The organism is endosymbiont of Ridgeia piscesae, from assembly GCF_001443665.1.
Classification (GTDB): domain Bacteria; phylum Pseudomonadota; class Gammaproteobacteria; order Chromatiales; family Chromatiaceae; genus Endoriftia; species Endoriftia persephonae.
Genome location: NZ_KQ557124.1, coordinates 1 through 56209, shown reverse-complemented (window position 1 = coordinate 56209; position 56209 = coordinate 1). Strand labels below are relative to the sequence as shown.

General features: G+C 58.4%; 51 protein-coding genes and 2 pseudogenes (1 of these 53 cut by a window edge). 36 read left to right on the top strand and 17 right to left on the bottom strand.

Annotated elements, in window-relative coordinates; genetic code table 11:
* The 12 genes and pseudogenes from bamB to Ga0074115_RS06595 form a co-directional block, all read left to right on the top strand.
* Window positions 1-651 carry the 3' portion of an outer membrane protein assembly factor BamB gene (gene bamB / locus Ga0074115_RS06650; protein ID WP_057955259.1) on the top strand. 534 nt of this gene lie to the left of the window's left edge, so only the last 651 of its 1185 coding nucleotides appear in the window; the start codon falls outside the window, past its left edge; its stop codon occupies window positions 649-651.
* 5 nt (window positions 652-656) lie between these two features.
* Window positions 657-2042: a ribosome biogenesis GTPase Der gene (gene der / locus Ga0074115_RS06645; protein ID WP_057955260.1), complete on the top strand. Its 1386-nt coding sequence runs from the start codon at window positions 657-659 to the stop codon at window positions 2040-2042.
* A gap of 300 nt (window positions 2043-2342) precedes the next feature.
* A complete protein-coding gene (locus Ga0074115_RS06640; RefSeq protein ID WP_057955261.1) occupies window positions 2343-3080 on the top strand; it encodes a lamin tail domain-containing protein in 738 nt (245 codons plus the stop codon).
* Window positions 3058-4350: an SPL family radical SAM protein gene (locus Ga0074115_RS06635; RefSeq protein WP_057955262.1), complete on the top strand. Its 1293-nt coding sequence runs from the start codon at window positions 3058-3060 to the stop codon at window positions 4348-4350. Before Ga0074115_RS06640 ends, Ga0074115_RS06635 begins: the two co-directional genes overlap by 23 nt.
* A gap of 1 nt (window position 4351) precedes the next feature.
* Window positions 4352-5797 (top strand): sodium/proline symporter PutP, encoded by a 1446-nt coding sequence (gene putP / locus Ga0074115_RS06630; protein WP_060528347.1) that lies wholly within the window; start codon window positions 4352-4354, stop codon window positions 5795-5797.
* A gap of 120 nt (window positions 5798-5917) precedes the next feature.
* Window positions 5918-7624, top strand: coding sequence for an HDOD domain-containing protein (locus tag Ga0074115_RS06625; RefSeq protein ID WP_057955264.1), 1707 nt, complete (start codon window positions 5918-5920; stop codon window positions 7622-7624).
* Complete coding sequence (locus Ga0074115_RS06620; RefSeq protein ID WP_232432951.1) at window positions 7608-8030, top strand: ATP-binding protein; 423 nt, start codon at window positions 7608-7610, stop codon at window positions 8028-8030. Before Ga0074115_RS06625 ends, Ga0074115_RS06620 begins: the two co-directional genes overlap by 17 nt.
* An 11-nt stretch (window positions 8031-8041) precedes the next feature.
* Entirely contained in the window at window positions 8042-8371 is a 330-nt protein-coding gene (locus tag Ga0074115_RS06615; protein WP_057955266.1) for an STAS domain-containing protein, read from the top strand.
* 77 nt (window positions 8372-8448) lie between these two features.
* Window positions 8449-9254: pseudogene (locus tag Ga0074115_RS06610) on the top strand (ABC transporter ATP-binding protein).
* A gap of 14 nt (window positions 9255-9268) precedes the next feature.
* Window positions 9269-10057 (top strand): MlaE family lipid ABC transporter permease subunit, encoded by a 789-nt coding sequence (locus Ga0074115_RS06605; protein WP_005960996.1) that lies wholly within the window; start codon window positions 9269-9271, stop codon window positions 10055-10057.
* A gap of 39 nt (window positions 10058-10096) precedes the next feature.
* Window positions 10097-10558: an outer membrane lipid asymmetry maintenance protein MlaD gene (mlaD, locus tag Ga0074115_RS06600; RefSeq protein WP_005960997.1), complete on the top strand. Its 462-nt coding sequence runs from the start codon at window positions 10097-10099 to the stop codon at window positions 10556-10558.
* 42 nt (window positions 10559-10600) lie between these two features.
* A complete protein-coding gene (locus Ga0074115_RS06595; protein ID WP_232432950.1) occupies window positions 10601-11188 on the top strand; it encodes an MlaC/ttg2D family ABC transporter substrate-binding protein in 588 nt (195 codons plus the stop codon).
* 46 nt (window positions 11189-11234) lie between these two features.
* Here the strand turns inward: Ga0074115_RS06595 and Ga0074115_RS06590 are convergent, their stop codons facing one another.
* Both Ga0074115_RS06590 and galE read right to left on the bottom strand, forming a co-directional pair.
* A complete protein-coding gene (locus tag Ga0074115_RS06590; protein ID WP_060528345.1) occupies window positions 11235-12038 on the bottom strand; it encodes an undecaprenyl-diphosphate phosphatase in 804 nt (267 codons plus the stop codon).
* A 64-nt stretch (window positions 12039-12102) separates the two neighbouring features.
* Entirely contained in the window at window positions 12103-13107 is a 1005-nt protein-coding gene (galE, locus tag Ga0074115_RS06585) for a UDP-glucose 4-epimerase GalE (protein WP_057956704.1), read from the bottom strand.
* Between the two features lie 298 nt (window positions 13108-13405).
* On the opposite strand from galE, the gene Ga0074115_RS06580 reads away from it, so the two are divergent.
* The gene (locus Ga0074115_RS06580) at window positions 13406-13714 is read left to right on the top strand and encodes a c-type cytochrome (RefSeq protein ID WP_232432949.1); all 309 of its coding nucleotides are present in this window, start codon (window positions 13406-13408) and stop codon (window positions 13712-13714) included.
* Window positions 13715-13781: 67 nt separating this feature from the next.
* On the opposite strand, the gene ppk2 is transcribed toward Ga0074115_RS06580, so the two are convergent.
* Window positions 13782-14594: a polyphosphate kinase 2 gene (ppk2, locus tag Ga0074115_RS06575; RefSeq protein WP_039959901.1), complete on the bottom strand. Its 813-nt coding sequence runs from the start codon at window positions 14592-14594 to the stop codon at window positions 13782-13784.
* A gap of 334 nt (window positions 14595-14928) precedes the next feature.
* Here ppk2 and Ga0074115_RS06570 point away from each other — a divergent pair, with 334 nt between their 5' ends.
* The 3 genes from Ga0074115_RS06570 to folD all read left to right on the top strand — a co-directional run bounded on the left by Ga0074115_RS06570 (window position 14929) and on the right by folD (window position 19979).
* Entirely contained in the window at window positions 14929-18396 is a 3468-nt protein-coding gene (locus Ga0074115_RS06570) for a PPi-type phosphoenolpyruvate carboxykinase family protein (protein ID WP_057956702.1), read from the top strand.
* 257 nt (window positions 18397-18653) lie between these two features.
* Window positions 18654-18962, top strand: a complete 309-nt coding sequence (locus tag Ga0074115_RS06565; protein WP_057956701.1) for a hypothetical protein — start codon at window positions 18654-18656, stop codon at window positions 18960-18962.
* 159 nt (window positions 18963-19121) lie between these two features.
* Entirely contained in the window at window positions 19122-19979 is an 858-nt protein-coding gene (gene folD, locus Ga0074115_RS06560) for a bifunctional methylenetetrahydrofolate dehydrogenase/methenyltetrahydrofolate cyclohydrolase FolD (RefSeq protein ID WP_057956700.1), read from the top strand.
* Between the two features lie 34 nt (window positions 19980-20013).
* On the opposite strand, the gene Ga0074115_RS16455 is transcribed toward folD, so the two are convergent.
* Window positions 20014-20157 (bottom strand): hypothetical protein, encoded by a 144-nt coding sequence (locus Ga0074115_RS16455; RefSeq protein ID WP_198295051.1) that lies wholly within the window; start codon window positions 20155-20157, stop codon window positions 20014-20016.
* Between the two features lie 106 nt (window positions 20158-20263).
* On the opposite strand from Ga0074115_RS16455, the gene Ga0074115_RS06555 reads away from it, so the two are divergent.
* The gene (locus Ga0074115_RS06555; protein WP_232432948.1) at window positions 20264-21817 is read left to right on the top strand and encodes a CHAD domain-containing protein; all 1554 of its coding nucleotides are present in this window, start codon (window positions 20264-20266) and stop codon (window positions 21815-21817) included.
* Between the two features lie 4 nt (window positions 21818-21821).
* Window positions 21822-22565 (top strand): ParA family protein, encoded by a 744-nt coding sequence (locus Ga0074115_RS06550; protein WP_005965930.1) that lies wholly within the window; start codon window positions 21822-21824, stop codon window positions 22563-22565.
* 174 nt (window positions 22566-22739) lie between these two features.
* Here the strand turns inward: Ga0074115_RS06550 and Ga0074115_RS16655 are convergent, their stop codons facing one another.
* The 3 genes from Ga0074115_RS16655 to Ga0074115_RS06535 all read right to left on the bottom strand — a co-directional run bounded on the left by Ga0074115_RS16655 (window position 22740) and on the right by Ga0074115_RS06535 (window position 24339).
* A complete protein-coding gene (locus Ga0074115_RS16655; protein ID WP_232432947.1) occupies window positions 22740-22889 on the bottom strand; it encodes a hypothetical protein in 150 nt (49 codons plus the stop codon).
* Window positions 22890-22992: 103 nt separating this feature from the next.
* The gene (gene dsrE2, locus Ga0074115_RS06540) at window positions 22993-23598 is read right to left on the bottom strand and encodes a sulfur carrier protein DsrE2 (RefSeq protein WP_198295049.1); all 606 of its coding nucleotides are present in this window, start codon (window positions 23596-23598) and stop codon (window positions 22993-22995) included.
* A gap of 138 nt (window positions 23599-23736) precedes the next feature.
* Window positions 23737-24339 carry a TetR/AcrR family transcriptional regulator gene (locus Ga0074115_RS06535; RefSeq protein ID WP_057956698.1) on the bottom strand — a complete coding sequence of 201 codons (603 nt, stop codon included), beginning with the start codon at window positions 24337-24339 and terminating at the stop codon, window positions 23737-23739.
* A gap of 168 nt (window positions 24340-24507) precedes the next feature.
* On the opposite strand from Ga0074115_RS06535, the gene Ga0074115_RS06530 reads away from it, so the two are divergent.
* The 4 genes from Ga0074115_RS06530 to Ga0074115_RS06515 all read left to right on the top strand — a co-directional run bounded on the left by Ga0074115_RS06530 (window position 24508) and on the right by Ga0074115_RS06515 (window position 28677).
* The gene (locus Ga0074115_RS06530; protein WP_057956697.1) at window positions 24508-25440 is read left to right on the top strand and encodes an ABC transporter ATP-binding protein; all 933 of its coding nucleotides are present in this window, start codon (window positions 24508-24510) and stop codon (window positions 25438-25440) included.
* A complete protein-coding gene (locus Ga0074115_RS06525) occupies window positions 25437-26213 on the top strand; it encodes an ABC transporter permease (RefSeq protein WP_060528344.1) in 777 nt (258 codons plus the stop codon). The genes Ga0074115_RS06530 and Ga0074115_RS06525 overlap by 4 nt, the downstream gene beginning before the upstream one ends.
* 197 nt (window positions 26214-26410) lie before the next feature.
* On the top strand, window positions 26411-27610 hold the full coding sequence (locus tag Ga0074115_RS06520; RefSeq protein WP_157292689.1) for a tetratricopeptide repeat protein: 1200 nt from the start codon (window positions 26411-26413) through the stop codon (window positions 27608-27610).
* Window positions 27611-27720: 110 nt separating this feature from the next.
* Window positions 27721-28677, top strand: coding sequence for an ATP-binding protein (locus Ga0074115_RS06515; RefSeq protein ID WP_232432946.1), 957 nt, complete (start codon window positions 27721-27723; stop codon window positions 28675-28677).
* Window positions 28678-28773: 96 nt separating this feature from the next.
* Here the strand turns inward: Ga0074115_RS06515 and recQ are convergent, their stop codons facing one another.
* Both recQ and Ga0074115_RS06505 read right to left on the bottom strand, forming a co-directional pair.
* Window positions 28774-30600 (bottom strand): DNA helicase RecQ, encoded by a 1827-nt coding sequence (gene recQ / locus Ga0074115_RS06510; protein WP_057956541.1) that lies wholly within the window; start codon window positions 30598-30600, stop codon window positions 28774-28776.
* Window positions 30597-31550, bottom strand: coding sequence for a complex I NDUFA9 subunit family protein (locus Ga0074115_RS06505; protein WP_057956540.1), 954 nt, complete (start codon window positions 31548-31550; stop codon window positions 30597-30599). The genes recQ and Ga0074115_RS06505 overlap by 4 nt, the downstream gene beginning before the upstream one ends.
* Window positions 31551-31648: 98 nt before the next feature.
* On the opposite strand from Ga0074115_RS06505, the pseudogene Ga0074115_RS06500 reads away from it, so the two are divergent.
* Window positions 31649-32454 (top strand): annotated as a pseudogene (locus Ga0074115_RS06500) (sulfite exporter TauE/SafE family protein).
* Here the strand turns inward: Ga0074115_RS06500 and Ga0074115_RS06495 are convergent.
* Window positions 32413-33165 (bottom strand): hypothetical protein, encoded by a 753-nt coding sequence (locus Ga0074115_RS06495; protein ID WP_232432945.1) that lies wholly within the window; start codon window positions 33163-33165, stop codon window positions 32413-32415. The pseudogene Ga0074115_RS06500 and the gene Ga0074115_RS06495 overlap by 42 nt on opposite strands.
* A gap of 291 nt (window positions 33166-33456) precedes the next feature.
* Here Ga0074115_RS06495 and Ga0074115_RS06490 point away from each other — a divergent pair, with 291 nt between their 5' ends.
* Both Ga0074115_RS06490 and Ga0074115_RS06485 read left to right on the top strand, forming a co-directional pair.
* A complete protein-coding gene (locus Ga0074115_RS06490; protein WP_006473961.1) occupies window positions 33457-33906 on the top strand; it encodes an Rsd/AlgQ family anti-sigma factor in 450 nt (149 codons plus the stop codon).
* Window positions 33907-34106: 200 nt separating this feature from the next.
* Window positions 34107-36494, top strand: a complete 2388-nt coding sequence (locus Ga0074115_RS06485; RefSeq protein ID WP_232432944.1) for a hypothetical protein — start codon at window positions 34107-34109, stop codon at window positions 36492-36494.
* An 8-nt stretch (window positions 36495-36502) separates the two neighbouring features.
* On the opposite strand, the gene Ga0074115_RS06480 is transcribed toward Ga0074115_RS06485, so the two are convergent.
* A complete protein-coding gene (locus Ga0074115_RS06480) occupies window positions 36503-38488 on the bottom strand; it encodes a transglycosylase SLT domain-containing protein (RefSeq protein WP_057956537.1) in 1986 nt (661 codons plus the stop codon).
* A 241-nt stretch (window positions 38489-38729) separates the two neighbouring features.
* Between Ga0074115_RS06480 and Ga0074115_RS06475 the strand changes: the two genes are divergently transcribed.
* Together Ga0074115_RS06475 and Ga0074115_RS06470 are read left to right on the top strand one after the other, a co-directional pair.
* On the top strand, window positions 38730-39188 hold the full coding sequence (locus tag Ga0074115_RS06475) for a PaaI family thioesterase (RefSeq protein WP_057956536.1): 459 nt from the start codon (window positions 38730-38732) through the stop codon (window positions 39186-39188).
* Between the two features lie 52 nt (window positions 39189-39240).
* On the top strand, window positions 39241-39681 hold the full coding sequence (locus tag Ga0074115_RS06470) for a tetratricopeptide repeat protein (RefSeq protein WP_057956535.1): 441 nt from the start codon (window positions 39241-39243) through the stop codon (window positions 39679-39681).
* A gap of 2 nt (window positions 39682-39683) precedes the next feature.
* Here the strand turns inward: Ga0074115_RS06470 and Ga0074115_RS06465 are convergent, their stop codons facing one another.
* Window positions 39684-41528 carry a hypothetical protein gene (locus tag Ga0074115_RS06465; RefSeq protein ID WP_060528341.1) on the bottom strand — a complete coding sequence of 615 codons (1845 nt, stop codon included), beginning with the start codon at window positions 41526-41528 and terminating at the stop codon, window positions 39684-39686.
* Between the two features lie 588 nt (window positions 41529-42116).
* Between Ga0074115_RS06465 and Ga0074115_RS06460 the strand changes: the two genes are divergently transcribed.
* Window positions 42117-42776 carry a glutathione S-transferase family protein gene (locus Ga0074115_RS06460; RefSeq protein WP_057956534.1) on the top strand — a complete coding sequence of 220 codons (660 nt, stop codon included), beginning with the start codon at window positions 42117-42119 and terminating at the stop codon, window positions 42774-42776.
* On the opposite strand, the gene Ga0074115_RS06455 is transcribed toward Ga0074115_RS06460, so the two are convergent.
* Window positions 42766-43389 carry a thiol:disulfide interchange protein DsbA/DsbL gene (locus Ga0074115_RS06455; RefSeq protein WP_057956533.1) on the bottom strand — a complete coding sequence of 208 codons (624 nt, stop codon included), beginning with the start codon at window positions 43387-43389 and terminating at the stop codon, window positions 42766-42768. The genes Ga0074115_RS06460 and Ga0074115_RS06455 overlap by 11 nt on opposite strands.
* Window positions 43390-43534: 145 nt before the next feature.
* On the opposite strand from Ga0074115_RS06455, the gene Ga0074115_RS06450 reads away from it, so the two are divergent.
* Both Ga0074115_RS06450 and Ga0074115_RS06445 read left to right on the top strand, forming a co-directional pair.
* Entirely contained in the window at window positions 43535-43744 is a 210-nt protein-coding gene (locus Ga0074115_RS06450) for a hypothetical protein (protein WP_005962019.1), read from the top strand.
* A 37-nt stretch (window positions 43745-43781) separates the two neighbouring features.
* The gene (locus tag Ga0074115_RS06445) at window positions 43782-44117 is read left to right on the top strand and encodes an SET domain-containing protein (protein ID WP_005962021.1); all 336 of its coding nucleotides are present in this window, start codon (window positions 43782-43784) and stop codon (window positions 44115-44117) included.
* A gap of 6 nt (window positions 44118-44123) precedes the next feature.
* Here Ga0074115_RS06445 and Ga0074115_RS06440 read toward each other — a convergent pair whose 3' ends face one another.
* Window positions 44124-45857 (bottom strand): BatD family protein, encoded by a 1734-nt coding sequence (locus Ga0074115_RS06440; RefSeq protein ID WP_232432943.1) that lies wholly within the window; start codon window positions 45855-45857, stop codon window positions 44124-44126.
* A 204-nt stretch (window positions 45858-46061) separates the two neighbouring features.
* Here Ga0074115_RS06440 and recJ point away from each other — a divergent pair, with 204 nt between their 5' ends.
* The 3 genes from recJ to Ga0074115_RS06425 are packed head-to-tail and all read left to right on the top strand — an operon-like array spanning window position 46062 to window position 49152.
* Window positions 46062-47783 carry a single-stranded-DNA-specific exonuclease RecJ gene (recJ, locus tag Ga0074115_RS06435; RefSeq protein ID WP_057956531.1) on the top strand — a complete coding sequence of 574 codons (1722 nt, stop codon included), beginning with the start codon at window positions 46062-46064 and terminating at the stop codon, window positions 47781-47783.
* A complete protein-coding gene (gene yjgA / locus Ga0074115_RS06430; protein WP_057956530.1) occupies window positions 47771-48292 on the top strand; it encodes a ribosome biogenesis factor YjgA in 522 nt (173 codons plus the stop codon). Before recJ ends, yjgA begins: the two co-directional genes overlap by 13 nt.
* 53 nt (window positions 48293-48345) lie before the next feature.
* Window positions 48346-49152, top strand: coding sequence for a GGDEF domain-containing protein (locus Ga0074115_RS06425; RefSeq protein WP_060528340.1), 807 nt, complete (start codon window positions 48346-48348; stop codon window positions 49150-49152).
* On the opposite strand, the gene gluQRS is transcribed toward Ga0074115_RS06425, so the two are convergent.
* Both gluQRS and dksA read right to left on the bottom strand, forming a co-directional pair.
* A complete protein-coding gene (gene gluQRS / locus Ga0074115_RS06420) occupies window positions 49149-50087 on the bottom strand; it encodes a tRNA glutamyl-Q(34) synthetase GluQRS (protein ID WP_060528339.1) in 939 nt (312 codons plus the stop codon). The two genes, Ga0074115_RS06425 and gluQRS, sit on opposite strands and share 4 nt — an antisense overlap.
* A 35-nt stretch (window positions 50088-50122) precedes the next feature.
* Window positions 50123-50563: an RNA polymerase-binding protein DksA gene (gene dksA / locus Ga0074115_RS06415; protein ID WP_060528338.1), complete on the bottom strand. Its 441-nt coding sequence runs from the start codon at window positions 50561-50563 to the stop codon at window positions 50123-50125.
* A 326-nt stretch (window positions 50564-50889) separates the two neighbouring features.
* Between dksA and Ga0074115_RS06410 the strand changes: the two genes are divergently transcribed.
* The 3 genes from Ga0074115_RS06410 (at window position 50890) to Ga0074115_RS06400 (ending at window position 55404) form a co-directional block, all read left to right on the top strand.
* Window positions 50890-53346, top strand: a complete 2457-nt coding sequence (locus Ga0074115_RS06410) for a cytochrome c3 family protein (RefSeq protein ID WP_060528337.1) — start codon at window positions 50890-50892, stop codon at window positions 53344-53346.
* A gap of 229 nt (window positions 53347-53575) precedes the next feature.
* A complete protein-coding gene (locus Ga0074115_RS06405) occupies window positions 53576-54871 on the top strand; it encodes a peptidylprolyl isomerase (RefSeq protein WP_057957159.1) in 1296 nt (431 codons plus the stop codon).
* A complete protein-coding gene (locus Ga0074115_RS06400) occupies window positions 54868-55404 on the top strand; it encodes a TlpA disulfide reductase family protein (RefSeq protein ID WP_060528336.1) in 537 nt (178 codons plus the stop codon). Before Ga0074115_RS06405 ends, Ga0074115_RS06400 begins: the two co-directional genes overlap by 4 nt.
* An 8-nt stretch (window positions 55405-55412) precedes the next feature.
* Here the strand turns inward: Ga0074115_RS06400 and Ga0074115_RS06395 are convergent.
* Window positions 55413-56209 (bottom strand): HDOD domain-containing protein (locus Ga0074115_RS06395; protein WP_232432940.1); only part of this gene is annotated, 797 nt, incomplete at its 5' end.

Below are 56209 nucleotides of genomic sequence, written 5' to 3'. Positions count from 1 at the left end.
CCGCGTTGGGTCTTCGATCGCAGCGAACCGCTGCTGACGCTGCGCGGCAACAGTGCGCCGCTGATCAGCAACGGCCAGCTGCTGGTGGGGTTCTCCAATGGCAAGCTGGTGAGTCTCTCCCTGGAGAGTGGCAACGCGATCTGGGAGGCCACCGTCTCCACCCCCCACGGTCGCACCGAGCTGGAGCGCATCGTCGACCTGGATGCCGATCCACTGGCGGTGGAGGGGATGGTCTACGCGGCCAGTTTCCAGGGCGAGGTGGCGGCGATCGCCGAGGCCAGCGGGGTGGTGCTCTGGCGACGTGATCTCTCTGTTTATGCCGGGATGGATGGTGACTGGCGCACCCTCTACGTGAGCGATGATCAGGCTCATGTGTGGGCGCTGGATGCGACCAATGGCGCGGCTCTCTGGCAGCAGTCCGAACTGCATGCGCGACGTCTTTCGGCCCCGGCGATAGTCGGCGACTATCTGGTGGTAGGCGACTTTGAAGGCTATCTGCACTGGCTCTCCCAGGATGACGGGCGGTTGGTGGCGCGCACCCGGGTGGGCGATGGTGGGATCCGTGCCAAACCCCTGGTGGTCGATGGTGTGGTCTATGTCTATGATGATGGCGGCCGCCTGAGCGCGCTACGTCCCGGTCCTTTGCGTTAATTCTGATGCTTCCAGTAATCGCCCTGGTGGGCCGCCCCAATGTGGGCAAATCGACCCTCTTCAACCGCTTGACCCGCAGCCGCGACGCGCTGGTGGCGGATCAACCTGGTCTTACCCGCGACCGCAAGTATGGCATGGGCCGGCTCGGCCCCGGCCCTTATGTGGTGGTGGATACTGGCGGCCTCAGCGGTGAGGACGGGGTTGATCTGCTGATGGAGCAGCAGGTGCGACAGGCAATCGGCGAGGCCGACCATGTGCTGTTGCTGCTGGATGCCCGTGAGGGCTGCACCGGCGGCGATGAGGTCATCGCCGAGCAGCTGCGCCGTACCGGCAAACCGGTGACTGCGGTAGTCAACAAGAGTGAAGGGCTGAGCCGGGATGCCGCCGCCAATGAGTTTTTCAGCCTCGGTCTTGGTGAGCCGAAGGCGATCGCTGCGGCCCACGGACAGGGGGTGCACGGCCTGATCGTCGAGGTACTCGAGAGCCTGCCGCCGGTGGAGATGCCGGAGGAGTTGCCAGAGGGGATCCAGATTGCGGTGGTGGGCCGTCCCAATGTGGGCAAGTCGACCCTGGTCAACCGCATGTTGGGTGAGGAGCGGGTGGTCGCCTTCGATCAGCCTGGCACCACCCGTGACAGCATCTTCATCCCCTTTGTCCACGACGACAAACACTACACCCTGATCGATACCGCCGGAGTTCGGCGTCGCGCGCGGGTCAACGAGGTGATCGAAAAGTTCAGCGTGATCAAGACGCTGCAGGCGCTGGAGCAGGCCAACGTGGCGCTGCTGGTGTTGGATGCTCAGTTGGGGGTGGGGGAGCAGGATGCCAATCTGGCCGGCCATATCCTGGAGAGCGGTCGTGCCCTGGTGCTGGTGATCAACAAGTGGGATGGTCTGGATCAGGGGCAGCGCCAGCAGGTGCGTGAGGAGATCGAACGCAAGCTGCCGTTTCTCGACTTCGCCACCCACCACTACATCTCGGCGCTGCACGGTTCAGGGGTCGGTGGTCTCTACCGGCTGGTGGATCGGGCCTACGCCAATGCGACCCGCGATCTGGCCACGCCGGAGCTGACCCGGTTGCTGGAGCTGCTGGTGCAGGAGCATCAGCCGCCGCTGGTGCGTGGCCGGCGTATCAAGCTGCGCTACGCTCACCAGGGGGGCAAGAATCCGCCGATCATCGTGATCCATGGCAATCAGACCGAGCATGTTCCCAGCACCTACAAGCGCTATCTAGTTGGGCGATTCCGGCGTGCCCTGAAGCTTTCAGGCACGCCGATCCGACTCGAATTTCGCTCCGGTGACAACCCCTATGAGGGCAAGCGCAACAAGCTCACCCCACGCCAGATCCAGAAGCGCAAACGATTGAAGAAATACGTCAGTCGTAAGGGGTAAGGCGCCTTTGCACGAATCATGAACGGCAGCCTTGGGGCCTAAATTTTCCGCTGCTGCGTTGAAAATCTTGGCAATAGGCCGGCTATTGCTTGCGATTCCCGCCTTGCAGCGAATAATTTGGCCTCACAATTCTGCCCGCCTAGATTCATGCAGAGGCTCCTTATGCGTCAGCGGTTTCCTACAGAGAGGCTGGCGTCGCTCTGATGGATTCTCGTTCTTATTGCAGCTAGTTTCATAAGCAAAGGATAAAGGTATCAGCCCAGCGAGCGGGCCTTGTAACCATGCATAAGGAAATGCGCCATGAAATTTAAACGACTCCCAGCCCTGGTTGGGCTCTCCTTCGCCCTGTTCGGCTTTAAGGGCCAGGCCTCTCTGCTGATCAATGAGGTCGACTATGATCAGCCGGGCAGCGATACTGCCGAGTTCATCGAACTTTTCAACGCGGGTAGCACTTCCCTCGATCTCTTCGGATACTCCCTGTCGTTGATTAATGGCAACAGTGGTGCCATCTACCGCAGCTTCGATCTGCCCGATCTGCAACTGCAGGCAGGGGCCTACTTTGTGCTCTGTGGCGATAGTGCCAATGTGATCAATTGCGACCTGAATGTATCGCCGGCGAGCAATCTGATTCAGAACGGTGCCCCGGATGCTCTGGCACTATTTTTCGGCGCCAGCCAGATCGACAGCCTGAGCTATGAAGGCAGTGTGGCGGGTTTTACCGAGGGCTCCGGGGCAGGCCTGGTTGATTCCTCAACAGTTGCCTATCTGGGGCTCTCTCGTTGGCCCAACGGCGCTGATAGCGACTCCAATAACGCCGATTTTGCCCAGGCCTGTATCACGCCGGGCATGGCGAATACCGATCGTGCTAGCGGTTGTACCGATCCGGTGGTTGTACCGCCGATCGGTGTGCCTGAACCGGCTGCTTGGCTGCTGTTGGGGGCTGGCCTTGTGCTGCTGCGAGGCCGGCGGGGCAGGTGCTTGCATGGGGCCGACGGCTTGCGTACAACTGTCGGCCATGAGCCGAAACGACGATTATGAGAACCGCCTGAATGGGCAGTTGGAGCAGGCTGGGATTGCGCGACTCTCCCCAGAGCAACACAAATTTATAGAGGAGCAGGCGCGGATCTACCGCTTCAGCTTCCAGGAACTGCGGCAACTGGGGGAGATCTGTACCGATCTGCAGATGTGGGGTGAGCCGCCGATCGAGCAGCTCTGGTCCGGGCTCGAGCCCCCTTCAGGCGCCGGCAAAGCAGCACGCCAGCAGATCCTGCAGCAGTTGCAGCTGCATCGTCAGCGATTGCGGGAGATGCCGAACCACTATCCCGAGAGTTCACCGCGTTCCCCCGATGCTACAGACCGCATCCGCCGTGTGACCGAAGAGAGGCCCCAGCTGGGGTTGGGCTGGTGTCCGGTGGCTTCGTCGCGCACCCGTTGCTGCAATCTGCTGACCCTGGATGCGGTGCAAAATTGCGGCTTCGACTGCAGCTACTGCAGCATCCAATCCTTCTATCATGGTGATGAGGTGCGCTTTGATGCCAGCTTTGCACAGAAGCTGGAGCGGCTGGAAATCGATCCGCAGAAGATTTATCACATCGGCACAGGACAATCCTCAGACTCACTGATGTGGGGCAATCAGGCCGGTATCCTGGATGCGCTGATGGCGTTTGCCCGCCGTCACCCGAATGTGATCCTGGAGTTGAAAACTAAGTCGAAAAATATCGCCTACTTGCTGAAAAACGATATCCCAGCCAATGTCCTCTGCACCTGGTCCCTCAATCCGCAGACCCTGATCGACAATGAAGAGCACCTGACCGCCTCCCTGGAGGAGCGCTTGGCGGCGGCACGGCGGCTGGCGGATCGGGGTATTCTGGTTGGTTTTCACTTCCACCCAATGATCCACTACGATCGCTGGCGGGAGGAGTACGGGGCGATCTTCAGTCGCTTGGTTGAGGTATTTGACCCCGCTGAGGTGGCGCTGGTGAGTCTTGGCACCCTCACCTATATCAAGTCGGTGCTGAAGAAGCTGCGCGGCCGTGAGGGATTGCGCAGCCAGATCCTGAAGATGCCGATGGTGGAGGCGGCGGGCAAACTCTCCTATCCGGATGCGATCAAGATCGAGATGTTCAGCCATGCCTATACGGGGCTCACGCCCTGGCACGATCAGGTCTTTTTCTATCTCTGCATGGAGAGCCCGACGCTCTGGCAACCGGTGTTCGGTGTCGAGTATGCAGACAACGGTGCGTTGGAGCAGGTGATGAAACAGAGTTATCTGGCAAAGATCGAGCAACGCCGCAGAGGGATCGGTTGAGATGGGAGAGACAGCGGAGCTGGCTATCGGCGCCACCTTTCTTGTCTATCTGCTGTTGATGCTGGCGATCGGTTTTTGGGCCTGGCGGCGGACCAGCAATCTTTCCGATTTTGTGCTTGGCGGTCGTAGCCTGGGCAGCTGGGTGACGGCGCTCTCGGCCAGCGCCTCCGACATGAGCGGTTGGCTGCTGCTGGGGCTGCCGGGTTATGCCTACCTCTCTGGACTGGAGTCGCTCTGGCTGGCGGCGGGGCTTGCGGTCGGCACCTGGCTCAACTGGCGGCTGGTGGCGGGGCGCTTGAGAATCGCCTCGGAGCAGGCGGGCAATGCCCTGACTCTGCCGGAATATCTCTCCAACCGCTTCAATGATGAGTCGGGTCTGATCCGCATCATCTCGGCTTTTTTTATCCTGCTGTTCTTTCTCTTTTACACCAGCTCTGGATTGGTGGCCGGCGGCAAGCTATTTGAGTCGGTGTTTGGGCTGCCCTATGTCTGGGCGGTGGCGGCTGGCGCCCTGACGGTGATCCTCTACACCACCTTTGGTGGTTTTATCGCTGTTTCCTGGACCGATCTGCTGCAGGGGTTGCTGATGCTCGCAGCGCTGCTGGCAGTACCGCTGATCGCCTTGGGGGAGCTGGGTGGCGTGGCTGAGGCCCTGAGTCGGCTCGAACAGCGCAATCCCCATCTACTCGATCCGTTTAGCGACAACAGCGGCGCGCCCCTGGGCTGGATCACGATCGTCTCGCTGCCCGCCTGGGGGCTGGGCTACTTTGGCCAGCCGCACATCCTGGCCCGCTTCAAGGCGGTCAGATCGGTGCGGCAGCTGCCCCTGGCGCGGCGGATTGCGATGAGCTGGGTGGTGTTGTCACTCATCGCCGCTTCTCTGGTGGGCTTGGTGGGAGTGCCGAGCTTTGATCAGCCGCTGGCGGATGCGGAGCGGGTCTTTATCGAACTGGTCGGGCTGCTGTTCCATCCGCTGATTGCCGGCATCTGTCTGGCGGCAATCCTGGCGGCGATCATGAGTACCGCCGATTCACAATTGCTGGTGGCCTCCAGCGCCTTCACCGAGGATCTCTACCGGGTGCTGTGGCGGCGTCAGGCGAGTGAAAGGGAACTGGTGCTGGTGGGGCGGCTTGCGGTGGTGGGGATTGCTGCTGCGGCGTTTCTGTTGGCGCTCGACCCCGACAGCCAGGTGCTCGATCTGGTTGCCTACGCTTGGGCCGGCTTTGGTGCTGCCTTTGGGCCGGTGGTGGTGCTCTCGCTCTACTGGAGGCGCATGAGCCGCAATGGAGTGTTGGCAGGCATCATCGTAGGTGGTGTCACGGTGGTGCTCTGGAAACAGCTGCAGGGCGGTATCTTCGATCTCTACGAGATCGTGCCTGGTATCCTGGTCGCGACCCTGGCGATCCTGTTGGTGAGTCGGCTAGAGCGACCTGCCGGAGTGGAGTGAACCCGCACCGGGCAGAGCGGCGTCCCTTGTTCTGGCCTTGGCTATACTCTGGGAGGTGCGTCTGGGCGAACCCTGCCTTGCCGCCTTCTGTCGTCCGATCACCAAGCAAGGAAAAGGCCGTTGGATTTTGTTTCCCTGGAGTCCCTGAAGCCTACTGAGTTGCCGTCCCCTCCCCAAGGAACCCTCAATGTGGTCCACGCCTGTACCCGGGAGAAATGGGATGCGCAACAGCTGAGCAGCATGGTGGCGCAGGATCCTGTGCTGTCGGTGGAGATCCTGCGAATTGCAAACTCCGCCTATTTTGGCTTCGCTAGCGAGATCACCTCGGTAGCCCGCGCGATCACCGTCATCGGCCAGAATGCCCTGCGTAATATTGCACTCTGTATTGCGATGCGGGATGCACTCAAGCCAGATCAGTTGCCCGCCTTCCCAGTGACCGAGTTCTGGGAGGCGGCTCTGCGCCGTGCTGTCTGTGGCAGGTCACTGGCGGTGCTGACTGGTCTGGATGGGGATACCTGTTTTACCGCCGGGTTGCTGCAAGATTTTGGTCTGCTGGTGTTGTTCTATCTGAAGCTCAACCGCATCAGCGAGTGGCCCAATCTGGCGCGGCTGCCACCTGACAGGCGCCGGGATCTTGAGTTGCAACTGTTTGGTATGAGTCACGACAAGGTGGGGCTGCAGCTGGCCAGATCCTGGGGATTTCCGGAGGAGCTGGAGATCGCCATTGGTTTTCATCATGAGACGCCTCCCCAGCAGGTTTCTGTATCGTCGGCTCGGCTCGCGGCGCTGGCCCGCTGTGTTGACTGGATGGCGTCGGTGTTTACTGCGGATGACAAACGTCATGCGATCCAGACCTGCCGTGGGCTGCTTTCCGATCAGTTTGAGCTCTCTGCGGAACAAGCGGATCGACTGCTGGAGGAGGTCGCTAGCGCCATTACTGAGGCGGCCGGCGCCTACGGTTTCGAGATTAGTGAGCAACCCGAGTTCGACTCACTGATGCGCAACGCCAATCTGCGCCTGGTGGAGGAGAACCTGAGTGTGCAGGAGATGAACTGGCACCTGCAGCAGATCATCGAGGAGCGGGATCGGGTCACTGCAGAGCTCAATCGGGAGTTGGAACTGGCCCGGGAGGTGCAGCGCAGCCTGCTGCCAAGCGAATCAGACAATCCGCTGGGGCTGGCGGGGGTGAATGTTTCCGCCAAGGCAGTGTCTGGGGACTTCTACGATTTCTTCCAGCTGCACAATGGCCAGATCGCATTCTGCATCGCCGATGTTGCCGGCAAAGGGATGAATGCGGCACTACTGATGGCCAAGGCGAGCAGTCTGTTTCATTGTCTTGGCAAGAGCATCCACGACCCCTCCAAACTGCTGGCGATGCTCAATCATGAGATTGCTGAGCGATCCATCCACGGTATGTTTGTCACCATGGTTGCGGGCCTCTACAACCCGCAATCCGGTAGGGTACGGCTCGCCAATGCCGGCCATCCTCCGGTCATTCAGATGAGCAGCACACAGCAGCAGGCCGAATATCCGGCAACTGCTCCGCCCCTGGGGGTGGTTGCCGTGATTGATTTTCCCAGCATCGAGTTTCAGCTGGGAAACGACAGCCTCTACCTCTATACCGATGGCCTGATCGAGGCGCGAATCTCAGGGCAGCAGCGCCTGGAACAGCAGGGCCTGATTAGCCTGTTCAGCAGATATGCCCACAAATCGCCGCAGGAGCGTCTGCAGCGCATCGTTGCCGAGGTACGTCGTGGTCAGGCCAGCTCTGATGATGACATCACTCTCCTGCTGGTTGAACGTCAAGAAAGTGAAGAAAAACGCTGAACAATTGATCGATCTGCGGATCGCGGCTGAGCCATGCTGTTTGAAACTGGTGCGCAGTGTGATTCGTGATGTGGCGGAGCTTGCGGGACTGCCAGAGCAGGAAAGGGATAACGTTGTCCTGGCGGTCCATGAAGCATGCATGAACGTCATCCAGCACGCCTACCACAACGCCCCAAAGGGGGAGATCCGGCTATCTGTTCTGCGCTCTCAATCGGCATTGATTTTTTTACTTCAAGATGACGCCCCCTGTGTCGATACAGAGAGCATCCGGCCACGGGATCTGGATCAGATCCGACCCGGTGGGCTGGGGGTTCACTTCATCAGGCAGATCATGGATGAGGTGGAGTTCCTGGAGTGTGTGGTGACAGGAAACACTCTGAAAATGGTGAAGTATTTTCAATCCTGAAGGTGGTAGGCATGGCATATGCGGTTGAGGAGAGAGAGGGATTTTCGGTGCTCTACCTGACCGGCGAGGTTGACCTCAGTTGTTCCCCCAACGCACGCAAGGCGATCCTCGACTGTCTGCAGAACAAGCGAAACCTGCTGGTCGATCTTTCTGACGTGACCTACATCGACAGTTCAGGTGTGGCAAGTCTGGTGGAGGGATATCAACTGTCGCGTACCCTGGAACTCGATTTTTCCCTGGTGGGGGTGAGTGATGCGGCGATGAATGTGTTGCGGCTTGCCAGGCTCGATCATGTCTTTCCTATCTATCCATCACTTGAAGCGCACCTTGAGGGCAAATGAATGGTGCAGATGCGGCCAGTGATGATTTTTCCGGGTAGGCCTGATGCGGCTGCCACAGCTGTGCGGGAGGTTTGCCAATGACCATGCAGGCTGACAGTGATGGCAGGGTGGTGGAGGTTGAAGGGCTTGAGGTGCACTACGGCAATCACAAGGTGCTCGATGGTATCGACCTGCAGGTGAATGCCGGTGAGATTATGGTGATCATGGGGGGAGTGGTTCCGGCAAGAGTACCCTGCTGCGCACCCTGCTGGGGCTGAAGGAGGCTAGCGCCGGTTCGGTGAAGTTGCTCGGCAAGCCGTTTGACGCCCGCCACCCAGAGAACCTGCGGCAGGTGCGCAGACGCATCGGAGTGGCGTTTCAGGGCGGCGCCCTGCTCAGCTCTCTCACAGTGGGGGAGAATATCCGCTTGCCGCTGCGCCATCATGCCAGACTGGATGAGAGCACCATGGCGGTGATGACCCGCATGAAGCTGGAAATGGTCAATCTGCCGGGGACGGAAAATCTGATGCCGGCACAACTTTCTGGCGGTATGGTGAAGCGCGCCGCTCTGGCTCGTGCCCTGATCATGGATCCCGCCCTGATGTTTTTTGATGAGCCCTCGGCAGGGCTCGATCCAGTTACTTCTGCGGAGCTGGATGAACTGATACTGCGCCTGCGCGAGACCACCGGCACCACCATCGTAGTGGTGACTCATGAGCTGGAGAGCACCTTCTCTATTGCCGATCGGATCACCATGCTGGGTGGCGGGAAGGTGTTGATGAGTGGCAGTGTGGATGAGGTGCGAAACAGCAGTGATCCGCAGATCCAGAACCTGCTCAACCGCCGGCCGAACCGTGAACAACCGGACCCGGATGCTTATCTGCGCCGCCTGACCGGAAGCTGAATCCAGATACCCCAATGATCAAATATCTGAACCATCTTGGCGAAGTTTCCCTGGACCTGCTCGATCAGGCCGGACGCATGGCGAAGATGCTGCTGAGTGCGCTGCTCAGTCTGTTTCGTGCCCCCTACCAACTCGAGCCTGTGATCCGCCAGCTCCACTTCATCGGCGCCCGATCGATGCTGGTGATAGTGATCTCTGGACTGTTTACCGGCATGGTGCTGGCGTTGCAGTTTCACAACACCCTGGAACGGTTTGGCTCGGTGGATTTGTTGGGCTCCGCGGTCGCGCTGGCTCTGCTGCGTGAGTTGGGGCCGGTGATGGCGGCGCTGATGGTGGTGGGGCGGGCGGGCTCGGCGATGTGTGCCGAGATCGGCATCATGCGCACCAGCGAACAGATCGATGCGCTGGAGTGCATGGCGATCGATCCCCACAAGTTCATTATTGCCCCGAAGCTGGTCGCCGGTATCATCTCGCTGCCGTTGCTCACCAGCGTCTTCGATGTGATGGGGTTGATCGGCGGCTGGCTGGTGGGGGTGCAGATCTTCGGCCTCAATCAGGGGGCTTATTTCGACAGTATGTACAGCGGCGTGGAGTGGAATGATGTGGCCATGGGGCTCTACAAGTCCCTGCTGTTTGGTCTGGTGATCACCGTCATCGCCACTGCTAAGGGGTTTTTTATGCACCTGGAGCGGGGCGGGCGGTTTGGTGCCGAGGGGGTCAGCCAGGTCACGACTAGCGCGGTAGTGGTTTCCGCCATCGCCATCCTGTTTGGTGACTATCTGGTCGGCGCACTGATGCTTTAAGAGGGCATCGCATGAGAGATAAACACTGGAGTTGAATCCATGAACCGGATCAAAGTTGAAACCGTTGTAGGCCTGTTTGTGCTGGTGGGACTGGTCAGTTTTGCATTTCTGGCGGTCAAGCTTGGCGGGATCGGTGATGCTAGTGGTAGCCACTATACTCTGACCGCCCGCTTCCTCTCCGCTTCTGGATTGAGAAACGGGGCGGAGGTGGAGATGGCCGGTGTCGTGGTCGGCAAAGTAACCGACATTCACTTCAACCATGAGGATTTCGAGGCCGAGGTTGAGCTGAGTCTGCCCAACTCCATTCGTCTCCAGGATGATGCCATTGCCTCGATTGCCAGTAGCGGGCTTCTGGGTGGGAAGTTGATCAAGATTTCTGCCGGCGGCTCTGAAGATTATCTCGAACCTGGCGACATTATCACTGAGACCGAGTCCTCAGTGAGTCTGGAAGAGTTGCTGAGTAAATATATCTTCGAGGGCCAGTCCACGAATGATAAGTGAATGCCATTTGACACTCTGCTTGCGTTGATCGGGAGAACCACCATGTCGTTTAAAAAAATGCTGTTACCTTTGGGGCTGATCTGTTTTTTGTTTGGTAGCAGCCAGGCTGTCGCTGTACCCTCTCCCACAGAACAATTGCGTGAGGTTGTGGATGGTGTGATGGCGCTACTCAAGCAGCCGGAGGTGGATCAGGCACAGCGTCGCCAGCAGATGCGGGATCTGATCGCGCCTCATTTCGATTTTGAGGTGATGTCGCGCAGCATCCTGGCCAAAAATTGGAAGAAGGCGGATGCTGCTCAGCGTGATCGCTTTGTCGAGCTGTTCAAGCGCTTGATGGAGAACACCTACATTGCTGCCATGGAGAGCTACACCAACGAAACCATCCGTTACGGCAAGGAGAAGATCCGCAAGAACAAGGCGGTGGCGGAGACCTTTATCATACGTACGGGCGTGGAGATCCCGGTGATCTACCGTCTGCGTCAGCGGGGCGACAAATGGCTGGCCTACGATGTGGTGATTGAAGGCGTGAGCATCGTCCGCAACTATCGTAGCAGCTTCGCCAGCCTGGTGAAAAAGCAGGGGATTGACGGACTGTTGGCAAATCTAGAAAGCAAGGTGCAGGGAGGCTGAAGGGGGCGTCCATCATGCCCGATGACACCCCCATCTTTTTGCCCCGTCAGAGGAGGAAGAAGATCAGGATGGCAACGCCCAAGATCAGCCGATAGATAACAAACGGCGTCATGCCGATACGCTCGATGAAGCGCAGGAAATAGTGGATGCAGAGATAGGCGGTGATGAATGAGAGCGCGGTGCCAAGCAATAAGGAGTTCCAGTCAGCGGAGGCATCACTGCTGATCAGTTCCAGGGTGACCAGCCCACCCGACATCAGGATGGTGGGGATGGCGAGCAGAAAAGAGAAGCGGGAGGCGGCCTCGCGGGTCAGTCCGAGCATCAGACCAGCACTCATGGTGGAGCCGGAGCGAGAGGTGCCGGGGATGATCGCCACCGCCTGGAACAGGCCGATAATCAGTGCATCTCGCCAGGTGATGGAGTACTCATCTCGGCTATGTTTGCCTATCTTGTCGAAGACCAGCAGTACGATACCGAAGCCGATGGTGGTGATGGCGATCACCAGCGGCGAGCGCAGTTCTCCTTCTATCAGCGACTTCATCAGCAGGCCGAACAGCCCCACCGGAATGGTGGCGACAATGATCATCCAACCAAGGCGCGATTCCGGGGTGGTGGCGTAGCGATTGAACAGGGATTTGAAAAAATCGCGGCTAATGGAGATCACCTCATGGCGGAAGTAGCTAATCACGGCCAGCAGAGAACCCACATGCACTGCCACATCGAAGGCGAACCCCTGATCGGCATAGTCCAATACAAGAGGTGCGAGGATTAGGTGGGCGGAGCTGGAGATGGGAAGGAATTCGGTCAGGCCCTGCAGTGCGGCCAGGATAAAAATCTGTAGCAGATCCATAGTATTGAGATGTCTAGCTCGGTTTTTGGTGCTGTACCCCCCATTTTATGACAGGGGCGAAACGCTAGGGCAGTGCCATCGGCTGGCATGGGGTGATGATCTTCTCCCACGCCAGGCTGGACGAGACGATTGCGTCGAGCGATTCGAATCTGGGCTTCCAGCCAAATAGTTGCCGGATTCGCTCGGCCCTGGCAATCATCGAGGGCAGATCCCCTGGACGACGCGGGGATTCAACCACATTCAGGGGGGTTTCGGAAAGTCGTTCGACGGTCTGCAGCACTTCACGAACCGAGTATCCCCTGCCATATCCGCAGTTCAGGGTGGTGGAACTGCCGCCTCTTCGCAGATAGTCGAGGGCTAGCAGATGAGCGTTGGCCAGGTCCTCCACATGTATATAGTCGCGCACGCCGGTACCATCGCAGGTCGGGTAGTCGGTCCCGAATATCTCGATTTGCATCCTTTTACCCATAGCCGCCTGACAGGCGACCTTGATTAGCTGGGTGGAATGTTCTGCCGCGTGGCCAGTGCGCAGTTCCGGATCGCAACCGGCGACGTTGAAATAGCGCAGGATGACATGTTTGATGCCGTAGGCGGCAGAGGTATCCCGCACCATCTGTTCGGCCATCAGTTTCGATTGGCCATAGGGTGTGAACGGGTGTGTGGCAGAGTCCTCGTCGACTAGGTTTTCGGCCTGGTAACCGTAGACGGCGGCAGTGGAGGAGAAGATGAAGTTGCGTACTCCGCTCTCCACACAACTCTCCAGCAGGATGCGGGTATTGCTGGTGTTGTTGTGGTAGTAGTCGAGGGGGATTTCGTAGGACCGGGCCACATCCGTGAACGCGGCAAAATGGAATACTGTGTTGATCTGGTATTTGCGCAGCAGCTCGATCAGCAGTTTTTTGTCGCCGATGTCGCCAACCACCAAGTCACCATAGAGCACGGCCGGGCGACAGCCAGTGGAGAGGTTATCTAGAGTGACCAGGCGTTCGCCTGCTTCCCCCAACTGCCGTAGTGTGTGGCTGCCGATATAGCCAGCACCACCGGTCACAAGAATCCCTTTTTGGACCATCGCTCAAGCTTCTCCTGATTGTTGCCGTAAACCAATAATCATACTGATAGCGTAGTTTGTCGTCATTCGTAGCGCACTTTCTGCATGCCGGTTGGGTATAGAAAAACTGTACCTGGTTCGCAAAAAGCGGCACTTCACCGGTTGAAATTTCCAGACAACGGGAATCAGGATGCAGGTATACTTTTCGCGCTGTCCGGAGGCAGATTTAATCGACTATTTGTGACAGATCGGCATCGGGATGGCAATAAAAACAGAACGATCCTTATCAGTCAGCGCAAATTCAATTTGGAGTAACACAATGACCAATCCAATCCGTTTTTCTCTGGTTGCCGTGATGGCCGGTGCTCTAGCCGGTTGTGGCGGTGCCAGCGATTACAAACCAGTAGCAGGCAGTGCGCCTGAACAGATCTTCGCCGAGGCCTGCGCCTCGTGCCATGGTGAAAAGGGTAGTGGCAAGTTTGGCTTCCTGCTGAAGATTGCCGGTTCTGACCATGAAGTGGCTGAGATCACCGGTAAGATCGCGGAAGGCGGTATGGTGATGCCGAGCTTCCCCGAGATTGGTGAGGCGGAGCGGGCTGCCCTGGCGACCTATATCAAAGCCCAGTGATCTGTAGCTGAAGAGACGCCCGGCCGGTCCACCGGCCGGGCGTTTTTTGTGCCCGGAGCCTGTGTGCTCAGGGGTAGGTCTCCGGGACGAAGGTCTGGTCCGACATCGGTGGGCGCACATAGCCTCTGCTGTCGTGACGTTGCGGCAGTTCGATCGGCTCTGGGGTCAGGTCTTCGTAAGGGATGATGCTCAACAGGTGGCTGATGCAGTTGAGGCGGGCGTGCTTTTTGATGTCTGAATGGACCACATACCAAGGGGCCTGCTTGATATCGGTATGGGCAAACATCTCATCCTTGGCCCTTGAATACTCGACCCAGCGGGTACGAGACTCCAGATCCATTGGGCTCAGTTTCCAGCGTTTGTGGGGTTCTTCCAGCCGGCTCTGAAAACGCCGTTCCTGCTCCTCGTCCGATACCGAAAACCAGTATTTGATCAGGATGATGCCGGAGCGCACCAGCATGCGCTCGAATTCCGGGCAGGAGCGTAGAAATTCGCTGTATTCCTCTTCGGTACAGAACCCCATGACTCGCTCGACCCCGGCGCGATTGTACCAGCTGCGGTCGAACAGCACCATCTCACCGGCGGCGGGCAGATGTGGCACGTAGCGCTGGAAATACCACTGGGTCTTCTCCCGCTCTGTGGGGGCGGGTAGGGCGACCACGCGGCAGATGCGGGGATTGAGGTGCTGGTTGATCCGCTTGATTACACCACCCTTACCAGCCGCATCCCGCCCCTCGAAGATCACCACCACCTTGAGCCCCTGATGCTTGATCCACTCCTGGAGTTTTACGAGCTCAAGCTGCAGGCGGAACAGCTCTTTTTCATAGCGCTTATTGTCGATCTTCTTGATCTTCCCTTTGTTTGTCTTCTTTTCCGTCACGCTTGGGCCCTCGCTGGGTTGGGGGGACTTGGGAGCACAGCCAGCGCTGTGCTGGCTGTGATTGTGAGCACAACAAAAGCCATTCTAGTCAGGGTATCTGCTCTTTGCTATTGATCCAGGCCATCCAAAGGACATTTCCGACTGGCACTGCCTGGCGTTTCCTGATGTTTGATTTAGCCCTGTAAGAGGATCGGTGTTTCGATTTATTTCAATAAAAATCAGCATGTTAAGTCGTGTTTGTTGGCTTGTGTTGGCGCGTTTCCCGCTTCGGTCAGCTTGAATGTTGGCTGTCCATCAGGCAGGATTCCCCGCGATTTGTATCATTGGAGCAGTTATGGACCTTGAAAGATCCCTCGGTCTGAAATCAGGCGCCGAAGACAGGGATGATGAACAACAGAAGCTTCAGCTCTACATCAATCTGAAGCTGGCCTCTTCCGGACAACCTACGGTATCCGGTGGCCTCAGCGATGAGTTCATGCACACCGCACAGGATCTGCTGAAGAGTTACCGGGAGAAGAATCGCCTACTGGCCGACTACCTCTGTCCGGTGGATCAGCGCGTCCAAAATTTCCTCAACCGCTATCTCGACGGAGTTGATCAGGAGCCGCTCCCCAGACTACCCAGCCAGACCTTCATTTTGGATCGCCACGGCATGGCGCGGGAGCTTTCGCTGCCGCTGGGCGAAGACAAATTCAGTTCCGATATCGTTACCAGTTACCGGGTCAAACAGGGTGTGCTGCACAATCCGGCCAGCGACCGGCGCACTACCAAGGGATCCTTCCATATCGCTGAGGGTGGCCTGCCGATCCCCGGCGACAAAAAGGCGGTGCCGCGCCTCAGCTTTGCGCGGCTGCTGAAGATCGCGCTCAATCCGCCCCAAGATCTGCTGACCATTCCCTTTACCGCGACCCAGCCCGAGCCGGCGCAGATGTTCGTTTCGTTGCTGATGCGTCCAGTGGTCTGTCCTGAAATTCCGGGGCAGGATGGCGAAAAGAGCATGGAGATCCGCTTCTTCGCTCCCGGCAACCTGGTCAGTAACCTCGATTTTGTCGAGAGCATCTTTGGCAATGGCGGCAACCCGTTTCTGCCGGAGTTCGATGCTGGCCTTGATGTGGATCACTGGACTGGCACCACCGGCTGCGTGATTCTCGCGCCACATCTGACCCGCCTCACCAAACGGGAGCTGGGTCTGCCGCACCGGGATGAAGCTAGCGAGCGACAGCGTCGGGAGGGCATGTGCTGGGAGTCGGAGGATGAACTCTACAACGATGGCCAGGCGTTCAAGATCACCGCACGGGACCGCAGCGGCGTGATCGTCACCATCCTCGCCGACAACTACTACGGTTACTGCAAAAAAGAGGTCAAGACCCAGATCGGCTACTCCGCCAACCTGTTCGGTCTGGCGGAGGAGGAGCACGCCGGCGGCGCGTTGGCCTTTCCGCGGCGCAACCACGGCCTCGAATATGGTGTTGACTCGCACACCCGCGAGCCGGGCTACAGCCTCACAGAGGTGATCGAAAGCTTTGGCGAGATCATGGAGGTGCAGCCTGAAGGTCACGCCATCGACAAACGTTTCCCCGAAGTGATCTATGTGCCCCAGGATCTGCGCATGGATCTGCAGGAGCAGAGCATCACCTGGGACTGTGACGGCAAGCCGCAGCGCATCCGACTTCAGCCGGGCAAGATCTATATCCAGCCCAACGGCTACAAAGTGGAGATGTCGAAGCATCCGGATGCCCCCTCCTGGCGTCTCATCGGCACCGACCCGGAAGGCACCTTCTGCCACAAACCGAGCACCGTCTCCGGTGGCGGCAAGTCGGAGATCTCCAAGTCCCTGGATGACGCGGTAATCTCCGGACCGCTGTTCGTGGACGACCTGCAGGCGGACCTTGACCGGGTAGAGGTGATCTTTTCACGCGACTACTCACAGCGCTTCAAACCTGGCTTCGAACATGAAGATCGGAATCCCAGCCGCAAGCCGCTCAATCCTGAGCGCAGTCTGGGTTCGGTGATCAAACTGCTGACCCCATCGCCCAGCTATACCGACGAATACAACGAGTGGCTGTCGTTGATTCCGCCGCGCATCCTCGCGCTGGTATTTATGATCAAGCGCTTCTACCTCAACTCATGGGGCAGTAACTGGCGCCGTAACATCACCGTGGATGAGATCGACGGCGCCGCGGGCCACGAGGTCAAGATGTTCGATCGCCAGATCATCGGCTCCTATTTGCGGGTCGGTTTTGACGAGGGCGACAAGTGGCGTCTGTTCAAGGTGCGCCAGGATTTCATCGCCGCCGACAAGGTGCAGATGGAGGACGACATCAGCGCCTCAGTGGTGGTCTCCGCGGCAGCGCTGGAGGGGTGTCCGGAGACGATCAACACCAAGCGCAGCGTCAAACTGGTGAAGAACTGCGAGTATCGCCTGTTCCAGCGGCCGGACGATGCGATCCACCCCGGCTTCGACAAGCAGACCGAGCTGGACATGACACAGCCGGATAACTTTCTTGCTAACTACGAGCCGCTTACCGGCGAATCGCTTGCCGCGGTGGTCGATAATGTGCTGACACTGTGCAACTTCACTGACCCGATGCGCAAACTGCTGCAGTCGGCCAGTGATGACGGCGCGGGCTATGTGGTCTCCTCCGCCCATCCGCGTCTGGTGGATGGCAAGCCGAGTAAAAATCCGCGCTATCTGCAGACCCGACCTGATCTGTCGAATCCGCTACAGTCCTATGTGGCGGAGATCGGCGCCCGCTTTCATCGCAAACTACCGCTCGACAAGCCACTCTGCCATCCGGTGGATGCGGTGCTTTGCGGGCGACGCAACAATCCGCCGGAGCCGGGCATCCGCGCGCTGGCGGTCTACAATCCGATCCACTACCAGGAGCTGCCCGAACTCTTCATGGACTTCATCTGCAGCCTCACTGGCAAGTCGCCCTCCACCACCGGGGCAGGTAGCGAAGGGGCACTCACCAAGGGGCCGTTCAATGCGCTGCGCGCTACCGCAGACCTCAACAATGCGTTGGTCTCTTTCATCCTCACCGGCTATGCGGGCTTCTCCAGCTCGGCAGGCTACATCGGCCCCGATGTGCGGGTGGATCACGATATCAGCCTGCTGATCCCGGAGGTCTGGGCGAGGCTCTCCGAGGAGGAGCGGGATCCGCAGTTTCTGATCGAGAGGGGCTATCTCGAGCCGCTGGAGGATTTTGATTACGAAGGCGAGCGGGTGCTGGCAAGCCGTCTCGGCTACCGCATCACCGACCGCTTTGTGCATGGTTTCCTTGGCAAGATCTTTGACAATCCCAATGCGGTCTTCACCGAGGCGATCCTGAAGCCGGAGAGCCAGGGCGTGGCGGTGTTTGTCGATGGTGTCAACAACATCGTCGAGGCGCAGCAACGGGTTGCCCGGCAGTATCTGGATGATGGCAGCATTGAAGAGGCCTGCCCGCCGTTGAAGGCGCTGCTCTACATCATGGCGACAGGTGAATACCAGGGGAAAAGCGCCCATGATCCGGCGATCCGCCAGATGTTCAGTCGCGACTACCTGCTGGCGTCCGACTGGTATCGAGGCCGTCTGAAGGAGAAGCAGGCCCGCGAGAGCGTATTGTGGCAACGTAATGTGAGCTACCTGGAGGAGTTCCTCGATAAGCCCGGCTATGCCGACGAAGCGGAGCGGCTGGCTATCGAGCAGCGGCTCGAGGTCGCCCGAGAGCGATTGCTGGCAGTGCAGGAAGAGGATTACCTCAACAGTCTGGTGGGCACCTTGGGTGCCGATCCGCTGGCGCCTGCTGAGGCTGTTTGATAACAACGGACGGGAGTTTAAAAGACACTGTCTGAACAGGCCGGGCCGCTAGCGGTTCCGGCCTGTTTTGTTTTGTCTTCCATCTGCTCAGAGCTGGTGGCCAGCGGGATAATCTCACTTTATTGGCGCAGGGAGGTGCTGAAAAAAGTTTATAAGAAATCACTAATATGATTGACCTGTGGCAATATTGGCACAGGTGTTTCGGCCTACATTGAAGGTGAAAGATAAATGCCGCAGACCGTCGCAGGAGGTGCAGTATGAAAGCGACACGCAGACTCTTGACCGCTGCCGCAGTGGCCGCGTTGACCGCGGTGCCGGTAACCTCAGCTGAGGCATGGTGGGGTTGGGGCCCCGGCAGTTGGTGGGATGGTGATGGTTGGGGAGGCTTCAGTTTCTCCTTTGGTTTTCACGGAAACGGATGGGGCCACGGCTATTATGATCCCTGGTACTACGGCTATTCGCCCTACTATTATGGCCATCCCTACTACGGTTATCCTTCCTATCCGTTCTATTCACCGCCGGCACTGCCCGAAACGCCACAGAGCGATTCCCTGGCTTCCAAATAGCCGGGCCTGAGGGGAGATCGCAATCGATCTCCCCAGCCATGCAAGCAGCCATCGGGCGGCTTTTTCTCTTCCCAATCTGTTTTTACTGACGCTGACAGCCTTCGATCATCACGCTATCATTGCCGCTCCCTTCAACCCTTAGTTGTGGATACAGAATCAATGAGTGCACAGATCCTCGACGGCAAGGTCATCTCGAGCGAGATCAAACAGGAGATCAAGAGCAATGTTGGGACCCGTCTTGCTCAGGGATTGCGACGCCCAGGCCTCGCGGTCGTACTGGTGGGGGAAAACCCCGCCTCCCAGGTCTACGTGCGCAGCAAACGCCGCTCCTGCGAAGAGGTGGGCTTCTACTCTGAACTACACGAGCTCGCTGGTGACGCCAGCCAGGGAGAGCTGCTCAACCTGATCGACAGCCTCAACGCAAAAGAGGCCATCGATGGCATTCTGGTACAGCTGCCGCTGCCCGAGCAGATCGATGAAGAAGCGGTCATCGAACGCATCCTGCCGACCAAGGACGTGGATGGTTTCCATCCCTACAATGTCGGCCGTCTGAGTCTGCGCATGCCGATCCTGCGCCCCTGCACCCCAAAGGGGGTGATGACCATGTTGGCGCGCACCGGTGTCGATCTGGTGGGCAAGGACGCGGTGATTATCGGCCAGTCCAACATCGTTGGCCGGCCGATGGCGCTAGAGCTGCTGGCAGCACGCTGCACCATCACCGTCTGCCACAGCAAGACGAAAGATCTGGAAGGAAAGTGCCGCAACGCCGATATTGTGGTCGCCGGCGTTGGTCGCGCCAACTTTGTTCAGGGGGATTGGATCAAGCCGGGCGCCATCGTGATCGATGTCGGCATCAACCGGCTGGAGAGTGGCAAACTCTGCGGCGACGTGGACTTTGAGGCCTGTAAGGCTAAAGCTGCCTGGATCACGCCAGTTCCCGGCGGTGTCGGCCCGATGACCATCGCCACCCTGCTGGAGAACACCTTGCAGGCAGCGGAACTGCACAGCAACGTTTAATCCCCGCCAGCATAGGCCGGGCATTGGAGGGTCGTCAGTTGATTTGACGGCCCTCCCGATGATGTTGCGACGGTTGAAGCATTTTTGCCAGGCAGATACGGTCGATCCCGTTTTTCAGCCGCATAATCCGTTTGGCCAGCGCCTCCGCCGAGCAGGATTCGCCGCCACTTTCGAGCATAATCTGCTCTACCTGGCCCTATGAAACTCTCGACCTCTCCCCTATCTGTTGCCTCGTGGTCAGCAGCTCTGTAACCTGGCCCGATGCCAATTTCAGGAGCAGGTTGATGGTCGGCCATCCTATCCAGTATGCACTTCCCCAAGAGATGGACCTGGAGATGCTAAGGAGAGAGCTGGAGCGGTCGTTTCGCTTTTTCGATGCGGGCAGGTGCCAACAGAGCCTGGAGTATCTGGAGAGTTTCGACTGGCGCATCTGGCAGGTGGATAGCGAGCTGTTGTTGCAGGACGATGGTGCATGCAAACGCCTCTGGTGCTTTGATCGCAACAACGACGATATTAGCGGTGGTGTGGAGGTCGCCGGCGCCCCGGTATTCGCCGCAGACTTGCCTGCGGACGAGGCGTTCGAGCCACTCCGGCGTGCCCTGGCGATGCGGGCATTGTTACCGATCGTCAAGGTGGAGCGTGAGATGCAACACTTGCGGTTACTTAACCGCGAAGAGAAGACGGTGTTGCGTCTTGCTTTGGTCAGTGAGCGGTTTCGCTCCGTCCAACCCAGACAGGAGGGTGATCTGGGGCACAGCGTGATGCTCTCGCCGGTCAGGGGCTACGACAAATATCTGAGCCGGGTAGAGAATCTGCTTTCCGAGCTGGGGCTAGAGACTTCACCGTTGAGCCGCTTTTTGCCTGCCCTTGAGGGCATTGGCCGTCGGCCAATGGACTACTCCTCGAAGCTCAACTACCAGCTGGATCCAGCCCAGGAGGCCGACAGCGCCACCCGACAGATTCTGCTGGGTCTGCTCGACACTATCGAAGCCAACGTCGATGGCACCCGCGCCGATATTGACTCAGAGTTTCTGCACGACCTGCGGGTGGCGGTGCGGCGCACCCGCTCCGCGCTGAGCCAGATCAAGGGGGTGTTCGATCCAGAGGTGCTGGAGCCGTTCAAAAATGGTTTCGCCTGGGTTGGTCAGATCACCGGTGAGACCCGCGACCTGGATGTCTATCTGCTGAAGTTTTCCGGCTACCGGCAGAGCCTGCCAGCGCTGCTGCGTAACGATCTTGACCCCTTTCACAGCTACTTGCTCGAACGCCAGAAGCAGGCGCAAAAGGCGATGGTGCGTAAGCTCAACTCGCCACACTTCCGCACGCTACTGAAAGATTGGCGGGCCTGGTTGGAGATGCCCCTGGCGGCGTCGTTGCAGGGGCCAATGGCAAGCCAGCCGATTCCTGAAGTGGCGAATCAGCGCATCCGCAAGATCTATCGTCGGGTGCTCAAAGATGGCCTTGCGATCACCGAGCAATCTGAGCCGGAAGCGCTGCACGATCTGCGCAAGCAGTGCAAGAAGCTGCGCTATCTGATGGAGTTTTTCCGCAGCCTCTACCCAAATGCAGAGATCAAACATCTGATCAAGGCGCTGAAGATACTGCTCGACAACCTGGGGGATTTCCAGGATCTGCAGGTGCAGGCAGAGAGTCTGGAGCAGATGGGGCAGCAGATGCTGAAGGAGGGGGCCTCCGCCGCCACCCTGATGGCGATGGGGATCCTGGTGGGGGATCTCCTACAGCGCCAGCAGTCGCAGCGGGAGCAGTTTGCCGCGCTGTTTGCCGACTTCTCCAGCCAGGCTAACCAGAGCGCCTTTGCGCAGTTGTTGAAGGGGTGATGGGATGAAGATTATCGGTGTATACAACATCAAGGGCGGCGTCGGTAAGACTGCCACCGCGGTCAATCTCGCCTATCTCTGCGCCCGGGCAGGCTACCGTACTCTGATTTGGGACCTCGATCCCCAGGCTGCCGCTACCTTCTACTTTCGTATCAAACCGAAGGTTAAGGGTGGCGGCAAGGGGCTGCTGAATGGGCGGGTCGAGCTGGACCGGGTGGTCAAGGGGACTGATTTTGAAAATCTCGACTTGCTGCCGGCAGACTTCTCCTACCGCAACATGGACCTCAAGCTGGAGGAGGCGAAGAAGCCAACCAAGCAGTTGTTGCGGTTGCTGAGACCGCTCTCGGAGGAGTATGACTACATCTTTCTCGACTGCCCGCCGAGTATCTCGCTGGTGTCGGAGAACATCTTCCGTGCTGCCGATGGCCTGCTGCTGCCGCTGATCCCCACCACACTCTCCCTGCGCACCTTCAAACAGCTGCTCGACTTCCTCGAGGGGCACCGCATCGCCGGGTTTGAACTGATGCCCTTCTTCTCCATGGTCGACCGACGCAAACGCATGCACCTGGATGTGATGCAGAGCCTGCCCGACGCCCATGGCGAGCTGCTGAAGAGCGTCATCCCCTACGCCTCGGATGTGGAGCGCATGGGCATCTACCGCATGCCGGTGGCCGAGTTTGCCCACCGATCCCCCGCTGCCAAGGCCTATGAGGTGTTGTGGCAGGAGGTCGGCCAGCGTCTGCGGTAGGAGTGCCGCTCGCGGCGCGAAGCTCCCGGGTGGACTGGTTCGTGCCGCAGGCGGAGAGAGCTAATGCAGATCCGCCTCCACCCAGAATGCATTCAACATGATGTCGCTGGCTCACCTGGCGTGAGCCGTGGGCGAGCGCATCGAAGATCTCCCACTCGCTGCAGCCGGTCGTCTTCAGCTGTTCGATTCCTCTGCGGCGATCGAATTGGAGTCGCCGACTGCCTTTAGTACACACTGCAGCAGCGCCGGCTCCTTTGCATCCAGAGATGCTTGGGCCGGGCCTTGCTTCATCGTCTCGATCTGCTCCTGGCTGACGTCGTGCATCTGCTGGATCTCGTTATAGACCTCGGCGACGATGCCATCGTCCTGGTCGGGGGGTGATGATGAGTGACATGGTGTTGGACGCCTTGCGTGGATTTAAAGGGGATTAAACAAACAGATTGACGTCAGCCTTCTGTGCAATGGGCAGGAAGCTGGCGGCCCCCACCCAGTCGTCGATCTCGTCGATAAAGTCGGTGCGCTGCCAGTCGAACAGTTCGACAGTCATCTGGCAGGCGATCATCTTCACCTCCGCCTCGATACTGAGTTCGCGCAGCTCTTCGATGGAGGCGACCCCCTTCTGTGCCATCCCCTTTTTCATCATCTGGCTCGCCATCCGCTGAAAGCCGGGCAGGTTGGCCATCACGCTGGTAGGCAGCTGGATCTGCCTGCCAGAGAGCCAGCCCGAGCCCTCGGGCAGGATCATCGGCATCGCCGGATTGCCGAGCGGGGTAACCTGCAGATCGAGGTCGCGTTTCAACAGCGACAGGCCGTAGAAGGTGAAGAAGATCGCGACATCCCAGCCGAGGGCGGCGGCGCTGGAGGCGAGGATGAAGGGTGGGTAGGCCATGTCGAGGGTGCCCTTGGTGGCGATGATGGTCATCGACGGAGTGTGGGCCGCCTCACGCTGCGCCATCTTCTCCTCAAAACGCTGGTCGAACCAGGTGTTGAGGTCGCCATTCTCATCCAAGGGTAGGGAGGGCAAGTTGTTCATTGTGTTGCTCCTGATTGATTTTGGACTTCGAGGCTTTGGCTAGCTTGCGATAGGGTCAATCTCCTTGCTCATAGTAGACCGGTCGGTCAAGTATCGGGCCAAAGCGGTGCTGGGTCGTCTCTCCTCTGTTATGGGGGGTTAAACCGTTTTGCGGATACGGATCTCGGCTATTGCCGGGCCGAGCTGGCGGATCACTTCGGGATCGTTGCGGGTCTTCGCCATCAGCATGATGCCCTCGATGTAGGCGAGCATCGCCTGGGCGGTGGCGGGTATATCGACATCTTTGAGATCCCCGTGTGCCTCGGCCGCCTGCAGGGTCTCTGCCAGACGCCCCTCCATCATCTCGAAGACCCGCTCGACCTTCTGCCGGATAGGCTCATCCTGGGTGCTCATCTCTGCGGCCAGGTTGCCGAACGGGCAGCCTAGGGTCTGGCCGAGAGTCTGGGCGATCTCTTTCTGGAACAGATAACCAAGCTCCACCAGCCGCAGCAGGCGCTGTGGTGGTGGCAGATCGGTGGCAAAGGCCTGCTCGAAGATCTGCTGTTTGAGTTCAACGAAGAACTCGTCGATCACCGCCAGGGTCAGGTCGCGTTTGGAGGGGAAGAAGTGGTAGAAGCTGCCCTTTTTGATCCCAGCGCGCTCGCAGATCGTCGCCACTCCCACCTCGGAGTAGCTGCGGGAGTAGATCAAATCCCGGGCGCTCTCCAGGATCAGTCGGCGGGTGTCGCGACCGGCGTTCATGGCGATTGATTCTAGTGGACCGGTCGGTCAAGTCAAGTTGGCCTCTGCCGCGTTGGATTGGGATGAGTGGGATGCGGCGAGGTAAATCATCTCAGATCACCAGTTTTTCTCGGCTGTTTTGGCGCTAGAATGGCGCTTTGTTGTAACCGCGCCCTACACCCACGATCCATGACCGCACTCTCTATCCAGCAACTCCATAAGACTTATCGCAACGGCTTCGAGGCCCTCAAGGGGGTCGATCTGGAGGTGGAGCGGGGGGACTTTTTCGCCCTGCTTGGCCCTAATGGGGCGGGTAAGTCCACCGCCATCGGTATCATCGCCTCGCTGGTGAACAAGAGCAGCGGGCGGGTGGCAGTGTTCGGCCACGATCTTGATAGGGATCCGGAGGCGGCCAAGCAGTGTATCGGCCTGGTGCCTCAGGAGTTCAACTTCAATGTCTGGGAGCCGGCGGTGGAGATCCTGGTCAATCAGGCGGGTTACTACGGGGTGCCTCGGCGCGAGGCGTTCCGTCGTGCCGAGCGCTATCTGAAACAGCTCGATCTGTGGGAGAAACGAACCAGCCAGGCGCGCGAGCTCTCCGGTGGCATGAAGCGCCGCCTGATGATTGCCCGTGCCCTGATCCACCAGCCCCGGTTGCTGATCCTGGACGAGCCCACCGCCGGGGTCGATATCGAGATCCGCCGTTCGATGTGGGCGTTCCTGCAGGAGATCAACAGTCAGGGCACCACCATCATCCTCACCACCCACTATCTGGAGGAGGCGGAGCAGCTTTGTCGCAATGTCGCCATCATCAACCAGGGTCGCATCGTCGAGCGCTCCAGCGTCGACCAGTTGCTGCGCGAGCTGCGCACCGAGACCTTTGTGCTCAATCTGCGTGACAAGCTGGCGCAGCTGCCGGAGCTGGGCGGCTTTGTGTTGCGTCACTTGGACGAGTGCACCCTGGAGGTGGAGGTGAGCCGCGAGCAGACCATCAACGGCCTGTTCGAGGCGCTGTCGCGCCACGGCATCGAGGTGAGCAGCATGCGTAACAAGCAGAACCGGTTGGAACAACTCTTTATCGATATGGTGAATCAGGACCGGGCAAACGGGGTAGGCTCATGAATCGTTGGCAACGCTATCGCACCGCCTACTGGACCATCCTGGTCAAGGAGGTGCTGCGTTTCAGTCGCATCTGGGTGCAGACAGTGCTGCCGCCGGCGATCACTACCAGCCTCTACTTCGTCATCTTCGGCACCCTGATCGGCGCGCGCATTGGCGAGATGGATGGCTTCCGCTATATCGACTTCATCGTGCCGGGGCTGATCCTGATGACGGTGATCCAGAACTCCTACTCGAATGTGGTCTCCTCCTTCTACAGCGCAAAGTATCAACGTTACGTCGATGAGCTGATGATCGCGCCTGTGCCCCACTGGGTGGTGCTGGCGGGTTATGTCAGTGGCGGGGTGGCGCGGGGGCTGGTGGTGGGGGTGGTGGTGACCCTAGTGTCGCTGTTCTTCAGCGATCTGCAGATCCACAGCTATGGGTTGACCCTGCTGGTGGTTCTGTTGACCGCGCTGCTGTTTGCCCTGGCGGGCTTTATCAACGCGGTGTTCGCCAACAGCTTCGACGATATCTCGATCGTGCCGACCTTTGTGCTGACCCCGCTCACCTATCTCGGTGGGGTCTTCTACTCGGTGGCGCTGCTGCCTGAGTTCTGGCGTGATCTTTCGCTGGCCAATCCGGTGCTCTACATGGTCAACGCCTTTCGCTACGGCCTGCTGGGTGCCTCAGATATCCAGATCGGCACGGCGTTGGCGATCATCCTGCTGTTTATTGTGGTGCTGACCGCCTTCTCGCTGGAGTTGTTGTGGCGTGGGGTAGGGATCAAGAGTTGATGCTGTTTGGTAATGACTGTTCTCGGCCTGGAACGGTAGGTTCCCCATATCGAAAGCCGGCCTAGATACAGCGAATCATCAATTTGAGGTCGGCGTATGGCCGAGTCCATGGTGCCCCTGATCTCCGCCCCCTTGACCTCAAACCGAGGATACTACCCGATTTTGACAATTGATCAGCTCAACTCTACATTGCGGCGATGAGTGATGATCGAGCAATGAAGCGGGCGGAGCTGCTCATTGAGGCCGATCGCCTGGATGCAGCGCTGGAGCTGTTGTTGCCCCTGCTCGCTACCGGGGGCTCTGCCGGTCAGGAATACGCCTATCTGCTGGTGATGCAGGCGCTGCTGCAAAAAGATGACAATCGTCAGGCGATCCACTACGGCGAGCAAGCCATCGGCAAGGGATATGACAGTGCCAGGATCCGTGCCGCGCTCGCCAGCGCCTATATTGGCAGCTCCCTGCCGCTGAAGGCGCTGGAGCAGCTCGATATCGCCCTGGGTAAGGCACCCGATCACGCCTTCGCCCACTATCTAAAGGCCATCGCCCATCTGCATCGGAGGGCGTTCCATTCGGCGGAAAAGAGCATCCAGGCGGCACTGGCCCTGGAACCGGATGATGCCGACTATATCGGCTGTCTGGCGGAGGTACGCTATTTCCAGAATCGTGGTAGTGAATCACGGCGGCATCTGGACGAGGCGCTGGCGATCGACCCCGAAAACCGCAACCTGCTGCTGATCAGCGCCGACCGTACATCCGCGCTTCCCCGCAAGCAGATGTTGCTGGAGCGGGTATTGCGCCAGCATCCCACCGACCCGTATGTGCAGAAAGCGCACCGAACCCTGACGGCGCGCCGGCGTAGATCGACGCTGTTGCTCGCCCTGCTCATCGCCCCGCTGGTCGCCGGCCTGTTTCTCTCTTACGGGGGGAGCAAGGATGGGGTTGCCCTGGTCATTCTCTCTCTGGTGACTGGCTATCTGCTGGCGGCGGGTCGCTCGTTGCAGATCATCGGCAAATTTTTCGCCAGACTGGCGCGCCGAATCCATTTCCACTACCAGCAGGGATCGCTGTGGCACAAGGCGGACGAGTTTTGGCGCGACCACGCCAACGGCTGGACACTGCTTATCGTGATCGGCGCACTCATTGCGGGTATCGCAGAACGGGGCGGGTTACCCGTGGAGTTTCGTAATGCCCTGTTTGGGCCGCTAATCATACTGATCTATCATCGCATGAGGCATCTGTGGAGTTTTTTGTTTCCCTTTCTCATCCATCTACTGCTGGGAGGTGTCATCCTGTCGTTAGCTGGCAAGCATCCTGCGGTTGCGCTGGGGGGCGGGGCACTGGTCGTGGCGTTGCAGTCTGTTGTCCTCAACAAATGGTATTTGAGTTATTTCAAATGATGTCACCCTAGTATTACGCCAGGGGTCGGAGTCAAACCGCATAGAGTGCGGTGGGAATAGTGATGTGGTTGGGGCGGCTTCACTCCGACCCCTTTGGTTAGGTGATGCTGATGAGTGAAAAAGAACGAATTCCAGTCAATCAGGAGGGGGATGAGGCACTACTGTTCACCCCGATTGCCCCGGCGTCGAACCCGGTCGGCTTTGATGATATCGGCGGCATGGATGAGCTGAAGCGTGAGGCGCGGATGAAGATCATCCAGCCGTTCAAGAATCCCGAGCTGTTCCGCAAGTTTGGCAAGCGCGCTGGCGGCGGCATCATGCTCTATGGCCCGCCGGGTTGCGGCAAGACCTTCTTTGCCCGCGCTATCGCCCGGGAGTGCGGCGCTCAGTTCTTCAATGTCGAGATCGACGATATCCTCGATATGTGGATGGGCAACAGCGAAAAGAATATCGCCGCCCTGTTTCAGGCCGCCCGGGCTAGCCGTCCGGCGGTGATCTTCTTCGATGAGATCGACGCGCTGGGGCGCAACCGCACCCTGTCGCGCCACAGCACTATCAGCACCACGGTCAACAAGTTTCTCTCCGAACTCGATGGATTGGCCTCGGACAACGACAATGTCCTGGTGCTGGCGGCCACCAACGCGGTCTGGGATGTGGACAACGCCTTCAAGCGCCCGGGGCGTTTCGACCAGGTGATCTTCGTTCCACCACCCGACACCAGGGCCCGGGCGGCGATCTTCCGCATCAAATTAGAGGGACTGCCGGCCGAGACGATAGATGTGGATGAGCTGGCGCAGGCCACTCCGCACTTTTCCGGCGCTGACATCGCTGGTCTGATCGACCGGGCCATCGAACGGGTGCTGGAAGAGATCATGGAGACAGGTGAAGAGCGGCTGCTGACCATGAACGACTTGCAGATTGCTCTGAAGCAGGTCAAACCCTCTACCCGTGAGTGGCTGGAAACCGCCAAAAGCTACGTCGAATACGCCAATAGCAGCGGCCAGTACGATGAGCTGCAGGCCTACCTGGAACGGTCCATGCCAAAGCGACGGATGGGCTTCTTGTAACCCCAGGGGTCGGAGTCAAAGCGCATAGAGAGCGGTGAGAATAGCAATGTGATCGGGGCGGTTTGACTCCGACCCCTTCGGCCGATCATCTGATGTTCAATGATGGGTCTCGGGAGCCGCCGGTTCGGCCTGGCGGATCAGCTCGAGAAACTCCTCCCCATAGTGTTCCAGTTTGGCTTGGCCGATGCCGTCGATGTTGAGCAGCGCGGCGGGGGTCTCCGGGCGCCAGATCACCATCTCTGCCAGGGTGGCGTCGTGGAAGATCACGTAGGGCGGTACCCCCTGCTCCTCGGCCAGCTCCTTGCGCAGGGTGCGTAGATCCTCCCACAGCTCTAGGTCGGCTGGGTCGCTGAAGCGCCGCTGCACCTTTTTCTTTTTGATCTTCTCGGGCTTTCGTTCGCGGCGCAGATCGAGCCGGGTCTCACCGCGCAGCACTGGTCGGGCCTGCTCGGTGAGGCGCAGGCCGCCGTAACCTTGGATGTCGACCGCCAGCAGGCCACGTACCACTAGCTGTCTGAAAATTGAACGCCATTCTGGACCGCTGAACTCCTTGCCGATGCCGTAGACTGAGAGCTGCTGGTGACCGAAGTTGCGGATGCGCTCGCTGTCGGCGCCATGCAGCACGTCGATCAGGTAGTTGACGCCGAAACGCTGGCCGGTGCGGTAGACGGCGGAGAGGGCCTTCTGCGCCGCCTCGCTGGCGTCCCAAGTCTCGGGCGGTAGTAGGCAGTTGTCACAGTTGCCGCAGGCGGCATCCAGCTGGTCGTCGAAGTAGGCGATCAGTGCCTGACGGCGGCAACTGGTAATCTCGCACAGGCCGAGCATCGCATCGAGCTTGCGCCGCTCCACTGTCTGTTGAACCTCCGGGGCGTCGGACTGTTCGATCATCTGCCGTAGGGTGATGACGTTCTGCAGGCCGTAGCTCATCCAGGCGTTGGCGGGCTCACCATCGCGACCGGCGCGACCTGTCTCCTGATAGTAGGCCTCGATGCTCTTGGGCAGGTCGAGGTGGGCGACGAAGCGCACGTCGGGCTTGTCGATGCCCATGCCGAAGGCGATGGTGGCGACGATGATCACCCCTTCTTCCTTGAGAAAGCGCGCCTGATGCTGTTCTCGCAGCTGGTGCGGCAGTCCGGCGTGATAGGGCAAGGCGCTGCGCCCCTTGTTACTGAGCCATTCGCTGACCGATTCGACCTTCTTGCGTGACAAGCAGTAGACGATGCCTGCATCGCTGGGGTGTTCACGCTGCAGAAACTGCCAGAGGGCGTCGCGTTGACGCTCATGTTGGCCGATATGGTAGCGGATATTGGGACGGTCGAAGCCGCTGACAAACTGTGGCGCCTGCTCGAGGCCGAGTCGTGTGGCGATCTCTCGGCGGGTGGTTTCGTCGGCAGTGGCGGTGAGGGCGATGCGCGGGATCTGTGGGAAACGCTCCTGCAGTAGCGAGAGCTGGATATATTCGGGGCGGAAGTCATGACCCCACTGGGAGACGCAGTGGGCCTCGTCGATGGCGAACAGGGCGATCGGACTCTGTGCGAGCAGCTTCAGGGTGTGGGGCTGCAGCAAGCGCTCTGGCGCCAGGTAGAGCAGGTCGAGAGTGCCTGAGCGCAGCTCGGTCTCGATCTGGGCGGCGGCCTGTGGCTCCAGGGTCGAGTTGAGGAAGGCAGCCTGGATGCCGAGCTCGTTGAGCGCCGCTACCTGATCCTGCATCAGCGCAATCAGCGGTGAGACGATGATGCCGACGCCGTCGCGGAGCAGTGAGGGGATCTGGTAGCAGAGGGATTTGCCGCCGCCGGTGGGCATAATCACCAGCGCGTCGCCGCCTTCGCTCAACTGCTGGATGATCTCGGCCTGCTGGCCGCGGAACTGCTGGTAGCCGAAGGTCTCGCGGAGGATCTCCAGGGCCCGATCTGCGGTGCTCATCCCCGGGGCTGGCGAAATTGGTAGAGGCGGTCCCGTTGGCGTTGATGGGCGAGGTAGAGTGGCACCACGGCTTCGATATCGGTGGGCTCGATGCCAAGCTGTTCGAGACCGTTTTCGTCGCAGACACTGTCGCTCTGTAGCGACAGGTAGTTGTCCATGGTAAAGGGCTTGCCGGGCAGTTTTTCCATTACCCGGGCTTGCAGGCGGGCTGCGCTGTCGCCCAGCTCCATCAGGATGCGCCGTTTGCCGATGGTCTGGGCGGTGTAGCTCACCAGTTCCCCCAGGCTGAAACTGCGCGGGCCGCACAGGTCATAGTGGTTGCCGAAGGTGCGGCTGTCGTCCAGCGCTTGGCTGAATGCCTCTACCACATCACCCACATAGACTGGGGCGAAGCGGCTCTCTGCGCAGGCCAGCGGAAACAGCAGCGGGGCACGTTCCAGCAGGCCGGCGAAACGGTTGAAGAAGCTGTCGCCGGGGCCGAAGATCACCGAGGGTCGGAAGCTGGTGACTGCGGCGAAGCCGCCGCCGCGGGTGTGCGCCCAGCTTTCGCCCTCACCTTTGGAGCGTAGGTAGTGGCTGGAACCATTGGCCTCGCTGGCGTTCAGCGCGCTCATGTGCAACAGGCGTTTGATGCCCGCGCTGCGACAGGCCTCGACCACTACATCCACCAGCTCCACGTGTAGGCGGTGGAAACCCTGGCCGGTAGTCTCGTTGAGAATGCCGATCAGGTTGATGACGGCGTCGCAGCCCTGGAATTGATGGCTGAGTGCGGCCCTATCGAAAATGTTGCTTTTGACCAGTTCGGTGCCTGGGATCACTTTTAGTTGGCGGTGGCGCTGCGGATGGCGGGTGATGACCCGACTGCTGATGCCTTTGTTGCCGAGTCGGGCAACCAGATGTTGCCCTACAAATCCGCTTCCACCGAGAATACAAACCCTTTTGCTGGTCATCCGAACCTCACTCTAAAACTACAATAATGTGGCCCAATCCAAGATGCGGGAATAGTGACCTTAGCGCCGCGCCGAGACAATAGGTAATAGGAAAGGTTATGTCGAGTTTTATCACGTTGTTCTCTGTCGATAGCATCCTGCTGTTGCTCTTTCTGGGGGCTGTGGTCGGTATCGTGGCCGGACTGTTTGGCGTGGGTGGCGGGCTGGTGATTGTGCCTGTGCTGATCTGGAGTCTGCCTCTGTTGGGGGTGGAGGAGAGTCTTTCAGTGCATATGGCTGTGGGCACCTCGCTGGCGACGATTGTGTTTACCTCGATAGCCGCGGTGCGTGCCCACCAGCGTCGTGGGGCCGTTGTCTGGAGATATTTTCTGGCGTTGACTCCGGGGATCCTGTTGGGTGCCTGGCTGGGTGGAATGATCGCGGGTGGTCTGGAGGGAGAGAGCCTGCGTCGACTGTTTGCCCTGTTCCTACTGATTGTTGCCTTCCGCATGTTTCGCGAGGCGCCGCTAGAGGCGCGTTATGGATTGGCCAGTCGTTGGCAGAACAGCGGGGTGGGGTTGGGAATCGGTGCCATCTCGGCGCTGGTTGGGATCGGCGGAGGCACCTTGACGGTCCCTTATCTGAATGGTGGAGGGGTTGAGGTGCGTCGGGCTGTTGCCACCTCAAGCGCCTGCGGTCTGCCGATTGCGCTGGCAGGAACTCTAAGCTTTGTTTGGGTTGGTTGGGGTGCAGCTGGCCTCCCTGCGGGGAGCAGTGGCTATGTCTATTGGCCGGTCGTGCTAATCATTGTGGTGACCAGTACGCTGCTGGCGCTTCCTTGGCGCATCGTCTATCGCCCTACTGGTTGAAACGTATTTTTGCGCTATTCCTTCTCTTCGTCAGTATCAGGCTGTGGTTCAGTTAGTGGTTGATCTGGTCTCTGAACGGATGGCTCCAGTGCCGGCTGAGTGACTATTTGAGGCGCTATTTGAGGCGCTATTTGAGGCGAGGATTGGAATGGCGCCTGGCTTGTCGTCTGCGGAAAGTCCGGCAGGGAGAGAGGCATGCGGCGGTAGAGCAGGAGTCTGCCCTCTTTGCTACGCATCGCCAAGTTGCCATCATTGTGAGCATATTCGTAGGTTTTTACCGAGTCGGAGCCTGGGACCCGCATATAGACATGCCTGTCGTCGAGGCGGATCTCTCCATCCCGGTGGTGTTCTGCATCGGCATAGATACGGAAGTACCCATTGAGAATCAACAGTGCCTCACCGCCGCGCCCCTTCCAGACCCCATCCAGAGGAGAACGATAACTGACTGCCGGGAGGCTCTGCAGCGGGGCTGCAGGTGGCGCATAGCCTGACCACTGCCCCGGTACTCTGCCCCCCGGCAGGCTGCTGATGGTGGCGGGATAGCCCATCCCCCAGGGAGTGGTGTATGGGGATTGCCAAGGATTCAGTGGCTGGAAGGCGCTGTTGTTGTAGGGTAACGCGTTGTCGAACGGGTTGCGTTTCTGGTTGTACTGGTTGGCGATCTTCCCCATGGCATCCATCATCGTGATCATGGCGCGCGCCATGGTGTTGGATGCATCGTTCGCAACTGCTGCCGGGATAACAAAGAGCAGTGCGAGCGTCGTCATAATTGAGGTTATGCTGGGCGGTTTCATCGCTTTTTTCTGTCTGTCAGGAGTTGTGGGGGGAGTTTAGATTATGCTGCCTGCTCTTGTAAGCAGGAGCTAATGATGGTTAGCTATATCAACCAAAAAAACTAGGTATTTCGGTAGGTTTCGTGGGAATGGGCTGGTTTGTTCTCACCATGCTGAAGACTATTTATACCCACTGAACAGCGGACCTGCTGGGTCGAATGGCGGGTGGGCTGTTTTGAGCAGCGCTCGGCAGCTGACGAGCAGAGAGGAAGAGGCGAGGTGACTATGAGCACTCAGCAACAGGCGACGGCGGAGCGGCGCACCGGCACCCAGGGGATGATCAACAACTTGATGGAGGAGCGGCGCCAGATGTTGGTGCTGTTCTGCCAGGTGGCGGGTCTGGAGCCCTATGCGCGTACCGAGTCCCTGGAACAGTTGCTACAGAATTTTTGTCAGGTTCTGGTGGACTATACGGCGTTCGGTCATTTTGAGGTGTTTGGCAAGATCAGTGACGGTACTGAACGGCGCAGTCAGGTGTTGCACGTTGCTGAAGAGATCTATCCCGGTTTTGTCGAGGCCACTGAGACCGCCGTGGCGTTCAACGATAAATACGATATTTCAGACCATGCGTTGAGCTTTGATCACCTCTCTGAAGATATGTCACTCCTGGGGGAGGAGATCGCGATCCGCATCGAGTTGGAGGATCGTCTTATTGCCACTATGCTGGCGAGATAATCCACACCGAGCAGGGCTGAGGCAAAGCTATTTGTTATAATCGTCCTTGATTCCATGGAATTTGCTTTCACTGGAGTGGGTGTCCGGCTTTTTCATAGACCTCAGGAAGTTAAGGCCTCTTTTTGAGAGCTGCTTCATGTTTTCGGGAAAAAAGCGAGGCAATGGGTTAACATCTCCAGACGTTTGGAATGTTCGGGGCGATGGGAGCACGACTGAACAAATTTTTTCACTGGCAACCGGAGAGGGAGGTCTTTTTAGAACCTCTGCACCGGTTTGCGCGTCCTGCAGTACGCTTTGATCGTCTGCAGATTGGCATCGATAACAAGCATATCGATGTTGCTCTCAGTCCAAAGGTTCTGAGTTCCGCCACTGAACTGGTGCGGCGTATGGTCCACGAGGACTTGGCCGCCAACGGTTGGGGCGAGGTGGGGGTGGAACCCACCGCAAAAGATTTCGATGCCTTCCGGGAAATCTACAGCGGCTTGATGGAAGTCGCCGTCGAGCGGGTGCATGATCGGGTTTCCGCGCCAGAGGTCATTCAGCTACTCCATCTGATCCTTCTGAAAATGCTGCTGGAGATGCCAGGGCGCGCCCTGGAGAACTTCCGCAACCAGCTGCAGCTGGATGCGGAAGGTTTCGCCACCCAGCTATCTGGCCGCAATCTGGAACTCCATGAAAGGCTGGTTGCACTGGCTAAGCTGGAGCCTGGGGTGCGCTATCGGACGCTGCGCCGGATTTTCAAAGTGGTACAGCGGCTGGAGTCCACCAACCTGCGCAAGTTGCGTAAATCAGTGCTAGGCGTCTCTTGGGATATCCCCAAACTAGTGCTGTTCAATCCGCTGTTGCATCTGTCGGGGTTCAGTTGTGAATCCCAGTTCATGAATCACTACCCGCTGCTCTGTATCGATGAGGACGAGGAGAACTACTTCGCTCTGACCAACCGCATTCTCTGCGAGCTGTTTGGGGATTATCTGCCAGGCTGGGCGATGCCAATGGCTGCACCAGCGCGGCGGCCCGACGGCAACAGTAAGCTGCAGATCTACGACCGCTCACAGGATGGCGCCTTCAACAGTTTTCTGGATGGGCAGCGACTGCTGGAACGGGCGCTGCAGAAGGAGGAGTACACTGGGCCCTCGGTCTCCTGGCTGGATGCACCGGATAACATCACAATGTTGATTCATCCGGTCAGGAGTGGCTGGTTTCTCTCGGATAAACCGTCTGATGAGGAGACCATCGTCCCCTGGCTCGACCCACACTGGCCGGAGTTTCAGCAACGTATCGGGACAGAGCTGTTCCAGCGGTTCATGAAGGCAGGTATCACTCGGCGAGCGATTGCTGCCTACCGTACCCCGCGAGTCTATCATCAGCTTGAGGGCCGGGTTCCGGTTCGTGAGGTCTATAACTATCTGGCAGGCACCATTCCCCGTCGTAGGCTGATGCGCCGGATTGCTGCCACTTCACCGAACCTTGATGCGGGAGAGACGATCAAAACTCTTGATATGGTTTCCAATCATATCCGGCGTATGTCTACGCTGCGTCAGCAAGAGTATGTGATCCGTTATCTGCGAGATTTCCTCAGCTTTCGCCGGGATCTCAAGCTCGCCTATTTTGCCAATCAGTTGATGAGCCAGATACGCTTGCTGACGGTGCCGGAGGAGATCAAGCTCTCCCGTGATAATGGTTCGCTCTACGAATTTCCCCTGCGGGCGGAGGTGGAGCCGGAGGGGCAGAAGATCCGCTCGCATGTCATCCTCAAGGCGGATGTCAGAGGCTCAACCGAGATCACTCGCCAGTTGCTAGCGAATCGCCTCAATCCGGCGACTCACTTCAGCATGAATTTTTTCGGACCGATTACCAAGCTGCTGGGAGATTTTGGTGCGCAGAAGGTTTTTGTCGAGGGTGATGCGCTGATCCTCACCATCTTCGACTACGATGGGGCATCCTTGCAATCGCTGGCGGTCGCGAACGCCTGCGGTCTGGCGCGTAAAATTCTCTCAGTGATGGATACCCAGAATACGCAGAACCGGGTGCACGGCCTGCCGGAACTCGAGTTGGGGCTTGGTATGGCCTTCAGTAACGACGCGCCGGCCTACCTTTATGACGAGCGCCGCAAGATCATGATCTCCCCGGCGATCAATCAGGCCGACCGGCTCTCCTCTTGTTCTGCTGAGTTGCGCCGCAGTGTGCACTGGAGACACCACAAGGAACATCGGGTGGAGGTGTTAACCGAGCAGTCGGAAGATGCCAAGCCGAAGCTGCTGCGTTACAACGTGAATGGCATCGAGCTCGATTCGCCGGCGTTTCTCAAGCTGAAGTCAGAGCTGGCGCTGCATCGGGTGCGGATCAGGGACAAGGCAGGTAACCCCCATTACTATCATGTGGGACGGTATCTCGACCGACTTGGAGCAACGCATTGGTTGGTGGTCAGGGAGGCGCCGGTGATGGTCTGGGAAGGAGATGTGACCGGTGACCTGGATCCGGAAGGGCGTCAGTTCTATGAGGTGATCACCAACCCGAAAGTGATCGCGCGGGTACGCTCCAAGCTAAGCACCAAGAGCCGGGTGGCGAGTACCGGCACATCTGGCTAATACCCCATTCAACTCTCCTGATCTGAGATCTTGGCCGATATCGGCCGGCTCCAGATCTCTGGCAACTGCTCCGGGGTATCGCCCAAGCGGTGAAAATAGATCATGGTGTAGGCCATCACCCGCTTGAGATACTCACGAGTCTCGCTAAAAGGCACCGTTTCAATCCAGACATCCGCCGGCTGTTCCTGGCTGGGCAGCCATTGCGCCACACGGTGGGGGCCTGCATTGTAGGCGGCGGTGGCAAGAATCGGATTCCCCCGCATCTTGCGAAATACGCTGTCGAGGTACCTGGCGCCGAGGCGGATGTTGGTCTCCGGCTGGTACAACTCGTGCTTATTCATCAGGCGCTGCCCCTGCCTTCTGGCAACCGTTTTGGCAGTGAAGGGCATCAACTGCATCAGGCCCAGCGCGCCGGCGCTGGAGCGTGCGTCGGGGACGAAGGCGCTCTCCTGCCGCAAGATGGCGAAGATCCACGCGGTTTCAAGGTTGAGTGCTTCTGCCTGTTGGTTGATCAGGCTGCGATAGGCGAGGGGGAAGCGCAGTTCAAGATCGTTCCAGTGGTGGATCTTCGCCAAAGTGAAGATCGCCTGGGATGGCCACTCCCACTGTCGGGCTAACTCCGCTGCCACCAGCAGCTGTGAGTGACTGGCCCCGCGCAGGGTAAAGTTCCACTCTCGACGCGCCTCGAGATGACGCCCCAGTATCTTAAGCTCCCGGGCTCGTTGCATGCCGGACAGGTGGCTGAGTCTCGCCAGCTCAGCCTGATCCACTTGTAACGATTCATGCTCCATGTTGAGTGGATTGCCGAGCCTGTCGGAGGCGAGAAAGCCATAGTAACTGCGGTTCTTTGCCAGATCCTTTAGCAGTTTCACGCCCTTCTTTTTCTGGCCAATTTCAATCAGTGCGCGTGCCATCCAGTAGCGCCAGCGTTGTTGCTGCTGTTCAGGCTGTGGCAGCTGTCGGATGGTGCCGATGACCCGCTCCCAGTTGTGTCGTTCCAGGGCAATGCGGAACTGCTTGTCGGAGAGTGTGGGGTCGAGTTTGAGGCTTGGCTTGATTGTTTCGAAGAGTGTCTCAAGACCATCACCAGGCTGTTTGGCCAGATGAGTGGCGAGGCTGCGGATAACATTGAGCTTCTGCTTGTCGCTATAACCGGGGTGCCTTAGTTCAGCCTGCCAGAGCATGAAGGCCCGCTTCGGGTTGTGGCGGGCGAGGCGGCGGATCCCATGGGCGAGGATGGCGTTGCGATAGGGGTGTGTTTTCTTTAGATAGGGATGGTTGATGAGGCGCTGAGGTTTGTGGTGGATCTCAATCCAGAATTCCACCCAGGGACGCTCATCTTCGCTGAGAAATCGTCGCAGATAGCGGGTCAGACGGATCTGGCCGGCGTTCATGGCTAGTTCGATGCGTTGCCAGACCAAGTCCTCATCCAGAAGTCCAGCTTCCTGCCAGGCTTTGAAAACCGGGTCACAAGCCTTGGGGCGGGAGCGGCCGTGGAGCCAGATATCTTCTACTTTCTGGAATGCTTGTGCCGATTGGCCGGTTTCGATCAGAGCCCTGAGACGATGGCAGCGAAGCGTTATGTTGCCGTTAGATGGGGTTGAATAGTCGAGATACTGCTGCCATCTGTTGTGTTTTGCCAATAAACGCAGCCATCTGTTGCGCAGTTGTTCGCTCAGGGGGGTGTCGGCGAATTCTGCCAGAAAGCGCTGGACTGCGGCACCCGATTGCAAGCGCAGGGAACCTTGCAGTTCACTGTGTTTGAGATAGGGGTAGAGTGGATAGTCTTTGAGTTGCTGCTTAAGTTGTCTGTAGCGGCTCATCCGGCCGGCCTTCAGGGCGGCTTCGGCTGCAATAAAAATGCTGCGCTGTTCGTCGTTTGCCGGCGTTGCCGGATCCCTTTGGCTGGCAGGTGCTAGCAGGGGCAGTAGTAAAACGAGGGTCAGAGCGATTCTGGATCCACCCGTAAAAAAGGGGAGGTGCTTGAGACTCATCGCATTTTCCTTGCGGGGTGGCTATGGGAGGAATGATTCCGTTCATCATTTTGTTGATGCTGGCCGGTTAGCGCTCTTCTTTCCCTAATAGTAGATAACAGAGATCATCTGCCCCAAGGGCTGGGTATCGGAGATGATCAGATCCAGTCTGCTAGACTGGCGCAGCCGTCGATCATTCTTTCCTGAAGAACCCATGAGATTTGGGCGGATCTATTTGTCTTGTTGAGTGATATAAACAGATATGACACGTAGTAAACTGCTGAGTGGGTCACACAATTCACCTGAACGGCGTCTCGAGCGCTTCGCCCCGTTCCACAGCATGGGGGTAAAGGTTTTAGAGCTGGGACGCGGGGGACGGGATGTGCGTATCCTGCTGCCGCTGAATCAACATAACTGCAATCCTGGCGGAAGTATGTTTGGTGGAGCGATAGCGGCACTGGCGGATCCGGTTCCAGCGCTGGCCTGCAACCGCATCTTTCCTGGCTATTCGGTCTGGACCCGACAGTTGCAGATCGATTTCCGTCGTCCTGGAGTGGCGGATCTTGAGTTGCGGTTCGATTTTCCCCCTGGGATTGAAATGCAGATCGGCGAAGAGCTGGAGCGCATAGGGCGGAGTTCCCCGCTGTTTGAATTTGGTCTATACCTGCCTGGCGGTGAGATCTGTGCCTGGGTCCAGAATCGAGTTGCGATGCGCTCTTAGTAGCAGAGCGGGCTTGGTGGATCGAAATAGTTATGATCAGAAGAGGAATAAGATGAGTAATATCGACAACGGTCTGGATATGGAACTGAGCAGTGGCATTGCGGCTTATGAGACGAAGTTTTTCGATCGGGCAGTCAAGCTCCTGTCGCCCTTGGCAGAGGAGGGTAATCCAGAGGCCCAGTACCGCATGGCGATCATGGCCCAAAATGGGTTAGGTATGGTGGTGAATGAGCTGATGGCCTACAAAAATATGAAAGCGGCGGCAGATGCTGGGCATGGCATGTCGCAGCACGGCCTGGGCTTCATGTATCTTGAGGGCGAATGCGTCGAGAAGAACGAAGAGAAGGCGGTCTTCTGGTTTCGGAAGGCGGCTGAGCAGGGGTTAGCTGGCTCCCAGGCAACGCTCGGCATGCTCTATAAGGAAGGCCGGGGGGTGGAGAAAGATCCGGAGGAGGCGCGGCGCTGGTACAAGTTGGCCGGCTTTGATGAGTGATTCTATATGACCGACCAGATGTTCTCGAAGTCTGAGTCTTCATTGATCTCCCGGTCATGGCTGTCGCCGGTGTCGTGATCCACATAGGTGAACTGGAACTGGGAGATTGCACCAGTCGACTCCAGTAGACGGGTAAGCTTTATCTTGTACTGATTGCCGCCATTATCGAGCAGTAGTTTGTTGCCGACATTGAAGGGGTAGTCAGGTCCGATAAAGCTGGCGGGTTGACCGGAAGTTCCGACCTCAGGCAGCAGCAGGCATTCATGGGGGTGCGCATTAGGAATGCCATCTGCTTGGGCGGAGATGGCAACGGCATTTGGCGCGATCATCTGCAGGCCAACCTGCAGACGGTCGGCTGAGATGTTTTTCATCCAGCGAACCAGCCCCACGCCAAACTGGCCGCTGCTGGATGCAGACTGTATGCCGATAAGTTCCCCTACCTTGACGGCGGGGGGATTACTGCCGCGCCAGTCGATACAATAACCACCGGCACTCTCGTTGACGGTGCGGAATATGTGAGTATCGATGGATGCATTGGTGGTGGTGGCTTGCCCCCAGATTGGTTCGACCGGTTCAGGTTCGCGCTCATCTCGCGAGTTGGGGCCAAACTCCTCAAAACCGCTGCGCCGGACATCTTTGCGAGGGGTGTCGATAGGAATCAGGGTAAAGCCAGAGGTAGCGCTATCCGGTGGCGGCTGTAGTGAACTGTCTCCGTCGAATTTGTTGCTGATCCAGTTCATATCCTCCTGTAGACGCTCAGCATTCTGTGCCTTGGAGGAGGCCTCCTCTGTTTTTAACAGGCCATAGATTGCTGCGAGCCCAACTGCGATGCGTAGTTCGAAATTCAGTTTGGTGCGGACGAACTCGCGTTGGGGGGCGGTAGTCCAGAGGCTGATCAGTTGTTGAAGTAAGCCTTTGGAGTAACGATCTGCGCCGATCAGCAGTCCACTGTCGGCAAAGCTGCTGTGCTCATCGTCGAAATGGTCCTGGAGTTTCTCGATCAACTGGCGGGTATCCAGCAAAAGAATGCGGTGTTCGGCTGAAACCTCCATCAGCGAATGGTGAGCTGGCTGCAGATCTGCATCCTGCCGAACCACAAAACAGGCCTCTGGCGGCGCCTCGCCCTGATTGTAGAGGCGTGCGTATTGACTCCATTCCATCAGGTCCTTGTAGAGATAGCGATTGTCTGCCTGGCGCAGCTTGTAGGGAGAAGCGAGCGCGTAAAGCAGCACCCGCAGGTAGATCTGTTCAATGGTCGAGCTTTCGGGCTCACCCTCCACGATGTCTTTGACCGGAAGCGCATGGAGGCTGTAGCGGCGGGCAAGCCGGTGGAGTGTGTGCAACTCCCGCCAGATTCTGGAGGGGTAGGGCTCGTAAACCAGTGCGGACTGATGCAGGACCGCTGACAGGTAGATCATTGCTCTGTGAATCGCAACGCCCAGCACCTTCTGGTCTGACTTGTCGCTGGCCGAGTTGAGTAGGTCCTCCACCACGCACTTGTAGGCGGTGGCAAGCTCGTCACAGAGCTCACGGCTTAGCAGGGCGATCTTCCGTGCTTTGCCCGACAGGGGAAAGCCGACGTTGATGAAGTGTTTTTCGAGGTTGGAGCAGATGTAACGAACTGGTTCGCGGAAGGCCTCGACACTCATCATCCGCTCTTTGGGATGGATGAGCGCGCGATTGAACTCCATCAGTGCCTTAAATACACGACGGGATGTTTCACCGATGTTGGCGACAGGAAGTCGTTCAGCCCAGACTTTTACTTCTTTTGCATTTGCATAGAAGGGTTTTGTGTCGGGCTTGATCTGATCCGGAATTTTGAAACCGACTCGGCTTGCTTTTGCCATCGCGTAACAGGATCTCTCGCTCTGGGAATAGGGCCTTCACCCTAGTCTTTCCCGCCAATCCAAACCTTGCCCACTCCGATTGCGGTGGTCTCGTTCAATACGAAGGGATAAGAATCTACTGCGCCGGACAATGATACCACTCAAGAGTTGGGCGCCTACAAACTGTTTGTCGTCAGGAAGTCTTAATTCATTAGAGATTTTTTCTTCCCGTCATTGCCTCTCTGCTGCTCGCAAACCAACAGAGTGATCCTGGGTGGTTTGGGTTGTTCGAGGTGTCGGTCCAGCCCGCTCCGGTCCGCAAGATCCCTCGTTGGAAGCATCTCCAGCGCTATTTCCAACATGCCTGAATATACTGTAGTAGGGGATTGATCGTAAGGGAAAATTTTCTTCAGGTCACCTTTTTGTGATGGGGTTTTAGCTTTCTTCCGTGCCGGTGGATGGAAGAAAAAGAGGGTGTCGATGAAAATCTCAGTTGCTCACAGTTGGATGGATTGGAAGACTCTGCGCGGATGGTTCGAATCGGTTGGTAGATTCCCATGACTCACCTCTGAATAGATGCTAAAAAGAGCCAAAGTAGCGGGAGGAGCCATGGTCCTGAGATTGATTAGTTTTGTTCTTTGCCCTTTTGCCCAGCGAGTCGTTATCACGCTCAAAGAGAAGGGGGTCGATTTCTCACTGGAACATATCGACTTGGCAGCGCCCCCTGACTGGTTTGCACAGCTCTCCCCGTTGGGCAAAGTGCCGCTGCTGGAAGTGGACGAAACCCTGCTGTTTGAGTCTTCGGTGATCATCGATTACCTCGATCAGGTCCATGCACCGAAAATGCAGCCAGAGGATCCCCTCGAGCGAGCGCAGCATAAAGCATGGATCGAATATGGCTCAGGTCTGTTGCTGGATCAGGCATCGGTTCTGCATGCCAAGGATGAAACTGACTACCAGAAAAAACTTGAGGCGTTTCAGCAGAGTCTTAGCCGCCTGTCTGATCCTGTGGCAGAGCGCCTATTTGGCCAGACCGAGCGTTTTTTGCTTATCGATGTGGCCTATGCCCCGCTGTTCATGCGTATCGCGCTGATGGCGGAGTGGCGCCCGGAATGGCGGGAGCTTGTGCCGCCCTTGCTGCAACCCTGGCAGCGCCGATTGCTCGACAGGCCCTCCGTGGCCCAGTCGGTGGTGGGTGATTTTGCCCTTCGCTATCGGGAGTTCTTCTTAGCCAAGGGCTCATGGGTGATGGGGCAGATCAAGGCTTGAGAGTTGCCTGCTCTTTGGCAACCAGTTCATCCATGATCTTGAACATCTTGGAATAGGTGCCGGCAAGGCTGCCGCTGGTCTTATATTTGCCGTTGATACCCACCGCGGGTACGCCGTCCAGGGCGAAGCGCTGTCCTAGCTTGCGTGCCTGTTGCACCTTTACATGTACACCGAAGGAGTTCCAGGCGTCGGTGAACGCCTTGCGATCGATACCCTGTTCCACGGCAAAATCGATCAGTGCCTGTTTGGTGTAGAGTTTGCGATGTTTTTTGTGCATCGCATCAAAGAGTGGCTTATGCAGTTGATCCAAGACGCCAAGAGCCTCTGCTGCATAGAAAAACTGGGAATGCACAGTCCAACGCGGGTTGAGCGGTGCTGGAATCAGACGGAACTCCACATTCGCGGGGAGCTTTTCCGTCCATTTCTCCATCGCTGGCTCGAGATCGAAACAGTGGGGGCAGCCATACCAGAAAAACTCCACTACCTCGACCTTGTCGGCCTTGCCTGTAGGGATTGGAGGATCGACTGGATCCCAGCCCTCTCCCCATTCAGCGCTGACAGATTGAAAAGCGATGAGTGCGATGGTCAATAAGAGACGTCTGCTCCAAGTCATTTTTTCTACCCTGCTTGTTTTGACGAAGAAACCGGCTATTCAACCGGGTTGGAGATCGGATTGCTACTGTAGTTCCTGGGAATTTATCAGAATGCCACAGGCTTTGGTTATAATTCTCCGCCCACTGGATGAACGGTAGCTGAACGTGAGCGCTGCAAAGATTGATCAAAGTGTGGAGCAACTCTGCCTGAAGGGCTGTAGTTCGGTGCGTGAAGATATCAAGCGATTGACCGCTGGTGTGGTGCTGCCAGAAGTGCGCGATCTTGATCTGGATGGCCGTGCTGCGGTGCTGAAAGAGCTGCAGGCGATCATGGCGGTCTATGGTGATGCCTGCCCAATCGAACGCTCCGGTTGATCTGGCCTCTCTTCGTTAACCGGAACAACACGCTCCGATGGCAAAAAAACAACACAGCAAACTCGGTTCCCGGGTCTATAAAGCCGCTTCAACAATTCACGGCGTTGGCCTGTTTGCCAAGCAGGCGATCAGTGAGGGGGAGTATATCGGTACCTATGAAGGTCCCAAGGCAAAACGCGATGGCACCTACGTGCTCTGGGTGTTTGAAGAGGGTAAAGAGCCAGTCGGCCGCAGTGGTCGCAACCTGCTGCGCTACCTCAACCATCAGGATGAGGGCAACGCGGAGTTCGACGGTTTTGACCTATACGCCCTGCGCGACATCGAGCCGGACGAAGAGATTACCTTCGACTATGGGGGTTGGGAGGAGGAGTGATCGTCCTCAGGGGTTGAGTGGCACCAGCGCTGCTTCCTGCTTCTGCTCAGCGGCCTTCCGGCTGTGGGGTTTCAACAGCTGTTCAGGATCATAATCCATCCACGCATCATCTGCCTGTGGAGCGTAGAAGGTTCGGTCGAGAGCGTTGATCGCCGCTGACACTGCAGGTTTGCAGCGCTTGCCGAGTCGATTGAGATTGCTGGGGGGCTGCTCCGGCCACTGCGCCTCACCCCACCGCAGCCAGGCGATCCGTGCCGCCTCCCGGTCACGCTGCCGGTAGGCATTCAGGAGCTGCTGTAGTAACTGCTCTTCAGAGGGCGGAGGCGCTGTCGGAGGTACTGCGGGCGCATTGGCTGGCTTCTGAGCGGGATGGCGGCGCTGGCTCAGATACCAGGCCCCCAGAGTCGCCAGCCAGCCGATGGCCAGCAGCCAGAGCAGCCAGAGCAGCCAGAGCAGCCAAGTGTATCCGGATGCGTTTGTTTCAGCTGCGACAGCTGGCCTCTCGGGCTCTGCCTCTTCTTGAGGTGTTGGTGATCCAGGCGCTGTGGAAGGGAGTGGACTCGGTGTGCCTGAGGCCGCCAACACCCTGATCTTGCGCCTGGGCAGACGGGCGATCTCCTGCTGGTCGGTTTCGGTGTTCCACCAGGGGATCTCGATGGGCGGCAGCTCATACTCCCCCGCCTCGCTGCCGATCAGGGTCAGGCTTAGCGTGCGGCTGGCCGAGATACCCGATGGGCTGGGAGTCTCCTGAGACTGTGGCCGGTCGGGATACTGTTTCAACCCCGTCGGCAGCTCGAACTCCAGATTTGGTAGCTGGGCGGTGGTGAGGCCGTCAGCAAACAGCATGATCTGGCGCTGCAGCGGTTTGCCGGAGATTACAGACTCGTTGTTGCCCGCACCGTTCTCAACGATCTGCAGGTTCTTGGCTGGCAGCCAGTGCTTGCCGGTGAACGTCGCCGGAATGGAGCGGATCATTACCGCCACATCGTCCGATACGACCCGCAACACACGCCTTGCAGATAGGCCCTGTGCCTGCGGATTCTGCAGCCAGTTGAAGATCGACTGGCTCCCCCCGTTGCTGCCGCGAAACTTCACGCCGCCGAGCTTCAGCTCTCCCGGTTGATAGGCAAACACCGAGTAGCGCTGCTCCACCAGCTGGTATTCGATGCCGTCACGCCGAGTGTGGGAGCGGTTGCTGGAGAGCTGCCGGATCACCGTGTCGCTCAGGTTCGCCTGAGGCGCTGAGAGTTGCTCGCCGCGCACACCTTCGGCCATCAGCAGTCTCACGGTGAGGATGATCTCCTGCTGAGGATAAGCCGAGTCGTGATCGACCTGCAGCTCGATGAAGGCTTGGGAGTCGGCCTCTGCGCTGGTTGCTGCCGCTGATTCGCTCACTTCCAGGCTGAGCGGCTGGCTTGTTTCGCTACCCACCTGAATCGGCGGGATTTCAATCTGGCCCAGATGCTTGGGCAGCAGCGTCAGCCTCAACTGGCGCTGTTGCGAGACCTGGCCATTGATGATGCTGACACTCTGCTGGTGGGCCTGCCCCTGGATCTCAAAATGCTCCTGCAGTTTCGACAGCTCGGGTGTGGCGTCATTCTGACCCCGGATGACGATGGTGAGGGTGAACAGCTCATCCAGCGCCACACTGGAACTTGAGAGGTGCGCCGAGACCTCTGCCTGCAGCGGCGGGCTCAGCATCACCAATAACAGAAGGAACAGCAGATTGCGCCAAGCCATCGCGGCGCATCGGGGGAATCGGCTCATCATCTCCATAGGTACTTCGGGGCCAGCAATAGAAACTCTCGAGGGACGCTTCGCTTTGACCAAAAACTCCCCCATGAGTTCGGCGGCATCGTTATACTTTGGGTCTTAGCCATACCTCTCGTCCGATGAAATTCAGAGGGCGGACCATACACGATTTTGCATATCGGGAAGAGCCCATTGAAGATCAGCCGGCGTACCGCTGCCAACGGTGAAGACGAACTGCCCGAAACCCTGCATCCGGTGTTGCGACGGGTCTATCTGGCCCGTGGGGTGACGACTGCGGAGGGACTTGGTCTTGGATTGGAGCAGTTGCTGCCCGCCGCCGGCCTGAAAGGGATCGAGGCCGCAGTAGCACTGTTGGAGTCGGTACTGGAGGCGCAGGGGCGTATCCTGGTGGTCGGGGACTATGATGCGGATGGTGCCACCAGCACTGCCCTGGCATTGCTGGTGCTGCGGGCGTTTGGCTGCGAAAAGGTCGGTTATCTGGTGCCCAACCGGTTTGAATTCGGCTACGGTCTGAGCCCGGAGATTGTCGAACTGGCGGCTAGGCAGCAGCCGGATCTGATTATCACCGTCGACAACGGTATCGCCAGCATCAGCGGTGTGTCGCGGGCTGCCGAGCTGGGCATCCCGGTGCTGGTTACCGATCACCACCTACCTGGCGAGCAGCTGCCGGCGGCCGCCGCCATCGTCAACCCGAATCAGCCAGGGGATGGTTTCGCCAGTAAAAATCTTGCTGGGGTTGGGGTGATCTTCTACCTGCTGGTCGCGTTGCGTGCCCGGCTGCGCCAAGCGGGCTGGTTTGAACGCTGTGGCCTGGCCGTGCCGAACATGGCGGAGTGGCTCGATCTGGTTGTTCTCGGCACAGTGGCCGATCTGGTGGTACTGGATCAGAACAACCGCATCCTGGTGGAGCAGGGCCTGCGGCGTATCCGTGCTGGTCGCTGTCGGCCAGGGATCGAGGCGCTGATCCGGCTGGCGGGCCGGGATCAGTCGCGGCTGGTGGCCTCCGATCTGGGCTATGCCATTGGTCCGCGGCTGAATGCGGCGGGGCGGCTGGAGGATATGGGGCTGGGTATCGAGTGTCTGCTGGCCGATGATCCTTCGGCCGCCCTGCAGATGGCGGTGGAGCTCGATCGGCTCAACCGTACGCGGCGTGAGATCGAGCAGCAGATGCAGGAGCAGGCGCAGCAGTTGCTGCAGCAACTTCATCGAGAGATGCAGGGCGAGATCCCGCTCGCCCTCTGCCTCTATGATCCCGACTGGCATCAGGGAGTGGTGGGGATTCTGGCCTCGCGTATCAAGGAGAAGTATCATCGTCCGGTGATCGCCTTTGCCGATGGCGGGGATGGCATCCTCAAGGGCTCGGCCCGTTCGGTGCCAGCGTTGCACATCCGCGATCTGCTGGAGCGCATCGCCTCGCGTCATGCAGGATTGATCGAACGCTTTGGCGGCCATGCCATGGCGGCCGGGCTGAGTCTGACGAAGCAGAATCTCGAACGTTTTCGTCAGGCCTTTGAGGCAGAAGCCGCCGATTGGCTCGATCCCGCTGAGCTGGTAGGGGAGCTGCTCTCTGATGGTGAGCTCGAGGCCGAGGCGCTGGGGCTTGAACTGGCGCAACTGCTGCGCCAGGCTGGTCCCTGGGGGCAGGGCTTTCCCGCGCCGCTGTTTGATGGCTGGTTTCAGGTGTTGCAGCAACGGGTGGTGGGTGAACGTCATCTGAAGCTGCGGCTGCGTACCGAGCAGGGCGACGCTGAGCTGGATGGCATCGCCTTCAATCAGGCGGAGATAGGTGAACTGGCGTCGCAGGTGCGACTCGCCTACCGGCTTGATGTGAATGAATTCCGGGGCAGAGTGCAGCCTCAGCTTGTGGTGGAGTATATCCAATCAACGACTTAGACGATGATGCGACCGAGGCGGCGGCTGAAGAGGAGCTGCCCAGCAAGAGCCAGGTCAAACGGGAGTTGCTGGCGTTGCAGCAGCTGGGTGAGCGGTTGACCCGTTTGAGCCCGGAGATTCTGCGGCGCATGCCATTGAACAATGAGTTGCAGGCGGCTCTGGAGGAGGCGAAGCGGATTCGTTCCCATGGTGCGCTGCGGCGTCACTATCGTCGCCTGGGCAAGCTGCTGCGGCATGCTGAACTGGATGCGATTCAGCAGGTGCTGGATGAGCTCGATAACAAACACAGCGGTGAGGTGAATCGCTTTCACGCCCTGGAGCGTTGGCGCGAACGGCTTATCGAGGGTGACAGTCAGGTGTTCGGCAGCTTTTTTGCGGAGTATCCCGGGGCTGATAGGCAGCGTCTACGGCAGTTGATCCAGGCTGCACGCAAAGAACGTGAGGCGGAGAAACCGCCGCTAGCCTATCGTAAACTTTTTAAATGCCTGCGGGAGATCGCCGGGCTTTGAGTCGGCAGATGGCGCAGCAGGTCGCCTCGTCATCAGGGGAGAAGTAGGGCGCGATGCGTGAACTGATCATAAAGCTAGGACGCTTCTGGGTGGTGCTGGGTATTACCCTGGTCTCGATCCTGCTCTCACTGACGGCGGCTTGGGTGATGATGGAAGTGACCGGAGTGCCGCAGCAGGATTTCTTGCCTCGTGCCCTGCCGATCGCGGTAATCGTACTTGCGCTGGTGGCGCCGCTGGCCAGTTGGTATCTGGTCGGCCTGTTCATTCGGGTTCACTCTCTCGAGGCGGAGATGCGGCAACTCGCCAGTTTTGATGAGTTGACCGGGGTGCGTAACCGACGCTCATTTCTCGATCTGGCGAGTAGCTATTTCGAGGTCGCCCGACGCAACCAGCAGGTCTTCTCTCTGCTGTTACTCGACCTCGACCACTTTAAGTTCGTCAACGATAACCACGGCCATCTGGGGGGCGATGCGGTGCTGCGGCAGCTGGGGCGGCAGTTTCTTGACATCACCCGCAAGAGCGACATGCTGGGCCGTTTCGGTGGTGAAGAGTTCATCTTTCTGCTGCCAGAGACCGGCGCGGACGAACTGAGTCACTTCACTGAGCGGCTGCATGGGGTGATTCGGGATGATCCGATTGACTGGGAAGAGCAGCAAATCCATGTGACTGCCAGCATCGGCATTACGGTCTTCGACCAGGAAAATTGTCCCGAAAGTCTCAATCTACTCATCAAGCAGGCCGACGATGCGCTCTATCGGGCGAAGCGCGAGGGGCGCAACTGTTCCTGCCGTTACAGCCCCACCCTGGCGCAGATGCGCTGGTCGGATGAGCCGAAACGGGCGAATGGTGAGACTCCCTAACAAAGTTGGGATGGCAGGGCGGCGAGTTTTTTAGGCACGGCAGCCATCGACCAGTGACAGATCGCCCACTCCCAGAACTCGTCAAGCCCGAGCGGTGGCTCCGACGGCATTGGCTGGCCCAGGTGGACGAGCGCCAGCAGTAGTGCCGGCAGCGGCTTGCGCGCATCGACCGGGGCATCTCCCGACTGCTTGCTGAGTTTGCGTCCTGTTCGGTCGACCACCAGCGGCAGGTGGGCAAAGGCGGGAGCGGGGAACTCCAACAGTTGCTGAAGGTGGATCTGGCGTGGTGTCGAGAGCAGCAGGTCGGCGCCGCGCACCACCCGGGTGATGCCCTGCAGGGCATCGTCGACTACCACCGCCAGCTGGTAGGCGTGGAAACCATCGGCACGGCGTACCACAAAATCGCCTATTTCCTGTGCGAGTCGTTGGAATTGTGGGCCTTGTACCGCATCGTTGAAGCGGGTGGCCTGATCGAAGGTGCGCAGGCGGATGGCCCGTGCCTGGCGTCCGGGCGGTAGCCCGCGGCTGCAGGTGCCCGGGTAGATCGCGCCCTCGATCCCTTGGTTGGCGGCCAGGTTGATCTCTTTGCGGGAGCAACCGCAAGGGTAGGCCAGATCCGCCTGCAGCAGCAGATTCAGGTGATGGGCGTAGAGGTCACTGCGCTGGCTCTGGTAGAGCACCGTGCCATCCCATTCAAAGCCGAACTGCTCAAGGGTGCGCAGGATCTCATCGGCAGCGCCTGTGACTGCCCGGGTCTGGTCCAGGTCCTCGATGCGCACCCGCCAGCTACCCCGGTTGGCGCGAGCATCCAGATAGCTGCCGAGGGCGGCGACCAGCGAGCCGAAGTGGAGCGGCCCGGTAGGGGAGGGGGCAAAGCGTCCTCGGTAGCGGGGCGTGCTGGCAGTTTTTTTCATGGGGAAAGAAAAAACCGGCATAAGCCGGTTTTTTATGCGGGTTGGCTGACGGGGGATCAGATCATCTGCTTCTCGCGAATCTCGTCGAGAGTCTTGCAGTCGATACACTGGTCTGCAGTGGGGCGGGCCTCTAGGCGACGCACGCCGATCTCGACACCGCAGGATTCGCAATAGCCGTATTCGTCGTTCTCCAGCTTGGTCAGCGCCTCGTCGATCTTCTTGATCAGCTTGCGCTCGCGGTCGCGGGTACGCAGCTCGAGGCTGAATTCAGACTCCTGGGTAGCGCGGTCATTGGGATCGGGGAAGTTGGCGGCCTCGTCCTGCATGTGGTGCACGGTGCGATCCACCTCTTCCATCAGCTCTTTTTTCCAGGCTTGCAGGATGTGCTGGAAATGCTCCACCTGCGCCTCATTCATATACTCTTCGCCTTCTTTGAACTCATACGGTTCGAAGCCAAACGCACCAGCACTGCTATCAGTGGCTTTCTTGTCGGCCATTCATGGACTCCTGCAAAACCCTCTTTGGTGAAGGGGGCTATCTATACCAGAAAGATCTGGGAGAGACAACTTCTGTCGACGTAAAATTGAGGTGTCTTCCCGGTCGTTTGAACTGCCCTAGACATGGCATGTCAGTACATGAAATAAGCAATTTATAATATTGTAACTATATGTATTCTCTAGTTAAATTGCAGTAAACCCCTATTTCTGTTACAAAACCCCTTGCCCCAGCAATGAAGTAAATAACAGGGGCATAGTCTGACCTTTTTTATACAATATCCCTGCATTACGCGCGGGATTTAACGAGATACCAAGAGGGGTTTCCAATGGGCAGAAATGTCATAGCTCTCACTGCGCTTAGCGTCGCGGTGATGGCGGGCTGTACGACCCAACAGCACGCTGATACGGCGGCGCCGGAAGAGGCGGTTAAAGCGGTTAAACATGTCGCCAGCGCCGGATTCAAGCGCTATCAGGGGCCGATCGTCGCTGCTGATCCCAGCAAGCCGAAAAATGACTACAACATCACCATCAACTACGAACTCGGTATGCATTGTACCGGTTTCGACTTCACTTACTGCTGTGTGTTGCCGCCATACAACTCGGTCCAGTCCCAGGTGATCAAGACCGCGACTGGCAAGAAGAAGTATCCGGAGATGTTGGAGGCCGACGAGAAAGATCCCGCCGTCCTGGTTGACGGCAAAAAGCGCTTCAAACTCGCCTATGGCCATGTGGACAATACCTACGCTGAAGGCAACAAGCTGAAGTATTGGGACGTCACCTACGACGTCAACGGTGACGGCAAATATGGTGACAATGAGAACGTTGCCAATGCTTACTTTACCCACCTCTACGTTTATAAAGACCTGAAGGGCACTAACCCGGAAGGCACCAGCGCAGACGCGAAGAAGGCCTTCGTCGGCATCCAGATCCCGGTGCCACGTGACAATGGTCCGGCCGGCGCTGCTGTAGCCAGCCCCCTGAATGGTGGTCATCTGCACTACACCGGCGAGGTTGGCACTAAAGTCTTCACCAAGTCCCCGGTGCTGGATAACGTGCCGATCGTGCTGACCAATCCTGGCATCTGGGATGCCCTGGGCCTGCCGCTGACGCCATTCACCGACTCTGCCGCCGCCAAGGATCTGCTGGAACTGGTCGAGACCGACATCCAGCCCTTCCAGGAGGCCTGGGTTAGCCTGATGCATGCCGACTCCGGTAAGCCGGTGCTCGACAGCCACAACGGTCGTCCGATTACCTTCGTTGGTACCAACCCGATCGATGTGCCTAACTGTGCCAACTGCCACGGCAATGAAACCGCCAACGGCGATAAGTACGCCCTGTACAAGCAAGAGAAGGCATTCTGGAAAGGCTTGGGCGCCTCCGACTGGATCGCCAACTTGAAGGCCACCTCGGTCTCCATTCTGGAGATGCACGACGATCACAACGGCACCGACTTTCTGAAGAACTACAATCCCAACAGCCGTTCTACGGATAACCGTCTCGGCCGTGATCCTGTGCTCTGTCAGAAGTGTCATGCCGACAACGTCATCGGCGTGCTTCAATCCAAATCGTTCAAGGACCCCAAGACCGGCAAGGAAAAAGTGGTTCCAGCTCTGACTGAGGCGATACATTCGGTACATCAGAAAGCCGTGCCCATGCCTGACTCCCAGGGTCGCACCGCGGCCTGTCAGGGTTGCCATCCGTCGCATCGTCAGGACGGCAATATGGATATGTATCCGATCACCCCGGATGGCAAAAACGCTTACGCCGATAAGGATAACCGCGATGCGGCAGGCGGCTGCTATGTGGGACGTGACGTGCACTCCAATCCTGGTAAGGATACAGACGGCGTAGAGACCCCCGAGCACCTGAATGCCATTGGTGAATGGATGCAGGCCAATGTCTCTGGTATCGGCAATGACAAGGGCGGCAAAGGCCTCTGGTGTACCAACTGCCACAGCCAGCTCTCTCGTGAACTCTACCAGCGTGACAACCTGACCAACGCCTTTAAACATGAAGGCAAGACCCTGCGCAACAAGTCCCTGTCCGAGATCGCCAAGGGCATCGGCATCAGCATGGACAAGCTGAAGGCGATGATGGATCCCAAAGTGGTGCTCAACGACAAGGGTGAGGATACTCCCGGTAAGTCTGAGATCCTCCACACCTGGGCCAAGGATCGTATGGTGCCCGACATCGCGGTGATCGCGCTCAAGGGTGACGGTCCGATGGTCAACAAGGACGAGGATGGCGACATCAACGTGGTACCGCTCTCTGCCAATCCGGCAGTGGACATCGCCTCGCTGAAGCTGCCTGAAGGTGCCACCGGTGCCGCTGCGGTTCCTTATGACGCAGCTACCCATGGCCGCGATTACTGGCTCTCTCCTGGTCAACCTCATTGTGCGGATTGTCACGAAGCCCCCTTCGTTGAAGGTCAGGGCGGCGTCGCCTTCCCCATCAACCAGCCCGGCAAGCACAGCCTGATGCGCTACTCTAAGGGCCACGCGGGTCTCGCCTGCCAGTCCTGCCATCAGTCGATCCATGGTCTCTATCCGGTCACCCCGGGTACCGACATCACCACCTATCGCCAGGCTCCGCAGTACAACCCGGACGGCTCTCACGGTCCCTTCCGCTGTGCTGCCTGCCATGAGGTGAACGAGAATGGTGTGCCCTGGATTGCGGATGAAGAGGAGTACAAAGGCAAGCCGATCATGAAGGATTACGACACAGCCGTCTCCTGGATGCATGAATCCGCACCCGACCTGGGAGGCGCGATCCCTGACGAGTGATCAATAGAGCACTCGGAAATAGCCGGGCAGGGATGCCCGGTGGGATCAAATCCCATCCACTGATTAAGGAGAGCGGGGCGTAAGCCCCGCCTTCTTTATCTAGACCCCGCTTTTTTACACTAGCCCACTGCGTAAGCTGGCTGCTGTAAAAGAGTTGCAGCTCAATGGCCTAAAAGCCATTCCACTACCCCGTTAAAACCGCCATTTCAGTGGCAGACAGGACCGCTCCATGCAGATTATCAAACTATTCAAACACCACCTCATCGCCGTCGTACTGTTGGCCGCTACTCAGAGCCATGCCTCAGCAGATGCCCGTGCTGGAGATGAGCAGATTCTCGCCACGGTGGGCGATCTCACCGTTACCGCCAGCGACCTGCGCTCCGCCATGGCCAGTTCTCCCTTCGCTACCCAGTTCCCATCCATGGAGCGAGGTGATCAGGCGGCCCTGCGTGGCACCCTGGTGCAGCGGTTGGTGGTATCGCGCCTGCTCTATCTGGAGGCAGAGCGGCTGGGTCTCGAGCAGAGCGAGCGTTTCAAAACTGAATTGGAGAATTTTCGCCTCGGGCTCCTCTATCGCCACTACATGGACAGGCTGCGCGAGCAGCTGACTCTGCCGGCAGAGCTCAGCGCCAGCATGCAGCAGCAGCTCGGCAATGATCCGGACGCATTGGCCGGTGCCCGTTCCGCCTGGCTTGCCGACAGCTATCGTAATATCCGCTATCTGACCATTCAGCAACTGCGGGACAAATATAAAGTGGTGCTGTTCGAGGACCGTATTGTCCCCGGCAGAATACAGCCCGATACCCTGCTGCTGGAGGGGAACGGTATCCAGATCAGATACGCTGATATTGTACGCAACCAGCCTAGCGCACCCAGCAACCCAGGTTGGATCAAGAATCAACTCTACAAACGTGCTGAGATGATGGTGGTGGCCAAGGCTGCGGAGGAAGAGGGGGTTGATGTCAGCGAATGGGTCGCAAGCTTTGCTCGGGAGCGTCTGCCAGCGATGCTGATCGAACAGAAACAGCAGGAGTGGGCCGGTGATGAGGCGACCCTACGCGCCTTTTTCGAGAAGAATCCTCAGCTGGGGCGCATCCAGGAGCGTCGGCATATTGGTCAGCTGGTCGTTGCAAGCCGCGAGCAGGCAGAGGCCCTGCGCGAGCAGATCCTCAACGGCAAGAGCTTGTTTGAGCTGGCGGCAGAGCACAGCATTGATCCTTACGGCAAGGCCCGCAGTGGCGATATGGGCTGGGTCAAGGAAGGCAGTGGCCATCCCGCGATTGAACAGGCGCTGCAGGGACTTGAGGATGAACAGGTTAGCGCAGTGATTGAGACCCCGCTGGGTTACCATCTGGTGACAATCCTGGAACGTCGCCCGGGCGGACAAAAAATCTTCGCTAGCATCCGTGACAAGGTTCGTCAGGCGCTGATCGCGCAGCGGATGGCCAGCTATACGACCGAACTGGAGGCGCGCTACAAGGTGGTTTGGAATCTGGTCGATAAGCAGCAGGCTAAACCGGAATGAGAGAGCTGCAACAGATTCTCCGTCCCTCGTTATCACTCAGCCTGTTGCTGGCGCTGCTGCTGTGGGGCTGTAGCTTGGGGCTCGCTGCGGCGCCTGGACAACCGCCACAGATTCCTGATGAGCGTTATCAGGACCTTCAGGGTAACTGGCATAACCTGCGCGAGTGGCAGGGCAAGGTCGTCATCCTCAACTTCTGGGCCACCTGGTGCGCTCCTTGCCAGTACGAGATCAAGGATTTTGTCCGTTATCAGGCATCATACGGTGATGCCGGACTGCAGATAATTGGTCTGGGGATGGACGAGGCGCGCCGCCTGAAAAACGTTAAACGCTCGCTCGAGATTAACTATCCGGTACTACAGGCCGACCCGAAAAATACCCGTGAGTTGCTCGCCAGCTGGGGCAATCGCAGGGGCACCATTCCCTACTCGGTGATCTTCGATCGGCAAGGTCGGGTGGTGCGGGCCCACATGGGGATCATCGACGATCAGCTGTTTGGGCGGCTGATTCTGCCGCTGTTGGAGAAGGGGGGCTGATTGCCTGTTCAGAACAGGGCAGTCGCCACCGCAGCTGAGCTCTCGAGCATTGCGGCACTCTGGCTGACTGAGTCTGCTGGCAGGCCGAGGCGTGCAAAGGCGGGTACGCGGTCACGGTCGATAGCTGTCTGCGGCTGGTCGGACTCCTCCTGGGTGAGGATGTTGGCGGCCTGCACCAGATCGACGAGATCGACCGATTCATCGTCCCGCTCGCTATATAGCTCTTGCTGCGCTCTCGTTACAGCAACAATAGCTGGATCGAATCGCCACAACCTGAGCAGATTTTGCCCCAACTTCCCATGTAATTTGCTTAGTAGCTTGTCCAGCAGCTTGCTGTTTTCAACTAGTTCCGGGTAGTCCGCTGCCTTTGTGATGATTGGAATCTGCCCGACATTCTGTACCAGCCCGGCGACCAAGGCCGTGTCGGGATCAAGATCGGTATAGGTCTTGGCGAGGGTGGCGGCGGTGGAGCCTACCTTCACCGAGTGCATCCAGAGTCGCTCCATGCGCAACTCGATCGCCTTATTCGGCGAGTGGAATACCTCATGCGTGGAGACTGCATAGACGGCACTTTTGACCTTTTGAAAGCCAATGCGGGTAATTGCCTGTTTGATCGATGAGACTGGATTCACCCCCCGGTAGAGGGGACTGTTGGCGTAGCGTATCAGGCGCGCGGTCAGAGCGGTGTCGCGGGAGATTACCTTGACCTGTAGTAGTTCAGACCTGATCTGACACCTGACTTGAAAAGAGTGAGGGTTACCGGTTTTGATGGAAGTGCTAACTGACCATCGAAACCAAAGAGGTA

Bases quoted from the DNA above. Each gene is read 5' to 3' on its own strand.
- Ga0074115_RS06615 (WP_057955266.1), top strand. From the start codon at position 8,042: ATGGCATATGCGGTTGAGGAGAGAGAGGGATTTTCGGTGCTCTACCTG.
- dksA (WP_060528338.1), bottom strand. From the start codon at position 50,563: ATGGCCGACAAGAAAGCCACTGATAGCAGTGCTGGTGCGTTTGGCTTC.
- gluQRS (WP_060528339.1), bottom strand. From the start codon at position 50,087: ATGCCGGTTTTTTCTTTCCCCATGAAAAAAACTGCCAGCACGCCCCGC.
- Ga0074115_RS06460 (WP_057956534.1), top strand. From the start codon at position 42,117: ATGGTCCTGAGATTGATTAGTTTTGTTCTTTGCCCTTTTGCCCAGCGA.
- Ga0074115_RS06605 (WP_005960996.1), top strand. From the start codon at position 9,269: ATGATCAAATATCTGAACCATCTTGGCGAAGTTTCCCTGGACCTGCTC.
- Ga0074115_RS06595 (WP_232432950.1), top strand. From the start codon at position 10,601: ATGTCGTTTAAAAAAATGCTGTTACCTTTGGGGCTGATCTGTTTTTTG.
- Ga0074115_RS06580 (WP_232432949.1), top strand. From the start codon at position 13,406: ATGACCAATCCAATCCGTTTTTCTCTGGTTGCCGTGATGGCCGGTGCT.
- Ga0074115_RS06535 (WP_057956698.1), bottom strand. From the start codon at position 24,339: ATGAACGCCGGTCGCGACACCCGCCGACTGATCCTGGAGAGCGCCCGG.
- der (WP_057955260.1), top strand. From the start codon at position 657: ATGCTTCCAGTAATCGCCCTGGTGGGCCGCCCCAATGTGGGCAAATCG.
- galE (WP_057956704.1), bottom strand. From the start codon at position 13,107: ATGGTCCAAAAAGGGATTCTTGTGACCGGTGGTGCTGGCTATATCGGC.
- Ga0074115_RS06590 (WP_060528345.1), bottom strand. From the start codon at position 12,038: ATGGATCTGCTACAGATTTTTATCCTGGCCGCACTGCAGGGCCTGACC.
- Ga0074115_RS06480 (WP_057956537.1), bottom strand. From the start codon at position 38,488: ATGAGTCTCAAGCACCTCCCCTTTTTTACGGGTGGATCCAGAATCGCT.
- Ga0074115_RS16455 (WP_198295051.1), bottom strand. From the start codon at position 20,157: ATGCTCGAAAGTGGCGGCGAATCCTGCTCGGCGGAGGCGCTGGCCAAA.
- Ga0074115_RS06525 (WP_060528344.1), top strand. From the start codon at position 25,437: ATGAATCGTTGGCAACGCTATCGCACCGCCTACTGGACCATCCTGGTC.
- Ga0074115_RS06470 (WP_057956535.1), top strand. From the start codon at position 39,241: ATGAGTAATATCGACAACGGTCTGGATATGGAACTGAGCAGTGGCATT.
- Ga0074115_RS06515 (WP_232432946.1), top strand. From the start codon at position 27,721: ATGAGTGAAAAAGAACGAATTCCAGTCAATCAGGAGGGGGATGAGGCA.
- Ga0074115_RS06570 (WP_057956702.1), top strand. From the start codon at position 14,929: ATGGACCTTGAAAGATCCCTCGGTCTGAAATCAGGCGCCGAAGACAGG.
- Ga0074115_RS06455 (WP_057956533.1), bottom strand. From the start codon at position 43,389: ATGACTTGGAGCAGACGTCTCTTATTGACCATCGCACTCATCGCTTTT.
- Ga0074115_RS06445 (WP_005962021.1), top strand. From the start codon at position 43,782: ATGGCAAAAAAACAACACAGCAAACTCGGTTCCCGGGTCTATAAAGCC.
- Ga0074115_RS16655 (WP_232432947.1), bottom strand. From the start codon at position 22,889: ATGCACGACGTCAGCCAGGAGCAGATCGAGACGATGAAGCAAGGCCCG.
- Ga0074115_RS06410 (WP_060528337.1), top strand. From the start codon at position 50,890: ATGGGCAGAAATGTCATAGCTCTCACTGCGCTTAGCGTCGCGGTGATG.
- putP (WP_060528347.1), top strand. From the start codon at position 4,352: ATGGGAGAGACAGCGGAGCTGGCTATCGGCGCCACCTTTCTTGTCTAT.
- Ga0074115_RS06505 (WP_057956540.1), bottom strand. From the start codon at position 31,550: ATGACCAGCAAAAGGGTTTGTATTCTCGGTGGAAGCGGATTTGTAGGG.
- Ga0074115_RS06565 (WP_057956701.1), top strand. From the start codon at position 18,654: ATGAAAGCGACACGCAGACTCTTGACCGCTGCCGCAGTGGCCGCGTTG.
- Ga0074115_RS06555 (WP_232432948.1), top strand. From the start codon at position 20,264: ATGGTCGGCCATCCTATCCAGTATGCACTTCCCCAAGAGATGGACCTG.
- Ga0074115_RS06490 (WP_006473961.1), top strand. From the start codon at position 33,457: ATGAGCACTCAGCAACAGGCGACGGCGGAGCGGCGCACCGGCACCCAG.
- Ga0074115_RS06640 (WP_057955261.1), top strand. From the start codon at position 2,343: ATGAAATTTAAACGACTCCCAGCCCTGGTTGGGCTCTCCTTCGCCCTG.
- Ga0074115_RS06465 (WP_060528341.1), bottom strand. From the start codon at position 41,528: ATGGCAAAAGCAAGCCGAGTCGGTTTCAAAATTCCGGATCAGATCAAG.
- Ga0074115_RS06530 (WP_057956697.1), top strand. From the start codon at position 24,508: ATGACCGCACTCTCTATCCAGCAACTCCATAAGACTTATCGCAACGGC.
- Ga0074115_RS06520 (WP_157292689.1), top strand. From the start codon at position 26,411: ATGAGTGATGATCGAGCAATGAAGCGGGCGGAGCTGCTCATTGAGGCC.
- mlaD (WP_005960997.1), top strand. From the start codon at position 10,097: ATGAACCGGATCAAAGTTGAAACCGTTGTAGGCCTGTTTGTGCTGGTG.
- Ga0074115_RS06550 (WP_005965930.1), top strand. From the start codon at position 21,822: ATGAAGATTATCGGTGTATACAACATCAAGGGCGGCGTCGGTAAGACT.
- Ga0074115_RS06440 (WP_232432943.1), bottom strand. From the start codon at position 45,857: ATGGCTTGGCGCAATCTGCTGTTCCTTCTGTTATTGGTGATGCTGAGC.
- dsrE2 (WP_198295049.1), bottom strand. From the start codon at position 23,598: ATGAACAACTTGCCCTCCCTACCCTTGGATGAGAATGGCGACCTCAAC.
- recQ (WP_057956541.1), bottom strand. From the start codon at position 30,600: ATGAGCACCGCAGATCGGGCCCTGGAGATCCTCCGCGAGACCTTCGGC.
- Ga0074115_RS06400 (WP_060528336.1), top strand. From the start codon at position 54,868: ATGAGAGAGCTGCAACAGATTCTCCGTCCCTCGTTATCACTCAGCCTG.
- folD (WP_057956700.1), top strand. From the start codon at position 19,122: ATGAGTGCACAGATCCTCGACGGCAAGGTCATCTCGAGCGAGATCAAA.
- Ga0074115_RS06475 (WP_057956536.1), top strand. From the start codon at position 38,730: ATGACACGTAGTAAACTGCTGAGTGGGTCACACAATTCACCTGAACGG.
- Ga0074115_RS06405 (WP_057957159.1), top strand. From the start codon at position 53,576: ATGCAGATTATCAAACTATTCAAACACCACCTCATCGCCGTCGTACTG.
- Ga0074115_RS06635 (WP_057955262.1), top strand. From the start codon at position 3,058: ATGAGCCGAAACGACGATTATGAGAACCGCCTGAATGGGCAGTTGGAG.
- Ga0074115_RS06495 (WP_232432945.1), bottom strand. From the start codon at position 33,165: ATGACGACGCTCGCACTGCTCTTTGTTATCCCGGCAGCAGTTGCGAAC.
- Ga0074115_RS06425 (WP_060528340.1), top strand. From the start codon at position 48,346: ATGCGTGAACTGATCATAAAGCTAGGACGCTTCTGGGTGGTGCTGGGT.
- Ga0074115_RS06485 (WP_232432944.1), top strand. From the start codon at position 34,107: ATGGGAGCACGACTGAACAAATTTTTTCACTGGCAACCGGAGAGGGAG.